Genomic DNA, 44691 nt, shown 5'->3' with positions numbered 1-44691 from the left:
ACACTGGCCACCGACACACCCGCGCTGCGGATCATCTCCGCCAGCGCCGCCGGCTCCACCCGCTCCTCACCGGCGGCAACCGCCAACGTCCCACCGGCCGCCAACGTGACCGCGACATCCAGCACCGCCGCGTCAAAGCTGAACGACGCGAACTGCAACGCCGTCACGCCCTCGGCGACNCCCAGGACCGGCCGCATCGCCTCCGCCAGATTCGCCACGCCTCCGTGCGGGACTGCCACCCCCTTCGGCCGGCCCGTGGAACCGGAGGTATAGATCACGTACGCCAACTGCTCCGGCTCCACGGCCGTATCCAGTGGCTCCGCCGGGTGGACGGCGATGTCCTCCGCGGCGTCGTCCAGCGACACCACGTGCCCCGCGGCTTCCGCCACCAACCCCGCATCGGCATCGGCCGCCAGCACGACCGTGGCCCCGCTGTCGGCGATCATGAACGCCCGGCGGTCCGCCGGGTACTCCGGATCCATCGGCACATACGCGCCCCCGGCCTTCCACACCGCGAGCATCGCCGCCACCATTTCCACACCACGTGGCAGACAGAGCCCCACCCGCGATTCCCGGCCCACACCGAGCCGCCGCACATACCGCGCCAACCGGTTCGCCCGCCGATCCAGCTCCCCGTACGACAGCGCCTCGGCCCCGCATCGCACGGCGCACACACCCGGAGTGCGCCGCACCCACTCCTCGAACCGGTCCAGCACCGAACCGGCGCTTCGCGAATCAGACATTCTGCGGGCTCCACTGGCTCAATCAAGCGACATCGGTCATGGCGATACGGACTACGCGACGCGTGCGCGCCCGCTGCCTGCGGTTGACGGGATCCGTGGGTCTAGCGCGGCCCCGGGCCGTGCAGGACGGGGCCGGGTCCGCCCATTCCGGGGCCGGGGCCCATTCCCGGCCCGGGGCCGATGAGTATTCCCTGCGGCGGGCCGTCCATCAGGGGCTCCAGCGTCGGTGCCGTTCCCGGCGCCGGCGTGTCGCCGTTCTTCGGCTGGCGGGAGAACTGGGTGCGGTACAACTCGGCGTAGAGGCCGTCGAGTTCGAGCAGTTCGTCGTGGGTGCCGTACTCGTGGACCTGGCCCTGGTCGACGACCAGGATCTGGTCCGCGTCCCGGATGGTGGACAGCCGGTGGGCGATCACCAGCGACGTCCTTCCGGTGAGTGCCGTCTTCAGGGCCCGCTGCAGCGCCGCCTCGGACTCGGAGTCCAGATGGGCGGTCGCCTCGTCGAGGACCACGATCGGCGGGGCCTTGAGCAGGAGCCGGGCCATGGCGATGCGCTGCTTCTCACCGCCGGACATCCGGTAGCCGCGATCCCCGACGAGGGTGTCGAGGCCGTCGGGCAGCGACTCGATCAGGCTCCAGATCTGGGCCGCTTCACAGGCTTCGATCATGTCCTTCTCGGTGGCGTCCGGGCGGGCGTAGTGGAGGTTCCGCCGGATGGTGGTGTGGAAGAGGTGGGCGTCCTGGGTGACCATGCCGACGGTGTCGCGGAGCGAGGCCAGGGTGAGGTCGCGGAGGTCGTGGCCGCCGATCCGGACGGCGCCCTCGCCCGGGTCGTAGAGCCGCGGCACCAGGTGGGTGATGGTCGTCTTGCCGGCGCCCGAGGGGCCGACGAGCGCCGTGAGCTTGCCCGCGGGGGCGGTGAACGTCAGGCCGCGCAGCGTCCACGAGTTGTCACCGGCCTGCGGTGCGGGACCGGCGAGGGACTCCAGGGAGGCGAGGGAGACGTCTGCCGCGGACGGGTAGCGGAAGGAGACTCCCGAGAACTCGATCGCCGGCGCACCCGCCGCTGCACCGGCGGCGGGCAGGGCACGGGCGTCCGGCTTCTCCTGGATGAGCGGCTTGAGGTCGAGGATCTCGAAGAGCCGGTCGAAGCTGACCAGGGCCATCAGGATGTCCCGCTGGGCGCCGGAGAGCTGGTTGATGGGCGCGAGCAGCCGGGTGAGCAGCGTGGCCAGCGCCACCAGGGTGCCGATCTGGAAGACGCCCTCGATGACGAGGCCGCCGCCCAGCCCGTAGACCAGCGCGGTGGACAGGGAGCCGACCAGCATCATCGACAGGAACAGCAGCTTGGAGTACACCGACGCGCGGACACCGAGGTCGCGGCCCTTGCCCGCGAGATCGGCGAACATGCCGTTCTCGGTCTCGGGCCGGCCGTAGAGCTTGGCGAGCAGCGCCCCGGTGACGTTGAACCGCTCGCTCATGAAGGCGCCGATCTCGCCGTTGACCTGCATGTGTTCGCGCATGACGCGCTGCAGCCGGTGACCGACGACTTTGCCGGGGAGGATGAACAGCGGGAGCATCACGAGGCTGATCAGCGTGATCTCCCAGGAGAGGTAGAACATCGCGCCCAGCACGAGGAGTGCGGTCAGCCCGGCGGAGACGACGGTGGACAGCAGCGACGTCAGGGCCTGCTGGGCGCCGACCACGTCGGTGTTGAGCCGGCTGACCAGCGACCCGGTCTGCGCGCGGGTGAAGAAGCCGAGGGGTTGACGCTGAACGTGGTCGAAGACCTCGGTGCGCAGGTCGTAGATGAGCCCTTCGCTGACCTTGCCGGAGAGCCATGCCTCCGCGAAGCCGACGACGGTCTGCAGGAGCGACAGGATCGCGACGGCCACGGAGATCCATACGACGACGGAAGTGTCCCGCGGCATGATGCCGTTGTCGATGAGGTATTTGAAGAGAATGGGAATGGCGACCACGATTCCCGCGTTGAGCGCGGTGACCGCGAACAGCGTGGAAATTCTGAACCGGTGCGGCCGGGTGTAGGGAAGGATGCGCTTCGCCGTACCCTTCTTGACCTTCTGCCTGGTGACCGAATCCGGCCCGCCGGCGCGCATGATGACCGGCCCGGAGCCGCCAATCATGGCCACGGATTACCTCCACTGCTCGTCGTCGGGCCGGGGCTCCTAGCGGGAAGCGGCCTGCTCGTGCCGGTCCATCTCTTCGATCAGGCTCTTCGGCCGCATGTCCGTCCAGTTCTCCTCGATGTAGTCCATGCACGCCTTGCGGCTTTCCTCGCCGAACACGGACTTCCAGCCGGCGGGGACTTCGGCGAACGCGGGCCAGAGTGAATGCTGGTTCTCATCGTTGACCAGCACCAGGAAAGAGCCGCTCTCGTTGTCGAACGGATTCGCCATGACCGCTCCCGTCGGTGGGGTTTCCTCAAGCCGGAACACACACTAACCAGGCGGCCAGAAGGCGACAAGGTTGGACAACGGGAAGGTGTCCAACTGTGAATTATTCGCAGTTGGACGGGTGTTATTTGCGGGAAACGGAAAGGGCCGTCTCAGAAATGGGCGGGAGCGGCGCCCGGCTCCGCGAGCCCGGCCAGCCGGCCGTTCTCGCCTGGCCCGTCGTCGCACAGCGGGAAGGCGGCGGTCACGGCGAGCCCGCCCTCGGCTCTGGCCTCGGCGGTGAGTGCGGCGTCGTGGGCGACGGCGATGGAGCGGACGATCGAAAGGCCCAGCCCGTGGTGGCCGTCGCCGGCGGTGCGGCGGAGCCGCTGGAACGGGTTGAAGAGGCGCTCGACCTGGTCCGGCGGGACCGTGGAGCCGGTGTTGCGGACGGTGAGGAACGCGCCCCCGTCCCGTACCCCGGTGGCGATTTCGAGGCTGCCACCCTGGACGTTGTAATCGATGGCGTTGTCGAGGAGGTTGGCGACCAGCCGCTGGATGAGTGCGGAGTCGCCGGAGATGCGGGCCGGTTCCATGACCGCCTCGACGGCCAGCTCGCGCCGGCCGATCTCGGGCCGGAACGCGGGCAGGACCTCGCGGGCGACCTCGGCGAGGTCGAGTGGTTCCGGGTTGTCCGGGCCCCGGTCGCTGCTCGAGAGGGTGAGGAGCGACTCGAGGAGGGTGGCCTGCTGCTTGCTGATCTTCAGCAGCCGCTCGAAGTTGGCGCGGAAGGATTCGAGAGTGGCGCCGCGGTCGATGAGGGTCTCCTCCAGCAGCGCGTGTTCGAGGGTGAGCGGGGTGCGCAGCTCGTGGGCGGCGTTGGCGACGAACCTCTTCTGGGAGTCGAGCGCCGTCTCCAGCCTGCCCAGCAGCCCGTTGACGGTGTCGGCCAGGTCCTTGAGCTCGTCGGGCGGGCCGCCGGTGGCCAGGCGCTCGTGCAGGTTGCGTGCGGAGATGTGGCGGATGGTGCTCGTCATGGTGCGCAGCGGGGCCAGGACGCGGCCGGCGACCACCCAGCCGAGTCCGATGGCGATGACCGACATGATGGCGAGGGCGAGCCCGGACTGCATGAGCAGCCGGTCGAGCATCGCCTCCCGCTGGCGCGACGCCTGCTGGCGCATCCCCTCGACGATGCCGCCCTCCTGGCTGCCGAGATCCTCGTCCAGCCGGTAGGTGCGGGTGTCCGCCTGGGCGGAGGACTCGGAGGAGCCGTACTGCACGTCCTTGAACGTCACCAGACCGCCGGCGGGGTGGGCGACGAGGAGGTACGTGATCGCCAGCAGCACGGCGCCGGAGAGCACGAACAGCGAGCCGTACAGAAGGGTGAGGCGTACCCGGACCCGCCGGGGGGTGAGCTGCTCGGACATCGCGCCGACGCGTTTCAGGACGGCCAGGTGCAGTGTCGACAGCCCCATGGGCGTACCTCAAATCCGGTAGCCGCTCCGCGGCACCGTCTCGATCACCGGGGGCAGACCGAGCTTGGAGCGCAGGCGGTTGATCGTGGTCTTCACCGTGGTGGTGAACGGGTCGGCCGCCTCGTCCCAGACCCGTTCGAGGAGTTCCTCCGCCGACACCACCCGCCCCTGGGCGGACAGCAGGCACTCCAGGACGGCGAGTTCCTTGGGGGTGAGCGTCAGGCGTTCGCCGCCGCGGGTGGCGAAGCGCTGGGCGGGGTCGAGCCGGAGGTCGCCGTGTTCCAGTACGGGAGGGACGGCCGGCTGGGCGCGGCGGGCGAGGGCCCGCAGCCGGGCGACCAGCTCGGCGTAGGCGAAGGGCTTCGGCAGATAGTCGTCGGCGCCGAGGTTCAGCCCTTCGACGCGATCGAAGATCGTCCCGGAGGCGGTGAGCATCAGCACCCGCGCGTGGTGGGGCTGGGAGACCAGTTCCTTGCACACGTCGTCCCCGTGGACGCCGGGGAGGTCGCGGTCGAGCACGACGACGTCGTAGGCGACGGTCATCGTGCGCTCCAGCGCGTCGGACCCGTCGTACACGACATCGACGGCCATACCCTCCCGGCGCAGCACCCGTGCCACCGAGTCGGCCAGCTCAGCGTGGTCTTCGACTACCAGAACCCTCATCAGCGGCACCTGTCGGCACTCTCGCGGGCGCATGGCGAGGATCCGGCGGATGGACGTTCGTGAACGGCCATCACGGCTGACGATCCCCCACCGTGCGTCACACTGCGGTCACAGCGCTTCACTTCGTCGTGTTCCCGTGCTCGGTTCGAACCGCCTTCAGATTAGCGCGGCAGGGCGTAAGGCCGGGGTTTCAGCGGACGGTTCCGGACGGGGCCCTCCTGCTGGTGGCGGCCACGGGGAGGCGGGTCTCAGGCCGGGGTGGCGGCGAAGAAGTCGAGGACGGCCGCGTTGACGGCGTCCGGCCTTTCCAGGTAGCCGTAGTGGCCGCAGCCGGGGATCTCGACGTACGTGGCGCCGGGGATGGCAGCGGCGACCTCGCGCGACAGGTGCGGGCGGATGACGAGATCGTCACCGAAGCCGATGACCAGGCACGGGCAGGAGATGCGCGGGTACGCACCGAGCCGGTCGGCCGTCGTCTGCAGATCCAGTTGCCCTCGGAAAGCCGACGTGTCGACGGCCGTCATCTCGAAGACGTCGAGCCAGTCCCGCAGCGTCGCCTCGTCGTTCAGCGTCTGCGGGGAGAGGTTCTGGAGGGCGTTGACGTACGCGGCGTAGCGCGCGGGGAGCTTCACGCCGCTGTCGCAGAGGTCGAGTTCGGCGGCGGTCATGGCCGAGACCAGGCCGTCGGCGCGCCCGGTGGGTGCCATGAGGACGGCCTGGCTGACGAGTTCGGGACGGGCGAGGAGGAGTTCCTGGACGATGCTCGCGCCGAGGGAGAAGCCGACGACGCGGCACGGGCCGAGGCCCAGATGCTCGATGAGCCCGGCGATGTCGGCGGCCATGTCGCCGAGGGTGAAGCCTCCGGGGCACGGGTCGCTCGGGGGGATGCCCCGGTTGTCGACGGTGATCACCCGGTGGCCCGCGGCGGTGAGGGCGGGCACCTGGTGAGTGCGCCAGATGCGGCCGGGGGCGCCGGTGCCGGTGACCATGACGACCGGCTGCCCCGTGCCGTGGTCGTCGAAGCCGAGGGTGATCCCGTTGATCCGGGCGGTCGGCATCGGGCCTGCTCCTTTCCGTTGATGGCCCGCGGTCCCTTCGGCGGCAGGTGCGCCCGCGGCAGCCGGGGCGCCCGGCTGCCGCGAACAGTGGTCACGCCGGGCGTCGGGCGAACCGGCCGGCCTTGCCGACGACGTCGGTGCCGTGGATCCGCAGGGCCTGCTGGAGGGCGAACTCGGCCATGTAGCACCGGAATTCGTCCGGGGGCTCTTCGGCGAGGTTCAGCATGTGCCGGTTGGGTACGACGGCGGGGGCGCCGAGCCGTTCGACGGCGGCGGCGATCGCCGCGTCCATCCCGGCCGGCTCGACAACCTCGTCGAGCACCAGCCGCGCGTCGGGGTCGGTCGCCGGCAGCCGGCGGTCCTGCAGGATGACCTGCCGGGAGATCCGCGGGCCGGTGTGCCGGCCGAGACGGTAGTTCCCGGCGCCCGGCACGATGCCCTCGCGGGCCGCCGGCAGCGACACGTAGGCGTCCGAGGCGGCGAGCACGTGGTCGCAGACGAGCAGGAGTTGCATGCCGCCGCCGATGGCGAAGCTGTCGACCGCCGCGATCCAGGGTTTCGCCACGGTGCGGGAATGCCAGGACGCGCCGCCGGCGCCGCGCACCCCGCGGACGATCTTGTGGATGTAGCCCAGCTCGCGGCGGAGCAGGAAGCCCACCAGGGAGATGCCGCCCGCGTGCAGGCTCTTGAGGTTGATGCCGGCGCTGAAGACGCGCTTGCCGCGGTAGCGCGGATGCGTCATCTCGCCGCCGCGCAGGACGGCGACCCGGACGCGGGGGTCGAGCAGCGCGAGGTCGACGGTGGTCTCCATGTCGTCGACCTGCTGCTCGTCCTCGGCGTTGAGGCAGTCCTCGCGGTGCATCGTCAGATACGCCGCGCCGTCGCGCCGTTCGAGCCGGACCGAGTCGGTGTCGACCAGGCCGGTCTCGGTGAACCGCGGCAGCAGCTCCAGCGCGCGGGGCGTGGGGCGCAGCATGGCGTCGAGCAGGTGAGGGCCTGCGGCCGGGGAGGCGAGCACTGCCCGAAGGAAGATGCCCTGGTCGATCTCGTGCCCTTCCTTGTCCGCCTGGATCCGGTCGCGCTCGGCGGCCAGTTGCGCTGCGGTGGGTACGAGCCCGGGGTAGGTGACAGCAGCGGCGGAGACCAGGTCGGCGATCCCCAGGGGTGTGGTGCGGCCGTCGGTGAGCCGGTCGTAGACGGCGGCGACGTGGGCGTCGAGGAAGGCGGTGCGCAGCGCGCGCGCCTCGTCGAGGACCCCGGCGGCGCGAGTCCGCTGTGCGGGTGTGCGGTCGGCGGGCGGCGGCAGTGCGGCGATCTTCTCCTCGGCCCGGGCGAGCGCGGCGCCGGCCTCCGGCCAGCCGTCCCGGGCGGACGCCGGCCGCCGGTCGGCGTTCACGAGGCCACCCGGACGGCGTCCGCCCGCAGGAGCCGGTCGCAGGCGGCGAGGTGCTGGCCGAGCGCGTCTTCGAAGCTGGTCGTCGTGGCGTCGAAGAGCAACTGCCGGCGGATGGCGACCTCCTTGCCGGACAGCCCGCAGACCAGCCCGGCGGCTGCGGCGACGCCGCTCGCGGGGTCCGCGGCGAGGTCGTCGACGAGACCCAGTGTCTGTGCCTCGGGGGCCTCGATGGGCAGGCCGAACAGCACGGCCCGGCGGATACCGGCGGCGCCGGCCAGTTGGACGAGCCGGTAGCTCGCCATGCCGGGCCAGGTGGCCTGCCCGTCGCGGGCGACGAGCAGCCGGGCGCCGGGGGTGGCCACGCGGATGTCGGCGGCGAGGAAGGCGTCCAGCGCGGTGCCGCCGCAGTCGCCGCGGGCGACCGCGACCGTGGCTGCCGGCAGCCGTTCGAGCCGGCGCAGTGTCCGCTCCCACTTGCTGACCAACTGCACGTCGAGCCCTGCGGTCCAGCCCGCCCGGGGGGTGCCGGTGACGTACACCGTGACGATGCCGGCGCCACCGCGGTCCTCCGCCTCGTCGCAGAGCGCGGCGAGATCCTTGACGGCCGCGGCCGTCGGCGGCTCGGCCCCGTCGACCCTCAGCGTGAGCGTCTCGCTCATCGCACCCTCCGCGCTCACCATCGGACCAGCGCCGTTTCGATCGTGGAGCCCGGGCCCATGGTCATGAACACACCGTGGTCTCCGGGGCGGGTGACGCCCTCGTCGAGCAGCCGCTCGTAGGAGAACAGGAACGAGCCGCTGGAGACGTTGCCGTAGTCGCGGAGCACACCGACCGTGTGGCGGACGTCGTGCCGGGTGAGCCCGAGGTTGACGACGACGGCGTCGATCACCTTCTTGCCGCCGGAGTGCACCAGCCAGTGCCGGATGTCGCTGCGGCGCAGCCCGGTGTCCTCCAGCAGCCGGTCGACGACGGTTTCGGCGTGGGCGCCGACGACGTACGGGATCAGCGGGTCGAGGAAGAAGCTGAACCGGTCCTGGGCACGGTCCCAGTCGTAGCGCATGGCCTCCAGCGCCTCGGGGATGAGGCGGCTGGCGAACTTCAGGAGGTCCGGGCCGCGGGCGCCGTCGGGGCCGGCCGCGGGTGCGCCGGACATGACCGCGACGGCGGCGGCACCGTCGCCGAAGAGGCTGTTGACGACGGCGGTGCGCATGGTCTGGTCGAAGGCGTACGCCGCGGAGCAGGCTTCGGCGCAGAGGACGACGGCCAGTTCGCCCGGGTGTGCGGCGGACCAGCCGGCGACGACGTTCAGCGCGTTCAGCCCGGCGTTGCAGCCCATGCCGACGATGTCGGACCGGCTGCAGTGCGGGTCGATGCCCAACTCGCGGATCAGCAGCGCGCTGAGGCCGGGGGTGAGGAAGCCGGTGGACGTCACGCAGCACAGGTGGCCCAGGTCCGACAGCTCGTGGCCGGCGCTCTTCAGGCAGGCGCGGAGGGCTTCCGCGCCCATCTCGATCGCCGTGGCCTTGTGCTTGTCGAGCAGGTCGCCCTGCGGCTCGGAGCAGCGGACGCCGTGCTCGTCGGGGGCGGGCAGTGTGAGATGGCGCCGTTCTATCGCGCTGTTGAGGAAGACGGAGCTTACCTTGGGGTCGGTGATGCCGAAGGCGTCGAGCACCTCCTGCTGGGTATACGTGGTGGGGGTGGCGGCCGTGCCCACCCCGAGGATGCCGGTCCGGCAGGAGCCGGTCGCCGGTGCTGCCGCGGACCGCGGATCCAGGAGCTCCGCACGCTCCACGCCGGTGGTCATCGGAAGGTCCACCCCCACATGCGCTTCCTGCTACGCGGTCGTTGCGCTGTGCTGATGCCGTTCACGTGCGGTCCTTTCTCGCCGGAGTCGGACGGGTGAGGGAGGAGAGACCGGGGTCTGCGGGTCACCCGGCCCGGGCCTCGGCCTCGATGAAGCGGGCGAGGCGCGCGGTGCCCTCGTCGATCTCCTCGGTGGTCAGATAGCTGATGGAGAGCCGGATGGCCCGGTGGCCGCCGCCGTCGCCGGGGTAGAAGTGGCTCATCGGCGTCCAGATGACGCCGAAGTCCTGGGCGGATCGGGTGAGCGCGGCGTTACCGGCGTGGAAGGGCACCTGCACGGTGAGGAAGAAGCCGCCCTCGGGCCGGTTCCACCGCACTCCGAGCGCGTTTCTGCGGTCGGCGGGCAGCCGTGCGTCCAGGGCCCGGAGCACGGCCTGCATGGCGTCTCCGTAGTGCTCGGCCGCGGGGGCGTTGAGTTCGGAGACGAGCCCCTGCGCGGCCAGCAGCGCACCGGCGACGGCCGCCTGGCTCAGCGACGGGGTGTTGACCGTCACCATGCTCTTGATCTTGGCGAGTTCGTCTGCGAGCAGGCTCGTGGCGCCGGAGTCGTCGACGACGGTCTGGTCGGCGATGACGAAGCCGACGCGGGCACCGGGGAAGACGGTCTTGGAGTACGAGCCGATGTGGACCACGCGGCGGGTGCGGTCGAGGGACTTCAGGGTCGGCGCCGGCGGACCGGGGCTCACCAGCCGGTACGGGCTGTCCTCCAGGATGAGCAGGTCGTGGCGGGCGGCCAGGTCGAGCAGGTCCGTGCGGGCCTGGGGCGTGAGCGTGCTGCCGGAGGGGTTGGAGTGGTCGGGGACCACGTAGAAGGCACGGGGCCGGCGCCCGCGCGCCTTCTCCGCCAGCACCGCGGCTTCGAGGTCGGCGGTGTGGAAGCCGTCGTCGCGCTCCCCGACCGGGTGCACGGCGATGTCGAGCACCCGGGCCGCCCCGGTGATGCCGACGTAGCAGGGGCTGGCGACCATCAGCACGTCGTCGGGACCGGCGATGAGCGCGCGCAGCACCAGCAGCATGGCCTCCTGGGCGCCGACGGTCACCACGACGGACTCGGCCGGCACGTCGATGCCCTCGTCGGCGCGCAGCGACTCGGCGACGATCCCGCGGATCTGACCGGCGGTCGGGCCGTACTGGTAGAGGGCGGTGCGGATGTCCTCCGGGGTGCCTCCCTGGGCGGCGAGGTGATGGAGGTAGGTACGCATGTGCGTGAAGACCTGCTCGATGTCGAAGAACCCGTCGTACGGCCGGCCGGGGGCGAAGGAGATCGCCTCGGGGTAGCGGAGCGTGATCTCGTTGAGGAAGTTCATGGTGTCCAGCACCGGGTCGGACACGCTGCCGTGCAGCTCGGCCCTGCGCAGCGGGCGGGCAGGCGGAACCGGCGGCGGCGGTGCGGCACCGGCGACGGGTGCTTCGGGGCCCGGAGCAGCCATGGAATTCCCCCACGCGAAGGCAATTGATGACGTCGTGTTCCGGCGCTTAGAAAAGCACGTCCCCGCATATTTCGACAACGCCGTCCAAGAGAGCAATCTGCACACTTGGACACGCGCGCACTCGCTTGGACAATTCCTGCAGTTGGACGATGGCGTACGTGAACGTGAAAAGGTCCGGAAGGTCATCGGGGAGCGGGCGCGAGTTCGGCTTCTCCGCCATCGGTCTCCGCATCCCACCCGTCGGCCCTGAGTTTCGCCGCGATTCGGCCGGCGTCGGGCGAGGGCACGGGGCACCGTACCGTGAATCCGCCGTCGGCGGCGGTGTCCACCGACGCCCTCTCGGCGTCCACGCCGAGGCCCGTGACCGCCCCCAGGAAGCGGCCCAGCTCCCCCGGCCGGCCGGAGACCGCCACGCGCAGCGCGGGGGTGTGCCCGGGAGGTCCGGGGCGGGCGCCGGGGATCTTGCCGAGGCCCGCGATGCCGCGGTCGAGCAGGTCGACGACGGTCCGCAGGGCCTCCTCGCGGTCCCCGGTGCCGTGCCCGGCCAGCGCGTCGAGCGCCGGCACCAGCCGGGTGAGGTCGGCGTGCACGTCCCGTACGACCCCGGCGAGAGCCGGCGCGTTGGTGGCGAGGATGTCCGCCCACAGCCGCGAGTCGCCGCCGGCGATCCGCGTGACGTCGCGCAGTCCCTGGCCGGCCAGCCGGGACACCCCGGCGGGGCCTTCCCGCAGCCGGGCGGCCATCAGGCTGGCCAGCAGATGGGGAACGTGGGAGGTCAGGGCGACGGCGTCGTCGTGGGCGCGGCCGGCCATCACCAGCGGGACGGCGCCGCACAGTTCGGCCAGCCGGCGGCCCCGCTCCAGGGTGGCCGGCGAAGTGAGCCGCGAGGGCGTGAGCACCCAGGGGCGGCCCTCGAAGAGGGTGCCGCGGGCCGCGAGCGGGCCGGAGCGCTCACGGCCGGCCAGCGGGTGCCCGCCGACGTAACGCGCGGGCTGGGGCGCGGCGTTCAGCGCCACCTGTTCCGGCACCGCCTTCACGCTGCCCACGTCGGTGTACGCGCGGGCGAGGCCGCGCCGCTGCACGTCGACCAGCACCCCGCCCACCTTGCTCGGCGGGACCGCGATCACCGTCAGGTCGACCGGGCCGGGCGGCTCCTCGGCAAGTCCGGCGCCGAGTGCGGCGGCTGTGCGGGCTGCCGTGGCGTCGCGGTCGGAGAGGTACACGGCCAGTCCCCGGCGGCGGGCGGCCAGGGCCACGGAGGTGCCGATCAGACCGGTGCCCACGACGGCTATGGAGCGAATCACCAGACATCCCCTGTTCGCGAGAACCTCATCGAAGAATTGCACTGGGCGGCACCGGCCGGAAAGGCGTGGACCGAAGGGGGGAAACGGCGCTACAGCTTATGCACCGGAGCCGCCGACCAACAGGATGTGAGTCCAGAAAAGACGCACGTAGCCAGATTCGCGGCCGGTCGCCTACAGTCCGGGAAACGCATGCCACTTCGCGACCGGAGGACAGTCATGCACGATTTCAGCGATGCCGGAGTTCCCTTCGGCGACGTATCCATCGACTACGTCGAGATGTACGTCGGGAGTCTGGAAGCCGCCGCCTTCGACTGGGTCGACAAGTACGCCTTCTCGGTCGTCGGCACCGGCGGCTCCCCGGAGCACCGCAGCATCGCGCTGCGCCACGGCCGCATCACCCTCGTGCTCACCGAGGCCACCTCGGACGACCACCCCGCCTCAGCGTACGTCCAGGCGCACGGCGACGGCGTCGCCGACATCGCGCTGCGCACCGCCGACGTGCGGGCCGCGTGCGACACGGCGGCGGCCGGCGGCGCCAGAGTGCTGCGCGGGCCGACCGCACACGAGGGCGGGGGACCGGCCGTGACGGCCGCGATAGGAGGGTTCGGGGACGTGGCGCACACGCTCGTGCAGCGCGCTCCCCGGGAGGGCGCGGGGCTGCCCGTGGGGTTGGCGCCGACGCTGCGGGAAGACGACGGGCGCGCCGGCGCGGTGGGGCTCCACGAGATCGACCACGTCGCGGTCTGCCTGGACACCGGCAGCCTCGATCCCACGGTCGACCTCTACCAGCGGGCGCTGGGCTTCGAGTTCGTCTTCGAGGAGCGCATCGTGGTCGGCTCGCAGGCGATGGAGTCGAAGGTCGTGCGGAGCGGGTCGGGCGCGGTGACGCTCACCCTCATCCAGCCGGACCCGACGGCGGATCCGGGGCAGATCGACGAGTTCCTCAAGGACCACCAGGGCTCCGGGGTGCAGCACCTGGCCTTCTCCTCGGCGGACGCGGTGCGTTCGGTGCGCACGCTCGCGCGGCGGGGCGTCACGTTCCTGGCCACCCCGGGCTCGTACTACGACATGCTCGGCACGCGCATCCCGTCGCTGAGCCAGCCGCGGCTGGCGGACCTGCGGGCGACGAACGTGCTGGCCGACGAGGACCACGACGGACAGATGTTCCAGATCTTCACCGCCTCCACCCACCCGCGGCACACCCTGTTCTTCGAGGTGATCGAGCGGCAGGGCGCGCAGACCTTCGGCAGCGCGAACATCAAGGCCCTGTACGAGGCCGTGGAGTTGGAGAGGACCGGCCAGCGTGGGCCGTCCCGGCGCTGACCCCCCGGGCCACGCGGCGCCCGCGCTCGCGGACGTCGAGCGTGCCGCCGCCGAAGTGCTGCCGCCCGAGGTGCGCGACTTCGTGGCGGGGGGCAGCGGCGCGGAGACGACACTGGCGGCCAACCGGGCGGCGCTGGACCGGGTGTGCGTCGTGCCGCGCGCGCTGCGGGACGTCTCGCGGTGCACCACGGAGTCGACACTGCTGGGGCGCCCGGTGTCCATGCCGGTGGCGGTGGCGCCCGTGGCGTACCACCGGCTGGTGTGCGCCGAGGGCGAGACGGCCGCGGCGCGGGCGGCGAAGGCGGCGGGCGTGCCGTTCACGGCGAGCACGCTGAGCAGCGTGCCGATCGAGGAGATCACGGGTGTCGGCGGCACGGTCTGGTTCCAGCTCTACTGGCTGCGGGACACGGTGCGGACCCTCGATCTGGTGCGCCGGGCGGAGGAGGCCGGCTGTACGGCGGTCATGCTCACGGTCGACGTGCCGTGGATGGGCCGCCGGCTGCGGGACGTACGCAGCGGGTTCGCGCTCCCCCGGCAGGTGCGCGCGGCTCACTTCGCCACCGCGGAGTCCACGGCCCACCGGCGCCGCCCAGGTGCCTCCGCGGTTGCGGCGCACACGGCGGAGGCGTTCTCGCCGGCGGTCACGTGGGAGTCGGTGGCGGCGCTGCAGGCGCACACCCGGCTGCCGGTGATCCTCAAGGGCGTGCTCGACGCCCGGGACGCGCGCCGCGCGGCGGAGTCGGGTGTGGACGCGATCGTGGTCTCGAACCACGGCGGGCGGCAGTTGGACGGCGCGGTGCCCAGCATCGACGCGCTCCCGGACGTCGCCGCGGCGGTGGCGGGCGGCTGCGAGGTGCTGATGGACAGCGGCGTACGCGGCGGGACGGATGTGCTGCGGTCCCTCGCGCTCGGCGCATCCGGGGTGCTGGTGGGGCGGCCGGTGATCTGGGGACTGGGCGCGGCCGGTGAGGCGGGTGCGCGGCGTGTGCTGGAACTGCTGGGTGACGAACTGCGCGACGCGCTCGGGCTCTCCGGTTGCACGGGTGTCGCGGAGGCCCGCGGACTGCGCACCGTACGCGGCGCGCCGAGCGAAGGCTCCCGTGGAGCAGCGCCCTAGCCGTACGCCCCCGGGCATGGCCGCGGCCCGGGTCCGCCGGCAGGGCGGTGGGCCCGGGCCGTCCAACAGCTCGTTTCGAGTAGTTGGACACCCGTGAATTTTCACGAACAAGGGGGCAGGACATGCGCGTCTTCATCCCAGCACCATGACGAAGACACGCATGCCGCACGGGGACGGCTGCCGCTTCCGACGGTGTTCACCCTGCTTTTCCGTCCCGCCGTCTGCCACGTTTCCCCACGGCGGCTCCTCGGCGTTCGGAGGACGCCCCGGTTACAGCGGCCGGACGCTTTCGCGTTCCATCCGCATCGCGATATCCCTCCAGATCCCGGCGCATTCGCGCGCCAGTTGGGCGACGACACCGCGGCAGTGCGCGGGCACGTTGCCGATGATCTCCTCCCAGTCGTCACCGGTGAGCGTGTGAATGTGGAGAAGCCGAAGGAGCGTACGGCCGGTTTCGCTCAGCCGCAGCGCCGGATCGGCCTTCAGCCGGTTCACGGCCGAGCCGCGGTCGTCGACCGTTATCCGGACCGCGGCTGCCGTCGTCGCAACGCCCGCGGACACGGCCACCACCTTCGGTCTGCCTTCGATACGGGCCGTACTCCGCTGCCGCGGCACCGGCACCGGTCCCTCTCCCCTGCGCATGCGGTTTCTGACATCCCTGACCGTTTCCGGGGAGATCCCCGCGGCCCTGGCAACCTGCCGCAGCGACAGGCCCGGATTCTCGGTGATCATCCGGCTTGCGATCCTGCGCCCCTCGCTGCCGTTGAGAGGACGGATGCGGCCGTCCTGACCGACCCGGTGGCCGGTGGCGGCGGTGTCCGCCGACTCGCGCCGGCGAATGGCCGCGACGGTCGCCGGGGCGATGCCCGTCACCGACGCGATCATCCGGTCCGACCACTGCGGATGCGACAGTATGACCCTGCTCGTGGCCCGCTTCCGGTCCGCCATCGTCAGCGGCAGCCCGTGGGCGATGTTCGACTCGACGGCGAGGACGAACGCGTCCGCCTCGGTCCCGTCGAAGAAGCGGACGGCGATGGTGTCCTGACCGCGGAGCTCGGCGGCCCGCAGTCGATGAAGTCCGTCGATGACCCGCATGGTCGCGCGGTGTACGACGATGGGCGGCAGTTCGGCTTGTGCCTGCGCCAGTACTCTTACATGCTCTCGGTCTTCTCCCGAAGTCCGAGGCGAGCCCGCTCTGCGTAATCTGCGGACTTCGACCTCGACCGGCATCTGATCGAGATGCCCCTGCACGGACGTCAACTTCAATTCCTCCCCGATCCAACTTCCGGTGAGCCGGGCCATGGCCCGAACCCATTCGTGCGATTACCGGAACTCGAACAATCCCTTGACGCAGCCGTACTGATGTGGTCGCCAACTGAACCGGCGGCCGAGAGGTCAGACCTCTCGGCCCAGGGGAAGTGAGGGTGATCGGAATGACGTCTGATCGACACGGAGACCCGGCCCCGCAGTCGACGCCATTCGGCTCTCCCCGTTGCTCGGCTTCGCTCCCGGACGAAGCGAGTGAATGTTCCCCCGTTCGGACAGCGACTCTAACAGCGCGGGCCGCGATCAGACACCCCACGCCTCACCGAACACACGCCACCACACGGGGAATTTGACATGTGCTGCACATGACTGCCGGTCAAAATCACAGCTCGCTCGGGGTGGAGGGCGAGAATCCGGATAGTTGACGCCTCAAGAACCCCGTGAGTCACCAATTAGCCGAAAGTCCGACGGGGCGAGAGCGGGCTGGAATCAAGCCTGTTGTCCCGCCGGCGGGACAACTCAGGGGAAGCTGACCAGGAGCTACCGGAATGGAACATTCTATCGAACGCGCGTGCACAGGGACAGGCCCACTTCGCCAACACCGCGCTCTCCGCCCGGAGTTCCGCGCCCGCGGTCACCCCGAGGCGTCCGCAAAAGGCTCCTCTGCCGCCTCGTCCAGCATCAGGACCATCCATTCCCTCAGCTCCAGACCGACGGCCTCGGCAGCCTTCTGCCACCGCACCCGGCGCTCCGGCACAACGCTCATCTGCACGAGCGACGCACCCGCCCCCTCCACGGCGGACCGGCGGCTCTCCCGGATCTGTCTGCGCAGCTCGCTGCGCGTCCACCGGCCCTGCGCCGCCCGGGTCAGCCACTCGTCCTGCTCGGCCACCGGCATCCCGGCGACCTCCGCGTGATGCTGGAAGCTGAGCTTGTCCCGCCGTCTCGAAGGAGCGAATTTACCTGCCACCCAGGCATAGTTGCGAAGCGTCTGATAATCAAAGGAAGTCTCAGCCAGCGCACGTTTGTAGCGGTCCGGATAGTGGTTCCTGCCGTAGATGAGCCAGTCGCCGAGCCACCAGGCGGAAGAATCCGCGATAACGAAGATCTGCCGCCCCAGATGGCTCCATTCGGCCAGCGGCAGGCCGGGCGGAAGGGACAGCGCCGTACGGCGCGTGGTGGAACGGCCGGTCACGGACAGGCGGTTGGCGGGCCGCGACGGGGACGGGGACGCCGGCATCGACGCCTGGCTTGCGGGCGGCTGGCCCGAAGCGCGGACCGCCGGGTTCGTCGCGTGGCCGGATCCGCGCGTCTCTTCCCTGGACATGCTGCGCACCTCACCTGCCGATCTGCGACGCACTTCCCCGTCAACCCGGCCGGACGGCCGACCGCCCGCTCCCCAGGGCCGCGGCCCGCCGACCGGGGCCGCACGCGGTCAACCGTGCTGATCCCATCATCGGTGGCGGCAGGTTGCAGCGCGGTGACAGCGCTCCCCTCCTGCACCTGCTCTCACCTCAACCACCGCTGCGGGCGGACCGTGGGTTGCACCGCGGTTACAGCAGGCGTTCCGGCGCAGTAACCCTCCCCCCGATCTACTTGTCACCAAACCCCGGGCCGAAGGCGCCGGCTCCGCCGCGCCGGACGAGGAGGATCCATGGTCACTCAGACCCGGTACTGCGCCGAGTGCGGTACCGCGTTCACCTGGACGAGCAGCAGCCCCAACCGGAAGTTCTGCGGGCCGCGGTGCAAGGCGCGGTGGTGGCGCGGCCAGCACCGGCGGGCCGCCGCGGGCGCCGGCGGCGCGGTGCCGCGAGCGGCGGGGCCCGTGCCGCCGGCGGTGGAGCCGCCGGGCCTCGGCACCGCGCACGCGTGCCCCAACTGCGGGCAGCAGCTCACGGTGGTGAGCTTGGTGGTCCCGGTCGAGGACACCCCCGAGACGGCCGACGCGGAGCCGCCCGCGTGGGTGTTCGCGGCGGATCACGGCTGAGCGGCCGGCCCGGCGGCGGGCGGTCAGCCGTCGAGCAGCCGCAACACCAGCCGGCCGAGGTGGTCCGGGTCGGCGATCAGGTCGATGCCGACAATGGTGCCGTCGGCGACGACGAGGACGAACGCGATCCTCGCCCGCCCGTCGTGCATCCACACCAGCCCCGGTGCACCGTCCACAAGTGCCGGGCGGGCGGCTCTGAGCCGCTCCGTGAAGACATCGGCGACCGCCACCGCCCCGCGGACCTCCGCCGCCGCACCCGCGGCCACCGCGGCGGCATCGGCGCGGAGCACCACGTCGGGATCGAGCAGCGGGAGGAGCGCGTGGAAGTCCTTCCCGCGCACAGTGCCGCGGAACGCGCCGGTGATCGCGCTCCAGCGCACGGTGACGCCCCAGTCCGCCGGCTCGCCCATGGCCGCATCGGCACTTGGGGCGCGGGTGCCGGCAGAGCGTGCGCCGGGCGCGTCCGCCAAGGGATGGCCGTCGTCCGCGCTGTCGGTCACGGGGCGCTGCAGCCGCCGCCGGGCCCGGCGGGCCAGTTGCCGGGTCGCGGCCGGCGACCGCCCCACGATCGGCGCGATCTCGTCGTACGGGATCGCGAACAGGTCGTGCATCACGAACGCCAGCCGCTCCGTGGGCGGCATCGAGTCGAGCACGGCGAGCACCGCGGTGCCGACGGCGTCCCCGCGGACGCCTTCCCGGCGCGGACCGGGAGCGCCTGCTCCGTCCGCCTCCGCACCGCCGATCGCCACTCTTGCAGCATTCAGCGCATTTATGTCGCCGGTTGGGCTGAGCAGGTCCTCCCCCTGCGCCGCCCGGGCCCGGAGGACGTCCAGGGAGACCCCGCCCACGACCGTCCGCAGCCAGCCGCCGAGGCTCTCCACCCTGTCCGGTCCCGCGCGGATCACCCGCAGCCATGCCTCCCGCACGGCTTCCTCGGCCAGCTCGGCCGAGCCCAGGACCCCGCGGGCGACCGCGTGCAGATGCAGGCGGTGCTCCTCGAAACGCAGGGCCAGGAACTGGTGCTCGTCCATCGGGTCCTTCCTCCGTTCCACCGTGGCACCACCGTGACCAGCGGAGCGCGGCTGATGTGACAGCGCGGCGGTCACGGCGCGATCGGCGGGGCCGGCGGGCCGCCGCGGGGGGCCTGTGGATAACTTCCGGCGCCGTCGTCCCGGCGCCGTAGGATCTCCGTGAGATCGCCCGGAGGTGCGAAGTGGCCGTGGACGAGACCCCCGAAGCAGACAGGCCGCCCTGGCGGATGCTGCTCGCCTACGCGCGTCCGCACCGCGGGGCGCTGCTTGCCGGTGCGCTGCTGTCCCTGGCGACGGGTGCCACCGGGCTCGCGCTGCCTCTGGTGGCGCGGTCGCTGATCGACGACCTGTCCGAGGACCGGTCCATCACCGGGGCGCTGGTGGTGATGTCGGTGCTGGTGGTCGCCAACGCCGGGGTCGGGGCGCTGGGTTCGTACGTGCTGCGGCGCACCGCCGAGTCCGTGGTGCTGACGGCGCGGCGCGGGCTCAGCTCGTATCTGCTGCGGCTGCGCATAGCGGCCGTGGACCGCTCGGAGCCCGGGGACCTGATGGCCCGGGTGACGTCCGACTCCACGCTGCTGCGCGAGGTCACCACCGACACCCTCGTCGGGCTCGGCACCGGCGGGCTGACCGCCGTGGCGACAATGGTGCTGATGGGCGTCGTCGACCCCGTGCTGCTCGCGGTGACCGCAGCCGTGATCGCCGCCGCCGGCACGGTCATCGGCGTCATCGTGCCGCGCATCAACCGGGCGGCGAAGCAGGCGGCCGAGTCCGTGGGCCTGATGGGCGCGGCGCTGGAGCGGGTGCTCGGCGCGCTGCGCACGATCAAGGCGTCGGGTGCCGAGCACCGCGAGGAGCGGGCCGTGCACGCCGCGGCGGAGGAGTCGTGGCGGCAGAGCGTGCGGGCCGCCAAGTGGTCGGCACTGGCGGGGAACACCGCGGGGCTGTCCATGCAGGTCGCCTTCATCACGGTGCTGGCCGTGGGCGGCGCGCGGGTGGCGACCGGGTCGATCGACGTCGGCACGCTGGTCGCCTTCCTGCTCTACGTCTTCTATCTGATGTCGCCGATCCAGCAGGTGGTGGGCGCGATCGCGCAGTACCAGTCGGGGGCCGCGGCGCTGCAGCGCATCCGCGAGGCGCAGCGGCTTCCGGCCGAGCCCGCCACGGAGCCCGCGGCGCTGCCTGAGCCGGGCGCCGAGCCGGCCTCGCTGGCGTTCGCGGACGTCCGCTTCCGGTACGCCGACGACCTGCCGTACGTGCACCACGGCGTCAGCTTCCAGGTGCCGCCGCGCGGCATGACGGCGTTCGTCGGCCCGTCGGGGGCGGGCAAGACGACCGTGTTCTCGCTGATCGAGCGGTTCTACGAGCCGACCGCCGGGCGGATACTCCTCGACGGCGACGACGTCACCCGGTACCCGATACCCGAGCTGCGCGCCGCGATCGGGTACGTGGAGCAGGACGCCCCCGTGCTCTCCGGCTCGCTCGGCGACAACCTGGTGCTCGGCAACCCGGCGGCCGGCGAGGACGACGTGCGGGAGGTGCTGAAGACCACCCGGCTCGACGAGCTGGTGGCCCGGCTGCCCCAGGGCCTGGACACCCTCGTCGGACACCGCGGCACCAAGCTGTCCGGCGGCGAGCGCCAGCGCGTCGCGATCGCCCGCGCGCTGCTGCGCCGGCCCCGGCTGCTCCTGCTCGACGAGGCCACGTCGCAGTTGGACGCGGTGAACGAGGCGGCCCTGCGCGACACCGTCACCGAGGTGGCGCGCCGCACCACCGTGCTCGTCGTCGCCCACCGGCTGTCGACGGTCACCAGCGCCGACCGGATCGTGGTGATGGACGCCGGCCGGGTGCGGGCCGTGGGCACGCACGCCGAGCTGGTCGCCGGCGACCCCCTCTACGCGGAGCTGGCCACCACCCAGTTCCTCGCCGCCGCGGCCGGCACCGCATGATGGAAGGCGAACGACCGAGGAGGACCACCGTGCGCCCGGAGCTGCAGATCAGCGCCACCAACCCGGAGCATCCCGCCGCGCTGCTCGACCTGCCCTGGGAGCTGCCGCTCGACGCCTGGCCGGAGGACTGCCTGGTCGACCTGCCGCGTGGTATCTCACGGCACGTGGTGCGCTTCGCCGAGGCCGGCGAGGAGGTCGTGGCGATCAAGGAGGTGCCGGAGCGCGCCGCCCGCCGGGAGTACGAGCTGCTGCGCGACCTCGACCGGCTCGGCATCCCCGCCGTGGACGCGCTGGCGGTCGTCACCGGCCGCACCGGCGCGGACGGCGAGCCGCTGGAGCCGGCGCTGGTCACCCGCCATCTGGTGGGCTCGCGCCCGTACCGGGCGATGTTCGAGACGACGCTGCGCCCGGGCACCGTGAACCGGCTGATGGACGCGCTGGCCGTGCTGCTCGTACGGCTGCATCTGGCGGGCTTCGCCTGGGGCGACTGCTCGCTGTCCAACACCCTCTTCCGCCGGGACGCCGGCGCGTACGCCGCGTATCTGGTGGACGCCGAGACCGGGCAGATCCAGCCGCGGCTGAGTCACGGCCAGCGGGAGTACGACATCGAGCTGGCCCGCATGAACATCTCGGGCGAGCTGATGGACCTGGAGGCGTCGGGGGCGCTGCACCCGTCGATCGACCCGATCCCGTTCGGCGCGGCCATCGCCGAGCGGTACGGCGACCTGTGGCACGAGCTGACCCGGCAGTCGGTCTACCCCGCCGACAAGCGGCACTACATCGAGCGCCGCATACGCCGCCTGCACGACCTCGGCTTCGACGTGGCCGAGATGCAGATCACACACTCGCCGGGCGGTGACACCGTCTCGTTCGTGCCCAAGGTCGTGGACGCCGGCCACCACCAGCGCCAGTTGCTGCGGCTGACCGGCATGGACACCGAGGAGAACCAGGCCCGCCGGCTGCTGAACGACCTGGAGAGCTGGATGGCGACCCAGGACGACTACGCGCCCGGCGACCCGCTCGGTGCCCGGCCCGAGGTGCTGGCGCACCGGTGGGTGCGCGAGGTGTTCCGGCCGACCGTGGGTGCGGTGCCGCTGGCGCTGCGCGGGCAGCTCGATCCGGCGCAGGTCTACCACGAGGTGCTGGAGCACCGCTGGCTGCTGGCCGAGCAGACGCAGCAAGACGTGGGTCTGGAGGCCGCGGTCGCCGACTACGTCGAGAACGTGCTGCCGGCCTCCGCAGCCGGCACCGCCGGCTGACGAAGCTGCCCGCGCCCGGCCCGCCGTCCCGCTGCCGACGGTCCGACCGGGGGTACCGCACGGCGACGCCCGCTGCCGCCGGCCGCCCCGGCGCGGTACCGTCCCGTCCATGCCCGGGATGTCGGCCGCGACCGGCGCGCTGCTGCTCGGCGCCGTCGTGGTGCTCTGCGCCGCCGCGGCGCTCATCGGTGTGTACGTCGCGCGCAACCGGCAGTACGGCACGCCGCAGGAGCGTGCCGCGTACGAGACGCTGCACACCGCGTCCCTCGCCACGCCCCCGCTGCGCGCGGGCCTCACCGCAGACGGCGCCCGCCGCGCCGCCCCGCACCTGCGCGACCTGCTCGGCGCGCCCGCGCTCGCCCTCGCCGACGGCAAGGGCGAGCTGCTGGCCTGGGACGGCCCCGACGGCAAGCCGGGCCACGACCACTCCGAAGCCGTCCCCGGGGCCGCGGCGCAGGTGACGGAGAGCGGCCGTACGCAGGTCATCGGTCCCCGCGAGGTGGCCTGCACCTGGCCGGACTGCCCGCTGCGGCACGCGGTGGCGGTGCCGCTGACGGTCGCCGGCCGCGTCGACGGCGTGCTCGCCGTCTTCGCCTCCCAAGCCTCCGCGGGCCTGGTGCGCGCCGCCTCCGAGGTGGCCCGCTGGGTCTCCGCGCAACTGGAGCTGGCCGAGCTGGACAGCTCCCGTGCCGCCGCCAGCGAGGCGGAGCTGCGGGCGCTGCGCGCGCAGATCTCGCCGCACTTCATCTACAATTCCCTGTCCACCGTCGCCTCCTTCGTGCGCACCGACCCGGAGCGCGCCCGTGAGCTGATCGTGGAGTTCGCCGAGTTCACCCGCTACTCCTTCCGCCGGCACGGCGACTTCACCTCGCTCTCCGAGGAACTGCGCTGCATCGACCGCTACCTGCTGCTGGAGCGCGCCCGCTTCGGCGGTCGGCTGGAGGTCTCGTTGCGGGTGGCGCCGGAGGTGCTCAGCGTCGTGGTGCCGTTCCTGTGCCTGCAGCCGCTGGTGGAGAACGCCGTGCGGCACGGGCTGGAGAAGAAGCCGGGCCCTGGCCGGCTCACCATCACCGCGGCGGACGGCGGCAGCGAGGCGCTGATCAGCGTCGAGGACGACGGCGCCGGCATGGCGGCGGAGACCCTGGCCCGCACGCTGGCCGGCGATCTGGCGGAGCTGGCCGAGCTGGCGGGGGACGCGCCGCGGGCGCCGGGCATCGGGCTGCGGAACGTAGACGAGCGGCTGCGGCAGGTCTACGGGGACGCCTACGGGCTCGTCATCGAGACCGCTCCGGGCGCCGGGACGAAGGTGCACGTCCGGGTGCCGAAGTTCCATCCGGACGCGTTGCAGAGCGGCCCCGGCACGATGTGAGCGATAGACGGGTTTCGCTGCCGCCGCACCCCGCATAGGGTTCCCGCATGCTGCACACTCTCGCCGTCGACGACGAGGAGCCCGCCCTGGCGGAGCTGGCGTACCTGCTGCGCCGCGACCCGCGGGTGGCCGAGGTGCAGACGGCCGGGGACGGGCAGCAGGCGCTGCTGGCCCTCGACCGGGCGCTGGCCTCGGGCCGCTCGGTGGACGCCGTGTTCCTGGACATCGGCATGCCGGGCCTGGACGGGCTGGCGCTGGCCCGGCTGATATCACGGTTCGCGCAGCCGCCGCGGGTGGTGTTCGTCACCGCGCACGAGGACCACGCGGTGGAGGCGTTCGCGCTGCACGCCGCGGACTACGTGCTCAAGCCCGTGGCGCCGGAGCGGCTGGCGGAGGCGGTGCGCCGGTGCGCCGCGTCGGCCGGGGAGCCGGCGGCCGGGGAACAGCCGGAGCCTGGCGAGGCGGCGCCGGAGCGCACGTCGGCGCCGGACGAGGTCATCAGCGTCGAACTCGCCGGTGTCACCCGGTTCGTGCAGCGCAGCGAGGTGCTCTACGCCGAGGCCCAGGGCGACTACGCGCGGCTGCACACGGGCGGCGGCAGCCACCTGGTGCGCATCCCCCTCGCGACCCTGGAGGAGCGGTGGGGGGCGGCCGGGTTCGTACGCATCCACCGCAGCCATCTCGTCGCGCTGCACCACGTACGCGAGCTGCGCATGGCGGCGGGGCGTACGTTCGTCGTCCTCGGCGGGCACGTGCTGCCGGTCAGCCGGCGGCACACCCGCCAGGTCCGCGAGATGCTGGTCCGACATCCACCGACGGCGGCGGTGTGACATGGCGGGCGATCGGGGGATCTCCGCGCCGGGGAGCGGCACGCGGCACACCCCGGCACCCGCATCCCGGGTGCCGCACGGCCGCACCGCGCAGTCCACCGCCCCGCCCGAGCCCCCCGAGCCGCCGCCCCGCGTGACCGTCGCGCACCCCCGCACCCTCGCCGCCCGCAGCTCCAAGACCCTGCCCGGCAGCCGCGCCCTGGTCGCCGACGACCTGGGCCGGCAGACCCCGCTCGGCGACGTCTACCTCCGCTCCCTCATACGCACCCAACTGCGCCTCGCCGCCCTCGTCGTGGGCGCGCTCGGCGCCGTACTCGGCGTGCTGCCGGTGCTGCTCGCGACGGTGCCCGGCGTACGGGACACCACGCTGGCCGGCGTGCCCGTGCCGTGGCTGGTGATCGGCGTCGCGGTGCACCCGGTGATACTCGCGCTGGCGTGGGTGTACCAGCACCAGGCGCGCAAGAACGAGGCCGAGTTCGCGGACCTGGTCGAGCGTTCGTGACCGCATCGATGACAGGGCACCGCACGTGAACACCGTCCAGCCCGCAGTCGCCGTGGCCATCGTCTGCGTCGCCACGGCCCTGTTCGGCGTGTACGGGCTGCGCCCCGGCCGCGCCACCTCCGACTTCTACGTCGCCTCCCGCGCGGTGACGCCGCTGCAGAACGCCTCCGCCATCGGCGGCGAGTACCTGTCGGCCGCGTCCTTCCTGGGCATCGCGGGCCTGGTGCTCGCGTACGGCGCCGACATGCTCTGGTACGGCGTCGGCTACACCGCCGGCTACCTGGTCCTCCTCGCCTTCGTCGCCGCGCCGATGCGCCGCTCCGGCGCGTACACCGTCCCGGACTTCGCCGAGGCCCGGCTGCAGTCCACGCGCGTGCGCCAACTCGCCTCGGTGCTCGTCGTCCTCATCGGCTGGCTCTACCTGCTGCCGCAGCTCCAGGGCGCGGGACTGACGCTGCGCACCGTCACCGGCGCCCCGCTGTGGGTCGGCCCGGTGGCCGTCGCGGCGGTGGTGATGACGACCGTCGCCTCCGGAGGCATGCGCAGCGTCACGGCGGTGCAGGCGGTCCAGTACTGGCTGAAGCTGACGGCGCTCGCGGTCCCGGTGATCTTCCTGCTGCTGGCCTGGCGCGCGGACGGCGCGCCGTGGCCGGACGCCGACGCGCCGCCGCGGTTCCGCGACGCGACGACGGTGACCGTGCACCAGGCGGTCGACGTGCGGGTCGAGGATCCGGTACGGGTCACGGTGCACGGCCGGCTCGACGGCGAGCGGCTGGACGGGGAGCGAGTGCGCGTCGGCCCCGGCGTGCACGCGATCGGCGCGGAGACCCGGGTACGGTTCCCCGCCGGTGCCGACGTGCCGCACCCCGTGGACGAGGACCCCGTCGACGGCCAGGGCTGGACCCGCCCGCTGTCCGGTACTGACCACCCCGGCTACGGGACGTACTCGCTGCTCATCGCCACCCTGCTGGGCACCATGGGCCTGCCGCACGTCATCGTCCGCTTCTACACCAACCCCGACGGCCCGGCCGCCCGCCGCACCACCTGGACCGTGCTCTGGCTGCTGGCCGCCTTCTACGTGCTGCCGCCGCTCTACGGCGCCCTCGGCCGCCTCTACACCCCCGAACTCCTCATGACCGGCCGCACGGACGCCACGCTGCTGCTCCTGCCCGACCGGCTGCTCGGCGGCGGCCCGGCCGCGGCGGTCCTCGGCACGCTGCTGACCGCCGGCGCGTTCGCGGCGTTCCTGTCGACCGCCTCCGGCCTGACGATGTCGGTGGCGGGCGTGCTGGGGCAGGAGTTGGAGCGCAGACGGGCCCGGCGGGCGACGGCCCCGCCGGGGAAGGCGGCCGACGCCCGCGCGGAGGTGCGGGCGACCGTGCTGCGGCTGCGGCTGGCCGGGGTGGCCGCGGCGGCGGTGCCGTGCGTGGCGTCGCTGGTGGTGGTGGAGCGGCCCGTCGCGGACGTGGTGGGGCTGGCGTTCGCGGTCGCCGCCTCGTCGTTCTGCCCGCTGCTGCTGCTCGGCATCTGGTGGCGCGGGCTGACCCCGCAGGGCGCCGCCGCCGGACTGCTCACCGGCGGCGGGGCGGCGCTGGTGACGGTGGCGGCGACGATGTTCGGCGTGCAACTCGGGGGCTGGCCGGGGGCGTTGCTGGTACGGCCGGCGGCCTGGACGGTGCCGCTGGCGTTCGCGGTGATGATCGGGGTCTCGTGGATGACGCGGCGCAGCGTGCCCAGCGGTACGGCGCACGCCCTGCTGCGGCTGCACGCGCCCGAGTCGCTGAACCTGCCGCGCCGCCCGGGGCGTACGGCCGGCTGAACCGGCGACCCGGCCCCACCGGCCAGACCGGCCGGGCCAACCGACCGAGCCAACCGGCCGGCGCAGCCGCCCGGCCGACCGCTCGTCGTGCCGTCACTACCGCTCGGCGCATCCGCACCGCCGTTCACGGCAGGACCGCCGCGCGGCGGCTCGCGTGGCGGCCCGCCCCCTTCTACGGTGTCCGCGCCCGGCCCGTCCGGACACCCCCGTCCCCCAAGGCGCCCATGGAGGCCGCGATGAGCAGCACACCCCCGACCGGCAGACCGCCGGACGTGTACGAGGAAGTACAGCAGAGCCAGGAGTTCGGGGAACTGCGCCACGCGCACCGCTCGTTCGCGTTTCCGCTGACCGTCGGATTCATCACCTGGTATCTGCTGTACGTGCTGCTGTCGAACTACGCGGGCGGCTTCATGGGCACGGAGGTCGTCGGCAACATCAACGTGGCGTTCGTGCTGGGCATCGCGCAGTTCGTCACCACCTTCGCCCTCGCGTGGTGGTACGCGCGGCACGCCGCCGCGAAGCTCGACCCCAGGTCCGAGCATCTCAAGGCCGTGGTCGAGGGCCAGGTGGCAGATAACGGCACGGAGGTCGGGAAATGACGGGCGCCACCACGAACGCGCTGCAGATGGTGGCCCAGTCGGATCCGGGTGAGCACCGCACGCTGATCGTCACGCTGTTCTCGGTCTTCGTGGCGTTCACGCTGGGTGTGACGGTGTGGGCGGGACGCAAGACCAAGGACGCCACCGACTTCTACGCCGGCGGCCGTTCGTTCACCGGCTTCCAGAACGGGCTGGCGATCTCCGGGGACTACATGTCCGCGGCCTCCTTCCTCGGCATCGCCGGCGCCATCGCGCTCTCGGGTTACGACGGGTTCCTGTACTCCATCGGCTTCCTGGTCGCCTGGCTGGTCGCACTGATGCTGGTCGCCGAACCCCTGCGCAACTCGGGCCGGTTCACCATGGGCGACGTGCTGGCGTACCGGATGCGCCAGCGTCCCGTGCGCACCGCGGCCGGGGTGTCGACCATCATCGTGTCGATCTTCTACCTGCTGGCGCAGATGGTCGGCGCGGGCGCGCTGGTCGCGCTGCTGCTGGGGATCACCGGTGAGACCGGCAAGAACCTCATCGTGGTCCTCGTCGGCCTCGTGATGATCCTCTACGTGACCATCGGCGGCATGAAGGGCACCACCTGGGTGCAGATCATCAAGGCCGTGCTGCTGATCCTGGGCACCCTGCTGATCACGATACTGGTGCTGGCGAAGTTCAACTTCAACATCTCCGACCTGCTGGGCGCCGCCGCGGACAACTCAGGCAAGGGGTCGGCGTTCCTGGAACCGGGGCTGAAGTACGGGGTGACGACCACCTCGAAGATCGACTTCATCTCGCTGGGCATCGCGCTGGTGCTGGGCACCGCGGGTCTGCCGCACATCCTGATCCGCTTCTACACGGTGCCGACCGCGCAGACCGCGCGTAAGTCCGTGCTCTGGGCGATCGGCATCATCGGCGGCTTCTACCTGATGACCATCGCGCTGGGCTTCGGCGCCGCCGCGCTGATCAAACAGGAGACGATCGTCGAGTCCAACCCGGCGGGCAATACGGCGGCACCACTCCTCGCGGAAGAAGTCGGCGGCGGAGCGGGATCCACCGGAGGTGCGATCCTGCTGGCGATGATCTCCGCGGTCGCATTCGCCACGATCCTCGCGGTCGTCGCCGGTCTGACCCTGGCGTCGTCGTCGTCGTTCGCGCACGACCTGTACGCCAACGTCATCCGCAAGGGCAAGGCCACCGAGAAGGAAGAGGTCGCCGCGGCGCGGATCGCCGCCGTCGCGATCGGCGCGGTCGCCATCCTGCTGGGCGTCTTCGCGGGCAATCTCAACGTCGCCGGCCTGGTGGCCCTGGCCTTCGCCGTGGCGGCGTCCGCGAACCTGCCGACGATCCTCTACAGCCTGTTCTGGAAGCGGTTCACCACCCAGGGCGCGCTGTGGTCGATCTACGGCGGCCTGTTCACCTCGGTGTTCCTGGTGCTCTTCTCCCCGGTGGTCTCCGGCAAGGAGACCAGCATGTGGCCGGGTGTGGACTTCCAGTGGTTCCCGCTGGAGAACCCGGGGCTGATCTCCATCCCGGCCGGCTTCCTCCTCGGCTGGCTGGGCTCGATCCTGTCGAAGGACGAGGACGCGACCGGCAAGAAGTACGCCGAACTGGAGGTCCGCTCCCTCACCGGCGCCGGCGCCCACTAGGCACCGCCGTCCGGCCGGGCGGGCCGTCCCCGACGGCCCGCCCGGACCCGCCGGTTCTGCTCCGGCAGCCGAACGGCGGCCGGCCGGCGGTGCCCTGCCGCCTGCCGTCCGGTCGTCACCCACCCCCCTCCCCAGGGGGCGGGGCATCCTCCTCCGCCCCGCCCCCTCTCCCACTCCCGTGGGCCCGCGGTGTCCGTGCCCCCGCGGGCCCGCGGGCATTCGGCTACCCGACCGTCTCCTTCGCCCGTACGCGCAGCGCGTCGAGCGCGGCCCGCACCGCAGGGCTGCCGGTCCCGCCCCGCCGGGTGACCGTCAGGAACGTACGGGACGGCGCCGGCGCTCCGGTGATGCGCAGCCGGCGGATCGACGGCACCCCCGAGAGCTGCGCGAGCCGGGGTATGAGCGCGACGCCGAGGCCGTGCGAGACCATCACGGCGGTCACGCTCCAGTCGCACGCCTCGTGGGTCACGTTGGGCCCGAAGCCCGCCGCGCTGCAGGCCGCGAGCACGTGCTGCCGGGACCAGACGCCCGGAGGGCCGATGATCCACCGCTCCCCCGCCGCCTCGGCGAGCCCGAGGTCCGTGCGCGCGGCCAGCGGGTGGTCCTCGGGCACCACCAGGTCGAACGGGTCCTCGATGAGCGTCTGCTGCTCGAAGCGCCGGTCCCCGCGGGCCGGTGCATCCGCGGACGCCTCAACGACGGCGAGGTCGGTCTCGCCGTCGAACAGCAGGTCGTAGCAGTCCGCCGGTTCCGCCTCGCGCAGCCGTACGTCGAGACGCGGGTGCTCGGCGCGCAGCGTGCCCGCCACCGGCGCCAGCAGCCGGCACATCGCGCTCGGAAACCCGGCCATGCGCAGTTCCCCGACCGGCTCCTCGTCGAGCGCGTGCAGTTCGGCCGCCGCCCGCTCCCACTGCGCCTCGATCACGTCGGCGTGCGCGAGCAGCCCGCGCGCCGCGGGCGAGAGCCGTACCCGGCGGCCCTGCGGCTCCAGCAGCAGGACGTCGAGTTCGCGGCCGAGCTGCCGGATCTGCTGCGAGGCCGCGGAGGCGGTCAGGTGGAGGGACTCCGCGGCGGCGGTCACGGTCCCGTAGTACGCGACCGCGCGGAGCACGCGGAGCCGGCGCAGATCAATCATGTAGACCCTCCTTCACAATGCCGTCCATAAATCCAACCTAGACCTGAACGGACGGAGCTTCCATGCTGAAGAGCGAGACAGCGCCGACCCGAAGTGCCGCCGCCGGACGAGAACCGCCGGAGCATCCGGCGGGGAGAGGACATCCGAGTTGTTCGAGGGACACTGCCCCCACTGCCGCTGGCCGGACAGCACGCCGTTCCACACCGTCTCACGTCACCGTACGGGCGGCGGGATGACGATCTGGACCCGGTGCCAGTGCGGCTCCCTGCAGATGCGCACGGTCGACGCGGCCGGCGGCCGGATCGTCACGCGCGGGCGCCCGGCGCCGGACGCGGCCGGCGGCCCGTACCCGGCAGAGGTGCAGCAGCAGCCGGTGCCGGGGGTAGAAAGGTGCCATGACCGCTGACACCCCCGCCCCCGCCCCCGTCTGGAAGCGCACCATATGACGCAGCCCGCCCGCCGCCCCAGCATCCTGCTCATCACGAGCGACCAGCAGCACTGGAACACCCTCGGCCGCGGCAACCCGGAGATCCGCACCCCGCATCTCGACCGGCTCGCGGCCCAGGGCACCGCCTTCGAGCGCGCGTACTGCCCCAACCCGACGTGCACCCCCACCCGCGCCTCGATGATCACCGGGAAGTACCCCAGCCAGCACGGCGCCTGGACGCTCGGCACCAAGCTGCCGGAGGACCAGCCCACGCTCGGCGGCCACCTGAGCGCCGCGGGCTACGCCACCTCACTGGTCGGCAAGGCGCACTTCCAGCCGCTCGCGAGCACGGCGGAGCACCCTTCGATCGAGTCGTACCCGCTGCTGCAGGACCTGGATTTCTGGCGGGACTTCCACGGCCCGTACTACGGCTTCGACCATGTGGAGCTGGCCCGCAACCACACCGCGGAGGCGCACGCCGGACAGCACTACGCGCTCTGGCTGGAGCAGCAGGGGGGCGCGGACTGGCGGCGGTACTTCCGGCCGCCGACCGGCACCCTGGACCCCGGCGTGCGGCACACCTGGCCGATCCCCGAGGAGCTGCACTACAACGCCTGGATAGCCGAGCGCACGGGGGCGCTGCTTGACGGGTACGCCGAGCGCGGCGAACCGTTCTTCTGCTGGGCCAGCTTCTTCGACCCGCACCCGCCGTACCTCGTGCCCGAGCCCTGGGACCGGATGTACGACCCGGACGCGCTGACCGTGCCGGAGGCCGTCCCGGGCGAACACGACCGCAACCCGCCGCACTTCGGCCTCACGCAGCACGAGCGGCCGGACTTCTCGCCGTGGCAGGAGTCGGGGCAGTACGTCCACGGCTTCCACTCCCACCGGCTGCCGGCCGCCGAGCGGCGGCGGCTGGTGGCGACGTACTACGGGATGGTCAGCATGCTGGACGCGTACGTCGGCCGGATCCTGGACCGGCTCGACGCGCTGGGCCTGGCCGAGGACACGATCGTGGTGTTCACCACCGACCACGGGCACTTCTTCGGCCAGCACGGGCTGCAGGCCAAGGGCGCGTTCCACTACGAGGACCTGCTGCGGGTGCCGTTCCTGGCCCGCCTGCCCGGCCGGGTGCCCGCGGGGCGCGCCTCCTCCGCGCTGTTGTCGACCGTCGACCTGGCGCCGACCTTCCTGGAGCTGGCCGGGCTGCCGGTGCCGCGGGAGATGACCGGGGTGAGCCAGGCCGCGGTCCTCACCGGCGGCGCACCGAGCGCGCGGGACCACGTCATCTGCGAGTTCCGGCACGAGCCGGCCTCGGTCAGCCTGCGCACGTACGTCGACGACCGGTACAAGCTGACGGTCTATCAGGGGCGGACGTACGGCGAGCTGTTCGACCTGCACGCCGACCCGGGTGAGACCCGCAACCTGTGGGACGACCCGGGGAGCGCCGGGCTCAAGTCCGAGCTGCTGCTGAAGTACATCTGGGCGGAGCTCGGCAAGGAGCCGATGTGGATGCCGCGGGTGGCGGGGGCGTAGGCGCTCCCCGGGACGGGGTCAGTCCCGGCCGGTGTACTCGCGCAGATGCCGCGCGGTGAGGGTGTCCGCGTTCGCGACGAGGTCGGCCGGGGTGCCGGTGAACACCACCTGGCCGCCGTCGTGGCCGCCGCCGGGGCCGAGGTCGACGATCCAGTCGGCATGCGCCATGACCGCCTGGTGGTGCTCGATGACCACCACCGAGTTGCCGTCGTCGACCAGCCGGTCCAGCAGCGCCAGCAGCTTGTCGACGTCGGCCATGTGCAGCCCGGTGGTCGGCTCGTCGAGGATGTACGTGGCCGCCTTCTCGGCCATGTGGATGGCCAGCTTCAGCCGCTGCCGCTCGCCGCCGGAGAGGGTGTTGAGCGGCTGGCCGAGACGCAGGTAGCCCAGGCCCACGTCGGCGAGCCGGCCGAGGATGGCGTGCGCCTGGCCGGAGGAGAAGAAGCCGTGCGCCTCGGCGACCGACATCCCCAGCACCTCGCTGATGTTCTTGCCGCGCAGCGTGTACGTGAGCACCTCGGGCGTGTAGCGCTTGCCCTCGCACTCCTCGCACACGGACGCGACGCCGGCCATCATCGCCAGGTCGGTGTAGATCAGCCCGATGCCCTTGCAGGCGGGGCAGGCGCCCGCGGAGTTGGCGGAGAACAGCGCGGGCTTGACGCCGTTGGCCTTGGCAAAGGCCGTACGCATCGGGCCGAGGAGCCCGGTGTACGTCGCGGGGTTGGAGCGCCGCGAGCCGCGGATCGGCGACTGGTCGGCGACCACGACGCCGTCCCGGCCGGCGAGGTAGCCGTGCACGAGCGAGGACTTGCCGGAGCCGGCGACGCCGGTGACCACGGTGAGCACGCCGAGCGGCACCTCGACGCTGACGTCGCGGAGGTTGTGCAGGTCGGCGCCCTTGACGGTCAGATGGCCGCGCGGCTGCCTGGGCTGCTCGCGCAGCCGTACCCGGTGCTCCAGGTACCGGCCCGTCAGCGTGCCGGAGGCGCGCAGCCCCGGCACGTCTCCGCTGAAGGTGACGTGCCCGCCGTCGCTGCCGGCGCCGGGGCCGAGGTCCACGACGTGGTCGGCGATGGCGATGACCTCCGGCTTGTGCTCGACGACGAGCACGGTGTTGCCCTTGTCGCGCAGCCGCAGCAGCAGGCCGTTCATGCGCCGGATGTCGTGCGGGTGCAGCCCGATGGTGGGTTCGTCGAAGACGTATGTGACGTCGGTGAGGCTGGAGCCGAGGTGGCGGACCATCTTCACGCGCTGCGCCTCGCCGCCGGAGAGGGTGGCGGCGGGGCGGTCGAGGCTGAGGTAGCCGAGGCCGATCTCGACCAGCGAGTCCAGCACCCCGCGCAGGTTGTCCAGCAGCGGCCCCACCGACTCGTCCTCGACCGCGCGGAGGAACGCGGCGAGGTCGGTGATCTGCAGGGCGGCGCACTCGGCGATGTTCCGGCCGTGGATCTTCGAGGAGAGCGCAGCGGCGGAGAGCCGGGTGCCGCCGCAGTCGGGGCACTCGGCGAAGACGACGGCCCGGTCCACGAACGTGCGGATGTGGCCCTGCAGCGCGTCGCGCTCCTTCACCAGCCACATCCGTGTGATCTTGGGGACGAGCCCCTCGTACGTGATGTTGTGGTTGCCGGCCTTGACCTTCACGGTCTCCTTGTGCAGGAGGTCGTGCCACTCCTGATCGGTGAAGTCCGCGAGCTTCTTGTCCGGGTCGTAGAAGCCGGAGGAGGCCAGCACCTCCCAGTACCAGTTGCCGACGGCGAAGTTCGGGACGGTGACGGCGCCCTCGTTGATCGAGAGCCGGCGGTCGACGAGCTGGTCGACGTCGATCTGCGAGACCTCGCCCAGGCCCTCGCAGCGCGGGCACATGCCCTCGGGGACGTTGAAGCTGAACGCGCCCGAGGTGCCGATGTGCGGCTCGCCGAGCCGGCTGAACAGGATGCGCAGCATCGCGTACGCGTCGGTGGCCGTGCCCACCGTGGAGCGCGAGTTGGCGCCCATGCGCTCCTGGTCGATGACGATGGCGGCGGAGAGGTTGTGCAGCCCGTCGGCGTCGGGCCGGGGCAGGTTCGGCATGAAGGACTGGAGGAAGGCGCTGTACGTCTCGTTGATCAGCCGCTGCGACTCCGCGGCGATGGTGCCGAAGACGAGCGAGGACTTTCCGGAGCCGGAGACGCCGGTGAAGACCGAGAGCCGCCGCTTGGGGATGTCGAGCGAGATGCCGGTCAGGTTGTTCGCCCGGGCGCCGCGCACCTTGATCATGTCGTGGGTGTCGGCGGGGCTGGCCGCGCCGGCGGCCGGTCCGGGGTCCGTGGGGTCGCTCACTGCTGCTTGCGCTGAACACATGAGCGACATCCTAATCAAATTTGACTAGCGAGCGCTCCCGGGTTTCCCGCCGGGCAGTGCGTCGGCCAGCGTCGCCATCGGCTCGAGCGCGCCGAGCAGCCCGCAGCACCGCATGATCCGGTGGGCGACGACGCCCTCGGGGCAGACCAGCCGCAGCTCACCGCCGCGGTCGCCGGTGCGCCTGCGGGCCCGTACCAGTAACCGCAGCCCCGAGCAGTCCAGGAACTCCGTCCGGCACAGGTCGATGACCACGCGCGGCGCGGGCGCGCCGGTGATCACGTCGAGGTACGGCTCGAGGTCGAGCTGGGCGGCGAGGTCGATCTCGCCGTGCAGTTCCAGCACGGTGAACCCGTGCAGCAGGTAGCTCCGCGCGAAGCGCGACTCCACCCGGTCGGCATGGTCGTCGCCGGTACGCCACGAAGCTCCGGTCACGTCGTCTGTGTACACCACGTGCTCCCCCCACGGGGCCCGTTCTGCCCAGCCGGGGGCAGGCAGCCGAGGTCAAAGTCACCGGGGTCCTGGGTGGACCGCCAACCGTAGTGCGGCATGTCGGGACAGGGGCAAGGTTGGCGCAAACGAGCCGGCCAAGATTCCCTCGACCGGGCGATTAATTCACAATCAGCTTGACAGATGCTCAGGGCATATGGCAATGGGCTGTCACTGCATCCGCTCCCGGCGCGTAAGTCCACGCCGCACCGCGCTTCCGTCCATGGCCGCCGTCGCCGACGGGCTGGTAAGCCTGGCCAGTTGCCGTCGTCCCAGGGAGCCGCCATGCCGCAGGAGATCCCAGCGCCCGCACCGCACAGACCGTCCGCACGTACGACGCCGCCTCCGGGACCGTACGCCCGCCGCCGGACCCGGCGGCCCCGCACCCGCCCGCTGTGGCTCGCCGCAGCCGCCGGGATGCTGCTCTCCCTCGCCCCCGGCGTGCCCGCGTCCCAGGCCGCCGAGCCCAACCCCGCGCCGGTCACGATCCCTTCGGTGCGCTCGTGGGAGGGCGGCCAGGGCACGTGGGAGCTGACCCCGCGCAGCCGCATCGTGCTGGACCGCGGCGACGGCGGGAAGCTGGCGCCCACCGCGACACTGCTCGCCCGCGAGCTGGACCTCCAGGAGGGGCTGCGCCCGCAGATCGCCACCGGCCGCCCCGGCCGCGGCGACATCGGCCTGTCCCTCGGCGGCTCCGCCCCCTCCCCCGAGGGCTACGAACTGGACCTCGCCGACGCCGCCCGGATCACCGCGCCCGACCGCCGCGGCGTGCTCTACGGCACCCGCACCCTGCTGCAGGCCCTGCGCACCAGCGCCGAGCCGCACGCCGTCGCCCGCGGCACCGCCCGCGACCACCCCACCCACGGCGAGCGCGGCACGATGCTCGACGCGGGCCGCCGGTACTACTCCGTGGACTACCTCAAGCAGCAGATCCGCCAGCTCGCCTGGTACAAGGTCAACACCTTCCACCTGCACCTGACCGACTGGAACGGCTACCGCATCGAGAGCGACCGGTTTCCCGAGATCGTCTCCGAAGAGCACTACACCAAGAAAGAGTTGCGCGACCTGGAGGACTACGCCACGCGCTACGGGGTGACGCTCGTCCCCGAGATCGACCTGCCCGGACACGCCGTCTCCATCGGCGACGCCCGCCCCGACCTGGCGTTCTCCTGCGAGTCGATGTCCCGGCCGAACAACGGCTGGGAAGGCTCCGACCGCGGCAACTGGACGCTGGACTACACCAGCCCTCAGACCCGCCGCTTCGCCCGCGAACTGGTCGCCGAGGTCGCGGACATCTTCGACAGCCCGTACCTCCACATCGGCACCGACGAGATCCCGCTGCAGCCGGCGCAGGAGGCGTGCCCCGAACTGGTCGCGTACCAGGAGAAGCAGGGCTACCTCTACCCGGGCGACGTGCTGGTGGAGTTCATCGACGACCTGGCCGGGGCCGTCCGCGCCGAGGGCAAGACGGCGCAGGTCTGGCAGTGGTGGGACTACCGGCAGCCCACGAGCATCGACCCGGACAAGCGCACCGGCGTCACCGAGTGGCTCTCGCCCCCGGGCGGTCGGGCCGCCCAGGGCTACCCGACCGTCGGCATGGAGGAAAGCAAGCTGTACATGAGCGCCGGATTCGGCGCCACGCCCGGCGACTACGCCTTCTTCGACGTGCGCGAGGTGTACCGCAACTACCCGTTCGAGGCCGCGCCCGGCATCCTCGGCTACCGGATGGCCCGCTGGTCCGACCGCACCTACGACTACTCCGTCGGCTGGGTCGACTACTTCGCCCGCCGCCCGCTCGCCGTCGTCGCCGACCGCACCTGGGCGACCCCGGCCGGCTCCCCCGTGCAGCCGTTCCTCGACGACTACGACCGCGTCGGCGACGCGCTGCCGCTCACGACCTCCGACCCGGCCGACCCCGAGTCGCAGATCGGCGCCAACTCCGGCCTGTACGGGCAGGACGGCTGGACGGCGGCGGCCACCAGCGAGGAGAGCGCCGGCGAGCCGGGCCAGGCCGCGAACGCCGTCGACAACGACCCGTACACCCACTGGCACAGCGACTACAGCGCCGCGCTGCCGCAGCAGTTGTCCGTCGACACGGGCGCCCGGCGGAAGCTGGCCGGGGTGCGCTGCATGCCGCGGCAGGACGGCGGCATCAACGGCCGGGTCAAGGACTACGAGGTGCTGGTCTCCGCCGACGGCGAGGACTGGCAGACCGTGGCCGCCGGCAGCTTCCCCGAGGACCGCACGGAGTTCACGGTGCCGTTCCGGGAGGTGGAGGCCCGGCACATCGCGCTGAAGGTGCTCAGTGAGCACGGAGAGTCGGACACCTTCGCCTCGGTGGCCGAACTGGACGCCGTACGCGCCCGCTGAGCCCGCCGGGGGGCGCCGAGGTGAATGCCGGATGGCGCCGCGGCACTCCCCGGATGACATTCCGGCATAACTGGAATAGCTGAAAAAGCTGGACAACCCTCGCCCTCTGCGGGGGGTCTGACCCCATGTCAGTCCCCCCACAGGAAGGAATTCAGGGATGAGGACTCGGGGAACCACCGCCCTCGCGGTCGCCGTGGCGCTCGCCGCCGGCGCCGCACTCGCCGCCCCGGCCACGGCAGCGGCGCCGGCGACCGGCCGCGCGCACGAAGCCCGCTGGGAGATATCGCTGGCCGGCAGCCTGCCGGGCGGAGCCCGGCTGAACGCGGTGACGTCCGCGGGCGAACGCGCCTGGGCCGTCGGTTCCGACAGCCTCTACGAGGGCACGTCGGACGGCGTCGTGCTGCAGTGGGACGGCCGGCGGTGGCGCGAGGCCGGGGACCCCGCCCTGCCGCCGGTCGACTACTGGAACAGTGTGGACGCCTCCTCCTCGCACAACGTGTGGGCGTACGGCTCGAACCACGACGACGAGTTCGTGGTCCGCTACGACGGCCGCAGGTGGCGGCAGGTGCCGCTGCCGGAGCTGCCCGGCGGCGGGCACCACGGCTCCGCGGAGATCGCCGCCGAACGGCACCGCGTCTGGGTGGCGGGCTGGGAGCGGCTGAGCACGTACGCGCACGGCTCGTGGACGACGGAGGAGCTGCCGAAGGGGCTCGACGTGCTCGACGTCGACTCGCGCTCCTCCCGCAGCGCCTGGGCCGTCGGCGGCTTCGCGTACGTCGGCGAGGAGAGCCGCCCCGTGGTGCTGCGCTGGCGGGACGGCGGCTGGTCCGAGACCGAGGCGCCGGACGACCCGGACCTGCGGCTGACCGACGTCCACGTGGAGTCCGGCCGCAGCGTCTGGGCGACCGGCAGGGTCCCCGCGGCCGACGGCGGATTCGCCGAGCCCAGGGTCTACCACTGGAACGGATACGGATGGCGGGACGTCACCGGCCCGGTGGCCGGGCTCTTCGCCGAGAGCGTCACCGGCGACGGCCGCGGCGGGATCTGGCTGTCCGGCGACCCGTACGGCTGGGAGGGGCCGCCGGTCTTCTGGCACTACGACGGCCGCCGCTGGAGCCGGCACGAGGGCGCCGCGGTCACGGCCGGCGAGACGCAGGCGCACGAGGTCACCGACCTGGCGCCGGGCGGATGGCGCGGCGGGCCCTGGGCCGTGGGCAGCTATGCGCACGTGGAGGGCCAGACGGCGTACCAGCACGAGCTGATCGAGCATCTGGACCGCCGCTGAGCCGGTTATTCGGTTGCCGTGCCCGGCCGGTGCTGCTGCACTGTCCGGGCACGGCAGACCCGTGACCCCGTACCGGAAGGAAACGCGCATGCGCGCAGCGTTCATGTCCACCCAGCAGGCCATCGCCATCCACACAAGGGACATGACGCTTCGTGCACACGCTGAACCTGGGAATCCTGGCCCATGTCGACGCCGGTAAGACCAGCCTGACCGAGCGGCTGCTGCACGCCGCGGGGATCGTCGACGAAGTCGGGAGCGTCGACGACGGCAGTACCCTCACCGATTCGCTCGCGCTGGAGCGGCAGCGCGGGATCACCATCAAGTCCGCCGTCGTCTCCTTCGCGCTCGACGGCATCACCGTCAACCTCATCGACACGCCCGGCCACCCGGACTTCATCGCCGAGGTGGAGCGGGTGCTGCACGTCCTCGACGGGGCGGTGCTCGTGGTCTCCGCCGTGGAGGGCGTGCAGGCCCAGACGCGCGTGCTGATGCGCACGCTGCGGCGGCTGGCCATCCCCACCCTGATCTTCGTCAACAAGACCGACCGGCGCGGCGCGCGCGACGACGCACTGGTGCGCGACATCGCCGCGAAGCTGGCGCCGGGCGCCGTCGCCATGGGCTCCGTCCGCGGACTCGGCACCCGCGCCGCCGTGTTCACGCCGTACGGGCCGGACCGCCCGGACCACCCGGACGCCCCGGATGATGCGGCGTTCACCGGCCGGCTGGCCGACGTGCTCACGGGTCACGACGACGCGCTGCTCGCGGACTACGTCGCCGACGAGGCGGCCGTGACGTACCGCCGGCTGCGCAAGAGCCTGGCCGAGCAGACCGCCGGCGCGCTCGTGCACCCGGTGTACTTCGGCTCCGCCGCCACCGGTGCCGGCGTCGCGGAGCTGACCGCGGGCATCAAGGAGCTGCTGCCCGCGCCCGCCGGGGACGACGAGGCGCCGGCCGCGGGCACGGTCTTCAAGGTGGAGCGCGGTCCGGGCGGCGAGAAGGTCGCGTACGTGCGGATGCTCGCCGGTACGGTACGCACCCGCCAGGAGCTGGCGTACGGCGACGGCGACCGCGCGCCCGTGACGGAGAAGGTCACCGGCGTCGAGGTCTTCGAGCACGGCGCGGCGGTGCCCGCGGCCGGGGCCGGGGCCGGGCGCATCGCGCTGGTGCGGGGCCTGGCCGGCGTGCGCATCGGCGACGCGGTCGGCGCAGCGGTCGGCCGGGCCGGGGACGCGCGTCGGCACCACTTCGCGCCGCCGACGCTGGAGACGGTGGTGGTGCCGGAGCGGGCCGCCGACCGGGGCGCGCTGCACGCGGCGCTCTTCCAGCTCGCCGAGCAGGACCCGCTGATCGCGCTGCGCCAGGACGACATCCGCCAGGAGCTGTACGTCTCGCTCTACGGCGAGGTGCAGAAGGAGGTCATCGGGGCCACCCTCGCGGGCGAGTACGGGCTGCCGGTCTCCTTCCGCGAGTCGTCCGTCATCCACATCGAGCGGCTGGCCGGCGAAGGCGCGGCATACGATAAGGGCGACACGGACACGAACCCGTTCCTGGCCACCGTCGGACTGCACGTGGCGCCGGCGCCGCCGGGCACGGGCGTGGTCTTCGGCCTGGCGGTGGAGCTGGGCTCGATGCCGTACGCGTTCTTCAAGGCCGTCGAGGACACGGTCCGCGCGACGCTGCACCAGGGCCTGTGCGGCTGGAAGGTCCCCGACGTGCGGGTGACGATGACCCACTCCGGCTACTGGCCCCGGCAGAGCCACGCCCACCAGGGCTTCAGCAAGGCCATGTCGAGCACCGGCGCGGACTTCCGCGGCATCACGCCGCTGGTGCTCGCGGACGCGCTGAAGCGGGCGGGCACGCGGGTGCACGAGCCGGTGCAGCGGTTCCGGCTGGAGGCGCCCGAGGACGCGGTGCCGGGGCTGTGGCCGGTGTTCGCGGCGCTGGGCGCGGTGGTCGACGGGCAGGAGGTGCGCGGCGGGGTCGCGGTGCTGGAGGGCGAGGTGCCCGCGGCGCAGGTGCACGGTCTGGAGCGGCGGCTGCCGGGGCTGACCCGGGGCGAGGGCGTGCTGGAGACGGCCTTCGGCCGCTACCGGGCCGTGCGCGGGCCGGCCCCGGCCCGGCCGCGGACCGACCACAACCCGCTGGACCGCAAGGAGTATCTGCTGCACGTCCAGCGGCGGGTGTGAGTGGCGGTACGGGTACGCGGGTGGCCGCCCGAGCCCGTACCGCCGGCTTCGGCCCGGGCTGCGATTCCCGGGTGTGCTCCCCGGCAGGCCCCCCGGTGGAGCGGGCGCTCAGGGAGTGAGCGCGGCGAGCGGTTCGCGGGCCAGGACGCGCACCGCCTCCTCGGCCAGCGCGCGGATGTCGCCGCGCGGCTCTTCGGGGTAGCGGTCGCGGCGCCGCGCCCAGGCGTCCTCGTACGCGAACCAGTCGACGGCGGCCGGTTCCGCGCCGGTCGCGAGCGCCGTGTCGAGCGTGGCGAAGTAGGTCTGCCAGCGGCCGTGGTAGAAGTCGCCGAGCAGGCCCTGCCACTCGCGGTTCGCGTAGTCGTGCAGCCCGGCCTCGGCGCCGGCGCGCGGGCCCCAGGTGGTGATCAGCGAGCGCGCGTCGTACTCCAGTTGACCGCGCTCGGCGCGGTCGGCGCCCCAGGCCCGGGCCTCGGCGAGATACCGGCCGAGCAGGTGCTGCGGGTCGGTGCCCACCACCCGGTCCAGCAGCCGGATCAGCTCCAGCCAGGCGGAGGTCAGCTCGCGCAGCCCGCCGCGGTCGCCGGCCTGGTACGCCTGTCTGATCCGCGCCAGCAGCGGGCGGCTGCGGTTGGCGAGGGTCTGTCTGGCGACGTCCATGAGGTCGTGGCGGTACGCGGCGGACTCGCGCAGCCCGGGGGCGACGGCCAGGAGTTCGGTGAGCGCGCGGTCGAAGGCGGCGATGTCGTAGCGGTCCGCCTGCGGGCTCCAGGCGGCGGCGCTGCGGGCGTGGAGGTCCGGGCGGGCGCAGAAGAGGCTGTCGGCGCCCTCGCTCCAGGAGTCGGCGCGGGTAGTCCCGTACGCGGTCTCGCGCAGCACCTGCCAGGCGCCGGCCGCGTGCGGGTCGGCGGCGCCGTAGCGTGCGGTGGCGTACTCGCGGAACCAGGCGTCGAGGTCGATCCGGCCCGGGGTCCAGGCGAGTTCGGTGAGCAGGGACATCGCGGCGGGGTTGTTGTCGGCGCCCTCGGGCATCATGGCGATGCCGGCCAGGGCGCTGCCCGGCTTGTCGCGCCAGGCGGGGTAGAGCTCGGTCCAGTCGGGGGTGTTGGCGCCGAGGGGGGTGTGGCCGCCGAAGTTCCAGATGGAGCCGAAGGCGTAGGGCGTGCCGAGCCAGTCGGCCTCGCGGTCGGTGACGGTGGGGAAGCGGTCCGGCAGGCCGTCGAGGATGAGCATGCGGTCGCGGTCGATTGCCTCGATGATCTCCCGGCGCGGGTTGGTCTGCCAGCCGAGTATCGCCCAGAGGGCGTCGGGGTGGGCGCGCCGCAGCGCGGCCTCCACGGCGCGGGCGGCCTCGCCGACGGGTACGCCGCCCGGGTCGCCGCCCTCGTGCAGCAGGTCCATCTTGTACAGGCCGGCGGGGCCGAGCAGGTCGCGCTGGTGGCCGTAGAAGGCGGCGGCGACCTCGGCGAAGAGCGGGTCGCGGGGGTCGAGCCAGCCGGGGCGCTCGAAGCCGACCCAGCCGCCCTGCGGCACGACCTGGGCACCGGGGTTCTTCTCGGCGAACCCGTCGGGAACGGTGCCGAAGTACCCGGGGAGCACGGGCGTCATGCCCAGCTCGCGGGCGCGCGCGGTGACGCGGGCGCCCAGTTCGGCGCGCAGCCGCAGCAGGCGGGCGGAGACGGGGCCGCCGAAGTACGCCATGTTCTGCAGCAGCCACCAGGGCTGGTGCGCGGGGGCGGGGATCCAGGCGCGCATCTCGGCGTCGGAGTAGCCGAAGGCGCGGAAGGTCTCGTAGTAGACGGCGTCGGTGCCGACGCAGATCAGCACCTCGTTGACGCCGTGCAGCGCGAGCACGTCGAGGGCGCGCTCCCAGGCGGCGAAGTCGCGGTAGGCGCCGGTGTAGCCCTCGTTGGTGTCGTTGTACGCGAAGCGGTGCGGCACCTGCGCCTCGCCGGCGAGGCCGGGGCCCGGGGCGGGCAGCAGGGCGGGCAGGTCGAGTTGGTCGCCGTTCCAGGAGATGTGCGCCCGCGCGGTGCGCTTGAGGTACGCGCCGACGCCGGTGAGCAGCGCGCCGGTGCCGGTGGCGGCGACGGCGACACGGCCGCGGGAGCCGGTGACGCGGTAGCGGTCGGGGCCGCCGCCGGGGCCGCCTTCTGGCAGCACCGTCAGCTCGAACTGCCGGTGGTGGCCGGGCAGCAGCCGCGCCAGCGCCCGGCGGGCGCCCGCGGTGCCGTCGCCGCCACCGCCGTCGCCACCGTCGTCTCCGCCGCTGCCGTACGCACCGTCGCCACCGCCGTCGCGCGCCGCCGCCGGGGTCGCGAGGCCGAGGGCCGGCAGCAGCGCCGTGCCGCCGGCGATCGACGTCCCTGCCAGGAAGTGCCTGCGGTTCACGCTCATCGGATCCCTCCGGGGAAGTCGGTGATCGGGCCTCAGTGCTGGTGCGCGGGCCGGCGCTGGCCGGCCGCGAAGTACTCCGCGAGCGCGGGGTCTGGCGGCGGTACGTCGTAGGCCATGCCGCCGGAGCGCAGCGAACGGGTCGCGAGCACGCCGGCGGCGACGCTCATCCGGGCGGCCAGGGGCGAGGTGTCGGTGGCGCCGCCGAGGCGGACGAAGCGGCAGAACTCCGCGACGACCCGCTCGTCGGCCCGGCCGTGCGCGCCCTCGGCGGCGGGTATGCGGTGGATGGCGTCGGCGCCGGGGCGGTAGCCGGAGGGGCCGGTGTGCCAGACGCGGACCTCGTCGCCGGGGCGGTCGCCGAAGTTCTCCAGCCGGCCCTCGGTGCCGATGACGGTGTAGCTGCGCCAGTAGTCGGGGCTGAAGTGGCACTGCTGGTAGGCGGCGATGACGCCGTTGTCGAGGCGCATGTTCATCACGGAGACGTCCTCGACGTCCACCACCGGGTTCAGGTCGCGGCGCGCCGCGGGCGGCCAGGTGTCGTCCCGGTGCCGGCCGCCGGGGCGCGGGGTGCCGGGCGGCCGGCGGGGCAGGTCGCCGTAGAGCATGAGGGCCCCGAGGGCGTGCACGCGGCTGGTGTAGCCACCGGCGAGCCAGTGCACGACGTCGATGTCGTGGGCGGCCTTCTGCACCAGCAGCCCGGTGGTGCGGCGGCGTTCGGCGTGCCAGTCCTTGAAGTAGTAGTCGCCGCCGTAGGCGACGAAGTGCCGCACCCACACGGTGCGCGGGGCGCCGATGTCGCCGCGCGCGACGATGTCGCGCATCAGCCGGACGACGCCCGAGTGCCGCATGGTGTCCCCGACGTACAGCGGCGTGCCCGTCTCGTACGCGGTGCGCAGGATCGCGTCGCACTGCTCGATCGTGATGCCGAGGGGCTTCTCGACGAAGACCGGCTTGCCGGCTTCGAGCGCGGCGCGGGCGACGGTCGCGTGGGTGTCGTCGGGGGTGGTGACGACGATCGCGTCCACCCCGTCGGCGTCCGCGGCGTCGAGCAGCCGGCGGTGGTCGGGGTACGCGACGGCGCCGGGGAAGCGCTCGGCGACGCCGGCGCGCACCACCGGGTCGGTGTCGGCGACGGCGGCCACGACGGAGCCCACGCCGGGCCGATGGGCGGCGTCGGCGAGGCTGCCGCGCAGCCCGAGGCCGACGACCCCCAGCCGCAGGTCCGTCACGATGCTCCCGCGCCCGCTCACTGGTGCACCATCCTTGTGTCGGTGGTCGTGTGACTGCTGATGCACCCGAGGTGCCGCCGGGTTACCGCCCTGCTCGCTCGACGCGTTGATGACGTCCGGCATGAGTTCTGCGGGATCCGGCGGTTGCCCGGGGCGTGGAGACCGTCGACAGGGCTGAGCGCCGTCGAGCGCCGAACAGTGAGCGGACTGGCAGACACGCTCCGGCACCGATACGAGGGTGCCTCCCCACTGGGTCTAGCAGCGGAGAGGCTGACATGGAGTCTGCCAGC

Annotated in this window: 35 protein-coding genes; 16 read left to right on the top strand and 19 right to left on the bottom strand. The window is 72.7% G+C overall.

Annotated elements, in window-relative coordinates:
* The 11 genes from B124_RS31380 to B124_RS31330 all read right to left on the bottom strand — a co-directional run.
* The coding region (locus B124_RS31380) for an AMP-binding protein (RefSeq protein ID WP_496506388.1) at positions 1-743 on the bottom strand (743 nt) is incomplete at its 3' end.
* Positions 744-844: 101 nt separating this feature from the next.
* Positions 845-2884, bottom strand: coding sequence for an ABC transporter ATP-binding protein (locus B124_RS31375; RefSeq protein WP_496506395.1), 2040 nt, complete (start codon positions 2882-2884; stop codon positions 845-847).
* A 42-nt stretch (positions 2885-2926) separates the two neighbouring features.
* On the bottom strand, positions 2927-3157 hold the full coding sequence (locus tag B124_RS31370) for an MbtH family protein (RefSeq protein WP_496506387.1): 231 nt from the start codon (positions 3155-3157) through the stop codon (positions 2927-2929).
* 149 nt (positions 3158-3306) lie between these two features.
* The gene (locus B124_RS31365) at positions 3307-4608 is read right to left on the bottom strand and encodes a sensor histidine kinase (RefSeq protein WP_496506386.1); all 1302 of its coding nucleotides are present in this window, start codon (positions 4606-4608) and stop codon (positions 3307-3309) included.
* A gap of 9 nt (positions 4609-4617) precedes the next feature.
* Positions 4618-5271, bottom strand: coding sequence for a response regulator transcription factor (locus B124_RS31360; RefSeq protein WP_496506385.1), 654 nt, complete (start codon positions 5269-5271; stop codon positions 4618-4620).
* A 248-nt stretch (positions 5272-5519) separates the two neighbouring features.
* Complete coding sequence (locus tag B124_RS31355) at positions 5520-6329, bottom strand: alpha/beta fold hydrolase (protein WP_496506384.1); 810 nt, start codon at positions 6327-6329, stop codon at positions 5520-5522.
* Positions 6330-6420: 91 nt separating this feature from the next.
* Positions 6421-7725: a (3,5-dihydroxyphenyl)acetyl-CoA 1,2-dioxygenase DpgC gene (gene dpgC, locus B124_RS31350; protein WP_496506383.1), complete on the bottom strand. Its 1305-nt coding sequence runs from the start codon at positions 7723-7725 to the stop codon at positions 6421-6423.
* A complete protein-coding gene (dpgB, locus tag B124_RS31345; protein ID WP_496506382.1) occupies positions 7722-8384 on the bottom strand; it encodes an enoyl-CoA-hydratase DpgB in 663 nt (220 codons plus the stop codon). The genes dpgC and dpgB overlap by 4 nt, the downstream gene beginning before the upstream one ends.
* A 14-nt stretch (positions 8385-8398) precedes the next feature.
* Complete coding sequence (gene dpgA / locus B124_RS31340) at positions 8399-9529, bottom strand: 3,5-dihydroxyphenylacetyl-CoA synthase DpgA (protein ID WP_496506394.1); 1131 nt, start codon at positions 9527-9529, stop codon at positions 8399-8401.
* Between the two features lie 124 nt (positions 9530-9653).
* Positions 9654-11018 (bottom strand): aminotransferase-like domain-containing protein, encoded by a 1365-nt coding sequence (locus B124_RS31335; protein ID WP_496506381.1) that lies wholly within the window; start codon positions 11016-11018, stop codon positions 9654-9656.
* A 182-nt stretch (positions 11019-11200) separates the two neighbouring features.
* The gene (locus B124_RS31330) at positions 11201-12319 is read right to left on the bottom strand and encodes a prephenate dehydrogenase (protein WP_496506393.1); all 1119 of its coding nucleotides are present in this window, start codon (positions 12317-12319) and stop codon (positions 11201-11203) included.
* A 219-nt stretch (positions 12320-12538) separates the two neighbouring features.
* On the opposite strand from B124_RS31330, the gene hppD reads away from it, so the two are divergent.
* Together hppD and B124_RS31320 are read left to right on the top strand one after the other, a co-directional pair.
* Positions 12539-13645 carry a 4-hydroxyphenylpyruvate dioxygenase gene (gene hppD, locus B124_RS31325; protein WP_496506380.1) on the top strand — a complete coding sequence of 369 codons (1107 nt, stop codon included), beginning with the start codon at positions 12539-12541 and terminating at the stop codon, positions 13643-13645.
* Positions 13626-14762 carry an alpha-hydroxy acid oxidase gene (locus tag B124_RS31320; protein WP_496506379.1) on the top strand — a complete coding sequence of 379 codons (1137 nt, stop codon included), beginning with the start codon at positions 13626-13628 and terminating at the stop codon, positions 14760-14762. Before hppD ends, B124_RS31320 begins: the two co-directional genes overlap by 20 nt.
* Positions 14763-15032: 270 nt before the next feature.
* Here B124_RS31320 and B124_RS31315 read toward each other — a convergent pair whose 3' ends face one another.
* Positions 15033-16064 (bottom strand): ParB/RepB/Spo0J family partition protein, encoded by a 1032-nt coding sequence (locus tag B124_RS31315; RefSeq protein ID WP_496506378.1) that lies wholly within the window; start codon positions 16062-16064, stop codon positions 15033-15035.
* Positions 16065-16662: 598 nt separating this feature from the next.
* Positions 16663-17355, bottom strand: a complete 693-nt coding sequence (locus B124_RS31310; protein WP_496506377.1) for an LmbU family transcriptional regulator — start codon at positions 17353-17355, stop codon at positions 16663-16665.
* Positions 17356-17682: 327 nt separating this feature from the next.
* Between B124_RS31310 and B124_RS31305 the strand changes: the two genes are divergently transcribed.
* Positions 17683-18015, top strand: a complete 333-nt coding sequence (locus tag B124_RS31305; RefSeq protein WP_496506376.1) for a DNA gyrase inhibitor YacG — start codon at positions 17683-17685, stop codon at positions 18013-18015.
* A gap of 23 nt (positions 18016-18038) precedes the next feature.
* Here B124_RS31305 and B124_RS31300 read toward each other — a convergent pair whose 3' ends face one another.
* Entirely contained in the window at positions 18039-19046 is a 1008-nt protein-coding gene (locus tag B124_RS31300; protein WP_496506375.1) for a sigma factor-like helix-turn-helix DNA-binding protein, read from the bottom strand.
* Positions 19047-19273: 227 nt separating this feature from the next.
* Here B124_RS31300 and B124_RS31295 point away from each other — a divergent pair, with 227 nt between their 5' ends.
* The 8 genes from B124_RS31295 to B124_RS31260 all read left to right on the top strand — a co-directional run bounded on the left by B124_RS31295 (position 19274) and on the right by B124_RS31260 (position 29010).
* Positions 19274-20995, top strand: coding sequence for an ABC transporter ATP-binding protein (locus B124_RS31295; RefSeq protein WP_496506392.1), 1722 nt, complete (start codon positions 19274-19276; stop codon positions 20993-20995).
* On the top strand, positions 20995-22254 hold the full coding sequence (locus tag B124_RS31290) for a DUF4032 domain-containing protein (RefSeq protein WP_496506391.1): 1260 nt from the start codon (positions 20995-20997) through the stop codon (positions 22252-22254). Before B124_RS31295 ends, B124_RS31290 begins: the two co-directional genes overlap by 1 nt.
* A gap of 118 nt (positions 22255-22372) precedes the next feature.
* On the top strand, positions 22373-23623 hold the full coding sequence (locus B124_RS31285) for a histidine kinase (protein WP_496506390.1): 1251 nt from the start codon (positions 22373-22375) through the stop codon (positions 23621-23623).
* Between the two features lie 47 nt (positions 23624-23670).
* Positions 23671-24453, top strand: coding sequence for a LytR/AlgR family response regulator transcription factor (locus tag B124_RS31280; RefSeq protein ID WP_496506374.1), 783 nt, complete (start codon positions 23671-23673; stop codon positions 24451-24453).
* A gap of 1 nt (position 24454) precedes the next feature.
* Complete coding sequence (locus B124_RS31275; RefSeq protein ID WP_496506373.1) at positions 24455-24955, top strand: hypothetical protein; 501 nt, start codon at positions 24455-24457, stop codon at positions 24953-24955.
* 25 nt (positions 24956-24980) lie between these two features.
* Positions 24981-26774, top strand: coding sequence for a sodium/solute symporter (locus B124_RS31270; protein WP_496506372.1), 1794 nt, complete (start codon positions 24981-24983; stop codon positions 26772-26774).
* A gap of 224 nt (positions 26775-26998) precedes the next feature.
* Positions 26999-27373, top strand: a complete 375-nt coding sequence (locus B124_RS31265) for a DUF485 domain-containing protein (protein WP_496506371.1) — start codon at positions 26999-27001, stop codon at positions 27371-27373.
* Positions 27370-29010: a monocarboxylic acid transporter gene (locus B124_RS31260; RefSeq protein ID WP_496506370.1), complete on the top strand. Its 1641-nt coding sequence runs from the start codon at positions 27370-27372 to the stop codon at positions 29008-29010. Before B124_RS31265 ends, B124_RS31260 begins: the two co-directional genes overlap by 4 nt.
* Before the next feature lie 223 nt (positions 29011-29233).
* Here the strand turns inward: B124_RS31260 and B124_RS31255 are convergent, their stop codons facing one another.
* Positions 29234-30145, bottom strand: a complete 912-nt coding sequence (locus B124_RS31255; RefSeq protein WP_496506369.1) for a LysR family transcriptional regulator — start codon at positions 30143-30145, stop codon at positions 29234-29236.
* A 232-nt stretch (positions 30146-30377) separates the two neighbouring features.
* On the opposite strand from B124_RS31255, the gene B124_RS31250 reads away from it, so the two are divergent.
* Both B124_RS31250 and B124_RS31245 read left to right on the top strand, forming a co-directional pair.
* Positions 30378-30551: a hypothetical protein gene (locus tag B124_RS31250; protein WP_496506368.1), complete on the top strand. Its 174-nt coding sequence runs from the start codon at positions 30378-30380 to the stop codon at positions 30549-30551.
* Positions 30552-30587: 36 nt separating this feature from the next.
* Positions 30588-32108: a sulfatase family protein gene (locus B124_RS31245; protein WP_496506367.1), complete on the top strand. Its 1521-nt coding sequence runs from the start codon at positions 30588-30590 to the stop codon at positions 32106-32108.
* Positions 32109-32126: 18 nt separating this feature from the next.
* Here the strand turns inward: B124_RS31245 and B124_RS31240 are convergent, their stop codons facing one another.
* Positions 32127-34364, bottom strand: a complete 2238-nt coding sequence (locus tag B124_RS31240) for an ATP-binding cassette domain-containing protein (protein WP_496506389.1) — start codon at positions 34362-34364, stop codon at positions 32127-32129.
* Positions 34365-34472: 108 nt separating this feature from the next.
* Positions 34473-34880: an STAS domain-containing protein gene (locus B124_RS31235; RefSeq protein WP_496506366.1), complete on the bottom strand. Its 408-nt coding sequence runs from the start codon at positions 34878-34880 to the stop codon at positions 34473-34475.
* Positions 34881-35219: 339 nt separating this feature from the next.
* Here B124_RS31235 and B124_RS31230 point away from each other — a divergent pair, with 339 nt between their 5' ends.
* The 3 genes from B124_RS31230 to B124_RS31220 all read left to right on the top strand — a co-directional run bounded on the left by B124_RS31230 (position 35220) and on the right by B124_RS31220 (position 40775).
* Complete coding sequence (locus B124_RS31230) at positions 35220-37304, top strand: family 20 glycosylhydrolase (RefSeq protein ID WP_496506365.1); 2085 nt, start codon at positions 35220-35222, stop codon at positions 37302-37304.
* 157 nt (positions 37305-37461) lie between these two features.
* Positions 37462-38589, top strand: coding sequence for a hypothetical protein (locus B124_RS31225; protein WP_496506364.1), 1128 nt, complete (start codon positions 37462-37464; stop codon positions 38587-38589).
* A gap of 152 nt (positions 38590-38741) precedes the next feature.
* Complete coding sequence (locus tag B124_RS31220) at positions 38742-40775, top strand: GTP-binding protein (RefSeq protein WP_496506363.1); 2034 nt, start codon at positions 38742-38744, stop codon at positions 40773-40775.
* A 108-nt stretch (positions 40776-40883) separates the two neighbouring features.
* On the opposite strand, the gene B124_RS31215 is transcribed toward B124_RS31220, so the two are convergent.
* Both B124_RS31215 and B124_RS31210 read right to left on the bottom strand, forming a co-directional pair.
* A complete protein-coding gene (locus B124_RS31215; protein ID WP_496506362.1) occupies positions 40884-43172 on the bottom strand; it encodes an alpha-N-acetylglucosaminidase in 2289 nt (762 codons plus the stop codon).
* 32 nt (positions 43173-43204) lie between these two features.
* Entirely contained in the window at positions 43205-44422 is a 1218-nt protein-coding gene (locus B124_RS31210) for a Gfo/Idh/MocA family protein (protein ID WP_496506361.1), read from the bottom strand.
* Positions 44423-44691: the final 269 nt, after the last annotated feature.

This window comes from Streptomyces sp. CNP082 (assembly GCF_059570535.1).
This window is presented reverse-complemented; position numbering and strand designations above follow the sequence as displayed.

What these genes read in the sequence shown, in the direction of transcription:
- B124_RS31375 (WP_496506395.1), bottom strand. Translation starts at nt 2,884, where the DNA reads ATGATTGGCGGCTCCGGGCCGGTCATCATGCGCGCCGGCGGGCCGGAT.
- B124_RS31370 (WP_496506387.1), bottom strand. Translation starts at nt 3,157, where the DNA reads ATGGCGAATCCGTTCGACAACGAGAGCGGCTCTTTCCTGGTGCTGGTC.
- B124_RS31365 (WP_496506386.1), bottom strand. Translation starts at nt 4,608, where the DNA reads ATGGGGCTGTCGACACTGCACCTGGCCGTCCTGAAACGCGTCGGCGCG.
- B124_RS31360 (WP_496506385.1), bottom strand. Translation starts at nt 5,271, where the DNA reads ATGAGGGTTCTGGTAGTCGAAGACCACGCTGAGCTGGCCGACTCGGTG.
- B124_RS31355 (WP_496506384.1), bottom strand. Translation starts at nt 6,329, where the DNA reads ATGCCGACCGCCCGGATCAACGGGATCACCCTCGGCTTCGACGACCAC.
- dpgB (WP_496506382.1), bottom strand. Translation starts at nt 8,384, where the DNA reads ATGAGCGAGACGCTCACGCTGAGGGTCGACGGGGCCGAGCCGCCGACG.
- dpgA (WP_496506394.1), bottom strand. Translation starts at nt 9,529, where the DNA reads ATGACCACCGGCGTGGAGCGTGCGGAGCTCCTGGATCCGCGGTCCGCG.
- B124_RS31335 (WP_496506381.1), bottom strand. Translation starts at nt 11,018, where the DNA reads ATGGCTGCTCCGGGCCCCGAAGCACCCGTCGCCGGTGCCGCACCGCCG.
- hppD (WP_496506380.1), top strand. Translation starts at nt 12,539, where the DNA reads ATGCACGATTTCAGCGATGCCGGAGTTCCCTTCGGCGACGTATCCATC.
- B124_RS31315 (WP_496506378.1), bottom strand. Translation starts at nt 16,064, where the DNA reads ATGGCCCGGCTCACCGGAAGTTGGATCGGGGAGGAATTGAAGTTGACG.
- B124_RS31310 (WP_496506377.1), bottom strand. Translation starts at nt 17,355, where the DNA reads ATGTCCAGGGAAGAGACGCGCGGATCCGGCCACGCGACGAACCCGGCG.
- B124_RS31305 (WP_496506376.1), top strand. Translation starts at nt 17,683, where the DNA reads ATGGTCACTCAGACCCGGTACTGCGCCGAGTGCGGTACCGCGTTCACC.
- B124_RS31300 (WP_496506375.1), bottom strand. Translation starts at nt 19,046, where the DNA reads ATGGACGAGCACCAGTTCCTGGCCCTGCGTTTCGAGGAGCACCGCCTG.
- B124_RS31295 (WP_496506392.1), top strand. Translation starts at nt 19,274, where the DNA reads ATGCTGCTCGCCTACGCGCGTCCGCACCGCGGGGCGCTGCTTGCCGGT.
- B124_RS31290 (WP_496506391.1), top strand. Translation starts at nt 20,995, where the DNA reads ATGGAAGGCGAACGACCGAGGAGGACCACCGTGCGCCCGGAGCTGCAG.
- B124_RS31285 (WP_496506390.1), top strand. Translation starts at nt 22,373, where the DNA reads ATGTCGGCCGCGACCGGCGCGCTGCTGCTCGGCGCCGTCGTGGTGCTC.
- B124_RS31280 (WP_496506374.1), top strand. Translation starts at nt 23,671, where the DNA reads ATGCTGCACACTCTCGCCGTCGACGACGAGGAGCCCGCCCTGGCGGAG.
- B124_RS31275 (WP_496506373.1), top strand. Translation starts at nt 24,455, where the DNA reads ATGGCGGGCGATCGGGGGATCTCCGCGCCGGGGAGCGGCACGCGGCAC.
- B124_RS31265 (WP_496506371.1), top strand. Translation starts at nt 26,999, where the DNA reads ATGGAGGCCGCGATGAGCAGCACACCCCCGACCGGCAGACCGCCGGAC.
- B124_RS31260 (WP_496506370.1), top strand. Translation starts at nt 27,370, where the DNA reads ATGACGGGCGCCACCACGAACGCGCTGCAGATGGTGGCCCAGTCGGAT.
- B124_RS31255 (WP_496506369.1), bottom strand. Translation starts at nt 30,145, where the DNA reads ATGATTGATCTGCGCCGGCTCCGCGTGCTCCGCGCGGTCGCGTACTAC.
- B124_RS31250 (WP_496506368.1), top strand. Translation starts at nt 30,378, where the DNA reads ATGACGATCTGGACCCGGTGCCAGTGCGGCTCCCTGCAGATGCGCACG.
- B124_RS31245 (WP_496506367.1), top strand. Translation starts at nt 30,588, where the DNA reads ATGACGCAGCCCGCCCGCCGCCCCAGCATCCTGCTCATCACGAGCGAC.
- B124_RS31240 (WP_496506389.1), bottom strand. Translation starts at nt 34,364, where the DNA reads ATGATCAAGGTGCGCGGCGCCCGGGCGAACAACCTGACCGGCATCTCG.
- B124_RS31230 (WP_496506365.1), top strand. Translation starts at nt 35,220, where the DNA reads ATGCCGCAGGAGATCCCAGCGCCCGCACCGCACAGACCGTCCGCACGT.
- B124_RS31225 (WP_496506364.1), top strand. Translation starts at nt 37,462, where the DNA reads ATGAGGACTCGGGGAACCACCGCCCTCGCGGTCGCCGTGGCGCTCGCC.
- B124_RS31215 (WP_496506362.1), bottom strand. Translation starts at nt 43,172, where the DNA reads ATGAGCGTGAACCGCAGGCACTTCCTGGCAGGGACGTCGATCGCCGGC.